The sequence below is a fragment of the Streptomyces sp. NPDC054975 genome, from assembly GCF_053609105.1.
Genome location: NZ_JBSGWV010000016.1, coordinates 57672 through 113605, shown reverse-complemented (window position 1 = coordinate 113605; position 55934 = coordinate 57672). Strand labels below are relative to the sequence as shown.

The window sequence follows — 55934 nt, the reverse complement described above, 5'->3', positions numbered from 1 at the left end:
AAAGCGGGATGTTGAAGGGGAAACCCGGACACATTCACGGGTTCGATTTACTGCAAGTAACAGCGGCCGTGATTACCAAGTTTTGGTAAAGCACGGCCGCGTTTTGTCACTGTGTCGCCAAATCGGCGCTCCCCCGGACGGGAGAGAAAGGTCAGAAGAGCACGCGCGCGAGGGCCTGACGGGCCGCCGTGACCCGCGGGTCCTCCGGCCCGATGACCTCGAACAGCTCCAGGAGCCGCAGCCGCGCCGCGTCCCGCTCCTCGCCGGCCGTACGCCGCACGGCGTCCACCAGCCGCCCGAAGGCGTCCTCGACATGACCGCCCACCAGATCGAGATCGGCGGCGGCGATCTGCGCGGCGGCGTCGGCCGGGTTGTCGGCCGCGTTCTTCCGCACCTGCTGCGGGTCCATGTCCTGCACCCGGGCGAGCAGCTCGGCCTGGGCCAGACCCAGCTTCGCCTCCGGGTGACCGGGGTCGTCGGCGAGCACGTTCTTGTACGCCTGGACCGCACCGGCCAGGTCGCCCGCGTCCAGCGCCGACATGGCCGCTTCGAGCAGGGCGTCGTACGGGCCGGCCGGCACCGGGGCCGCGGTGGCGGCGCCGTCGGACTCGGCGTTCGGGTCGACCGCGATGCCCGTCAGGCCGAAGCGCTCCTCGCCGACCTGGATCAGCTGGTCCAGGGTCTGGCGGATCTGGGCCTCGGGCGCCGCGCCCTGGAAGAGCGGGAGCGCCTGGCCGGCGACCACCGCGAAAACGGCCGGAATCCCCTGGATGCCGAACTGCTGCATCAGCATCTGGTTGGCGTCGACGTCGACCTTGGCCAACAGGAAGCGGCCGTTGTACTCGACGGCGAGGCGCTCCAGGAGGGGGCCGAGCTGCTTGCACGGCTCGCACCACTCGGCCCAGAAGTCGATGACGACCGGAACCTCGGCCGAGCGCTGGAGGACATCCCGCTCGAAGCCGGCCTCGTCGACATCGATCACCAGGGCAGAGGGGGCGACGGCGGAGGGGCCACCCTGCCGGGCGGCCTCGGCGCGCGCCTGCTCCGCCTTCGCCTTGGCCTCACCGGCCGCCTTCACCGCGGCGAGGTCGACGACGCCGCTCATGGACATGTTTCTGGGCTGCATGAGTACATCCTCCCCCTTCCGCGCGCGTAACCGGTACGTCATGGCTGAACCGTGCACCATGGTGCACGGTTCCCGTTCGTTCGCGCCGGGTCCCCACCCGGCGCATGTGGTTGTCGCTCAGGCGGACCGAGGCCGTCGGGACGGTCGATCGCACCTTTCGCTACGGGTCGTAGCGTAACTGTCCCGGTCGGCCCAGGGGAAGGACTCCTCGGTGAACTGGCTCACATCGCGCGCCTCTGGCGCAATACCTACCGGCGGGTATGGTCGACCTCCATGTGTAGCCGCACCAGCCGACGAAGCCGTACCGGACGCCCCCGCAGCGCCGAGGCCGACGCGGCGATCCTCGACGCGACCCGGGCCGCGCTGGTCGAGCTGGGCTGGTCGAAGCTGACGATGGGCGACGTGGCGGGCCGCGCGGGGGTCGCCAAGACCACCCTCTACCGGCGCTGGGCGAGCAAGAACGAGCTGGTCGTGGACGCCGTGGCCGTCCTCTTCGACGAACTCGAACTCCCCGACCTCGGTTCCCTCCAGGCCGACATCGAGCACGTGGTCCTCCAGTTCGCCGCGCTGCTCCAGCGCCCCGAGACCAAGACCGCGCTGATGGCGGTGGTGGCGGAGTCCACCCGGGACGAGCCGCTGCGCGAACGCATCCGCACCTCCATCGTCGACCGGCAGAAGCGGCTGGTCCTCGAAGGCCGCCAGCGCGCCCAGGATCGCGGCGAGCTGCCCGTCGACCGCGACCCGTCGTCGGTCGACTCCACCGACGACCTGATCTTCGACGTGATCGCCGGCGCGGTGGTCCACCGGGCCCTGGTGAGCGCGGAACCGGTCGACGCGGCCTGGGTCCAGCGCTTCACGGCCCTGCTGCTCGGCGGCCTGGGCGCGGCGGCGGCCACGACCTAGGGAGTGTCCGGAAAGTATGGTCGTCCGCCCGAAGGGCGGGGCTCACGGCGTCCGGTGCGTGCGATCGCAAGGCGGAGGAGGGAGTCGACGCGGAGCGTCGGCGACCGACGACAACGCGGCGAGCGTGCGTGCCGGACGCCGTGAGCCAGGCCAGACTTTCCGGACACGACCTAGGGTGACGGTCGTGACGATCACTCTGAACAGCACGGTCCGCGCCCTCCTGGACGACGTCAACCCCGCGGTCCTGGCCACCGTCCACCCCGACGGCTCCCCGCAGACCTCGGTGGTCTGGGTGGGCAGGGACGGCGACGACCTCCTGATCTCCTCCCAGGCCGGCCGCCGCAAGGTCCGGAACATCGAGGCCGACCCCCGGGTCAGCCTGACCGTGTACGACCGCGAGGACGCGCAGCTGTACGCCGAGATACGGGGCACGGCCACGGTCACCGAGGACGTCGGCCGCGCGCTCGCGGTCGCGCTGGACGAGCGGTACGAGGGCCCGGGCGCCGGTCAGGACTACCTCGACCTGCCGCCGGAGGTGGTGCGGGTGGTCATCCGCGTCACGCCGACGAAGGTCGTCGGCACGGCCGCGCGGAAGTAGCCGGAGCCGAAGGGGCGGTACGGAGGGTTCCGTACCGCCCCTTCGCGAACGCGCCCTAGAAGCCGGGGGGCTCCGTGTAGATGCCCCACTCCTCGCGGAGCACGTCGCAGATCTCGCCGAGCGTGGCCTCCGCCCGTACCGCGTCGAGCATCGGGCCGATCATGTTGGAGCCGTCCCGGGCCGCCGCCAGCATCGAGTCGAGCGCGGCGCGCACCCGGGCGTCGTCACGGCGGGCCTTGCGCTCGCCGAGGACCCGGACCTGCTCCCGCTCGACCTCGTGGCTGACCCGCAGGATCTCCAGGTCGCCGGTGACCGAGCCGTGGTGGACGTTGACGCCGACGACCCGCTTGTCGCCCTTCTCCAGGGACTGCTGGTACTGGAAGGCGGACTCGGCGATCTCGCCGGTGAACCAGCCGTCCTCGATGCCGCGCAGGATGCCGGAGGTGATCGGACCGATCGGGTGCTGCCCGTCCGGGTGGGCCCGCCGACCGCGCTCCTTGATCTGGTCGAAGATCTTCTCGGCGTCGGCCTCGATGCGGTCGGTGAGCTGCTCGACGAACCAGGAGCCGCCGAGCGGGTCGGCCACGTTGGCCACACCCGTCTCCTCCATCAGCACCTGCTGCGTGCGCAGCGCGATCTCGGCGGCCTGCTCGCTGGGGAGCGCGAGGGTCTCGTCGAGGGCGTTGGTGTGCAGCGAGTTCGTACCGCCGAGGACGGCCGCGAGCGCCTCCACCGCCGTCCGTACGACGTTGTTGTACGGCTGCTGTGCGGTGAGCGAGACACCGGCGGTCTGGGTGTGGAAGCGGAGCCACTGCGCCTTGTCGGTCTTCGCGCCGTATACCTCCTTCATCCAGCGGGCCCAGATCCGGCGGGCGGCGCGGAACTTGGCGATCTCCTCGAAGAAGTCGAGGTGCGCGTCGAAGAAGAAGGAGAGGCCGGGGGCGAAGACGTCGACGTCCAGGCCGCGGGAGAGGCCGAGCTCCACGTAGCCGAAGCCGTCGGCGAGGGTGTACGCGAGCTCCTGCGCGGCCGTCGCCCCTGCCTCGCGGATGTGGTAGCCGGAGACGGAGAGCGGCTTGTAGGCGGGGATGCCCTGGGCACAGTGCTCCATCAGGTCGCCGATGAGGCGCAGGTGCGGCTCGGGCTGGAAGAGCCACTCCTTCTGGGCGATGTACTCCTTGAAGATGTCGGTCTGGAGCGTCCCGTTGAGGACGGCCGGGTCGACGCCCTGTCGCTCGGCGGCGACCAGGTACATGCAGAAGACGGGCACGGCCGGCCCGGAGATGGTCATCGAGGTGGTGACGTCGCCGAGCGGGATGTCCTTGAAGAGGACCTCCATGTCGGCGGCGGAGTCGATGGCGACCCCGCAGTGGCCGACCTCGCCGAGCGAGCGCGGGTCGTCGGAGTCGCGGCCCATGAGCGTGGGCATGTCGAAGGCGACGCTCAGGCCGCCTCCGCCGGCGGCCAGGATCATCTTGTACCGCTCGTTGGTCTGCTCGGCGTTGCCGAAGCCGGCGAACTGGCGGATGGTCCAGGTGCGGCCGCGGTAGCCGGTGGGGTGCAGACCGCGGGTGAACGGGTACTCCCCGGGCCAGCCGATGCGCTCGAAGCCCTCGTAGGTGTCTCCGGGCCGGGGCCCGTAGACGGGCTCCACGGTGTCGCCGGAGAGCGTGGTGAAGTCCGCGTCCCGCTTGCGGGCCTTGTCGTACCGGGCCTGCCAGCGGCGGCGGCCTTCTTCGATGGCGTCAGCGTCCATGCTTCGAATTTACTAGGACGTCCTAGTAAATGTCGATGGCAAACCTCCGCACATCCGTGCGGAGGTCGGGGGTCAGGGCCGGGTCAGGCCTTGACGGGAGCCGACTGCGCGCCGCTGACCAGCGGAAGCGTCTCGCGGACGATCCTGCGCTCGACGAAGAAGGCGGCGAACGGAATCGTCCCGGACAGCAGCACCCACAGGAGCTTGCCGAACGGCCACTTCGCCTTGGAGCCGAGGTCGAAGGCGAAGATCAGGTAGATGATGTAGAGGACGCCGTGGGCCTGGGAGACCGCGAAGGTCACGTCCTCGCCCATGTCGAACCCGTACTTGAAGACCATGCAGGTGCACAGCACGAGCAGCATGACGGCGGTCACGTACGCCATGACGCGGTAACGGGTCAGCACGCTGGATTTCATGCCGTCGAGCGTAACGGCACGTTCCGGGCGATCTTCGAGCGGGTCGGGAGCTCCGGTCAGCTCTCGTCGAAGTCGTGCGCGGCGACCCGCAGGGGGCGCAGGAGGGCGAAGATCTCCGCGCACTCCTCGGCGTCGTAAGCCCCCAGACCGAACTCCATCTCCATCAGGTCGCGGGTGGCGGCCTCGACGACCTCGCGCCCCTTCGCGGTGATGGAGGCGAGGGTGCCGCGGCCGTCGTTGGGGTTGGGCCGCTTGTCGACCAGACCGGACTTCACCAGCCGGTCGACGGTGTTGGTGACCGAGGTCGGGTGGACCATCAGCCGCTCGCCGATCTTGGACATCGGAAGCTCACCGGCCTTGGAGAAGGTGAGCAGCACCAGCGCCTCGTACCGCGCGAAGGTCAGTCCGTACGGCTTGACGACGGCGTCGACCTCCGCGAGCAGGATCTGCTGGGCGCGCATGATCGACGTGATCGCGGCCATCGAGGGGACCGGCCCCCAGCGCTTCTGCCAGAGTTCGTCGGCGCGGGCGATGGGATCGAAGGGGAGACTGAGCGGCTTCGGCACGCGTCGACCTTACCCACTGGTCACATGCCGGTCAGCCCCGTCTCGCACTTCGGTCGTCGTGGCCCTGGTCGAGTCCCCGGTGTCGCACCCTGCCCCCGAGTGACCGTTATGTCACGATGACGCGGTGTCCCGCCGCACCTCCACCACGGCCGTCCTGACCCTCCTCACCGCGCTGCTCCTGACCGGATGCGGCGACCCCGAGGAGCCCGCCCGCCCGCCCGTCGGACCGCCCTCCACGCGCGGCGAGGCGGCGGCGCCGGCCGGCGGCTCCCCCTTCTGGGTCGACCCGGACAGCGACGCGGCCCGGCAGGTACGGCAGTACGAGGCGGAGGGCCGCACCGAGGACGCGCGGGTGCTGAAGCGGATCGCCGAGCGGCCGGTCGCCGAGTGGCCGGCCGGGGACGATCCCGTACCGGACATCAGCAAGGCCGTGCGCGGGGCCGCCGCCGACAGGCGGACCGTGGTCCTCGTCGCGTATAACATCCCGCACCGGGACTGCGGGATGTACTCGGCGGGCGGCTCGCACGACGCGCAGGCCTACCGCACCTGGGTCGACTCCTTCGCCTCCGCGATCGGGGACGCCCCCGCGATCGTCGTCCTGGAGCCGGACGCGGTGCCGCACGTCGTGGACGGCTGCACACCCGCCCAGTACCACGACGAGCGCTACCGGTTGCTCTCCGACGCGATCGACCGGCTGAAGCGGCAGCCGAACACCCGGGTCTATCTGGACGCGGGCAACCCGGCCTGGATCGACGACCCGGGCAAGCTGGTGGAGCCGCTGCGCCGGGCCGGGATCGCCCGGGCCGACGGCTTCTCGCTGAACGTCTCCAACTTCCAGACCAACGACACCGTGAAGGGCTTCGGCGCCGCGCTCTCCGCCCGGCTCGACGGCGCGCACTTCACCGTCGACACCAGCCGCAACGGCGAGGGCCCCCTGCCGGGCGACCGGGAGCAGGCCTGGTGCAACCCACCGGGCCGCGCCCTCGGCGTCCCGCCCACCGACCGCACGGGCGACGAACTGGTCGACGCCTACCTGTGGATCAAACGCCCCGGCGACTCGGACGGCACCTGCCGAGGCGGCCCGGCCGCCGGCACCTGGTGGCCGGACTACGCCCTGGGCCTGGCCCGCCGGGCGAAGGCCTAGGCGAAGGCCTAACGGACGCCGACCTGCACCCACCGCGCCTCCGACGAGATGCCGTCGGCGTCCGTGACGAAGAGCATGTACCAGCCCGGGGGTACCAGGGTGCGGTCGAGGGGGACCTCGACGGTCAGGGAGTCCTTCGTCTTCGTCAGGCCCAGCGCCACCGACCGCTGTTCGACGTCCGTGGTGTGGGTGACGGCGCTGGGGCGCATCAGGCGGGCCTTGGTGATGCGGGACGCGTCCTTGGTCCTGAACGTCACGCGGCCGTTCTGGTCGAGTTCCCGCGGGCCCTCCTCAAGGGTGGGGCGGTTGTCGCCGGCGCGGTGCAGGGAGGGCGGGGTGAAGACCTCGATCCGCTGCTCGAAGCTGCCGAGCTTGGTGTTGGCCTGGTTGCCGTAGAGCGGGTCGGAGCCGAAGGTGGCGACCCGGCCGTCGGGCAGCAGCAGCGCCTCGGAGTGGTAGTTGCGGCCCACGGTCGGATCGGCCGCCGCCGAGAAGGCGTTGGCCCTGGGGTCGTAGAACTGGGCCTTGAGGATGTCGCTGCCCCCGGCGCCCCGGTACTGCTCGGAGCCGCCGGTGGTGAAGACGGTGTCGTCGGGCAGGAGCACGCTGCTGAGGTAGCGGGTGCCCTGCGGGAGCGCCGGGCCGTCCCGGAAGGCCGGGGTGTCCTTGGAGAGGTCGATGACCGAGGTACGGGCGGTGGACTTCGGGGACTCGCCGACCCCGCCGCCGCCGAGGACCATGACCTTCTGGTCCTGGACGGGCGGCAGCATCAGGGAGGCGGAGGTCTCCAGCTGGTCGGGGTCGGTCAGCCCGCCGAGCTTGGTGAAGGCGTTCTTCTTCAGGTCCCACAGCCCCGGCTCGCGGCCCTTCTCCGCCGGGCCGTAGCCCGCGTTGGATCCGGTGTAGAGGAGCTTGCCGCCCTTGGTGAGGAAGAGGGCCGGGTAGGTGGGGAAGTAGCGGAAGGGACCCTTGGACCACTTCTTGGTCTTCGGGTCGTAGATCTCGTTGTCGCCGGGGACCACGTCGCCGACGTCGTTGAGTCCGGAGACGGCGAGCACCTTGCCGTCCTGGAGGGTGACGAGCGTCGGGTACCAGCGGGCGTCCTTCATCGGGGCGACGGGGATGTACTTCTCCGCCTTCGGGTCGAACTCGTAGGCGCCCTTGATGCCCTGGAAGTCCTGCTTCTCGGTGGTGAGCCGCTGGGCGAGGCCGTAGACGTTGTCGGCGTCGTCGCCCTTGAGCCCGACGACCTCGTACTGCGCGGCCTGGGTGGTGAGCGCCTGCGCGCCCTCCTCCTTCGCCTCGACGAAGACCCGCGCCTCGGCGGCGGTGACCTTGGTCTGCCAGGGCTTCATCTGGCCGCTCTTGAAGTACGAGATCTCGAAGTCGCGCTTGGCCTTGGGGACCGTGACGTCGAACTTCGACACGTACTCGACCCCGGACGGGGAGCGGAAGACCGTGCCCTTCTTGAGGGTGATCGCCTTGTCGGGGCTCTCGTTCTTGACCCGCATCCCGCCGCCGGCCCGCTTGACCTCGCCGTCGAGGATCTCGTAGCGGGCGGTGCCGCCGGCCACCAGGAGGCGGCCGTCGGCGAGCTGGGTGTGGCCGGAGCAGAAGAAGTCCTCGGGGGTGGGGATCTTCTTGAAGGTGTTCTTCTTCGGGTCCCAGAGGATGGTGTCGAAGGTGCCCGAGTCGAACTTCTTCTGGTCGTTGCCGGAGCCGGCGATGAGCAGCACCTTGCCGGTGTGCAGCAGCGCCGCGTGGATGGCGTTGACGCTGTACCCGGCCGGGACGTCGACCGGCGACCAGGAGCCGAACCGTTTCTTGTACCCGGGCTGGGCGATCTTGTACGCGTGGTACTTCTCTCCGACGAAGGAGACCGCCGCGGGCGCGTTGAGGGCCGCGAGGACCACGACGGCGCCGCTGCCCAGGAGCGTCTTCTTGAGTTTCTTCGACGGCCGGTAGGCCATGGCTCAGTTCCCTCCGGTCGTCGTGGGCGTGGGGGCCGTGGCCGTGGGCGGGTGCGGGGTGGCGGTGGTACGGACCTCGACGCCCTCGCGGACGTGGGCGAGGCCGCGGGCGCCGGCGCGGGCCCGGACGAGGACGCGGGCCCGGGCGCGGGCCCTCACCTGCCGGCTGCGCTGGTCGCGCAGGACGGTCCAGCCCCAGACCGCCACCGGGGAGAGGGCGATGACCAGGGCGAGCACGGCCCAGGTGCGCATGGCTGCGTGGGTGTGCCGGAAGTGGACGGAGGCGAGCAGCGAGACGGCCAGGACCGCCGCCCAGAAGAGGTGGACTCGGAAGGTGAGGATCCGGTCGGGGCTGGCTTCGCCGCCCTTGGGGGTGACGACGAAGCGGCCGCGGGAGCGCAGAACCGCCGAGCCGAGCGACATGAGGTAGATCGGCGCGCAGAGCGCGGACATCGCCATTCCGGCGAGTCCCCCGGACCCTTCGGGCTCGTGGGGGGAGACGTTGTGGCGGCGGTTCCAGAGGTAGAGGCCGATCTGGAGGGCGACCGCGTCGCTGTAGATCATCAGCCAGACCGAGGAGGAGACCTGGGTCCCGGACGCTCCGAACCAGAGGAAGAGGACGCAGCTGAGGATGCCGAGCAGCCAGTTGATCGCCGTCATCGGGTAGTAGACGAGCATCAGCGTGTAGTTGAGGAAGCGGCCCGGCGGGACCCGGAAGGGTATCTTCCAGTACTGCTTGATCACCGTCTCGAAGGTGCCACGGGACCAGCGCAGCTGCTGGGTGAAGAAGTCGGTCCAGGAGGCCGGGCCCTCGCCGACGGCGAGCACGTCGGGGGTGTAGACGGAGCGCCAGAAGTGGCCGGTGTGCGGGTTCTTCGTGCGGTGCAGCTCGAAGCCGGTGGCCATGTCCTCGGTGATGGAGTCGTACAGCCCGCCGATCTGCAGGACGGCGGAGATCCGTACGACGTTGTTGGTGCCGACGAACATGGGCGCGTGGTAGCGGTTGCCGGCCCGCTGGATCAGCGCGTGGAAGAGGAACTGCTGGGATTCGGCGGCCTTGGTGACGGCCGAGGTGTAGTTGCCGTAGACCTGCGGTCCGACGACGAAGGCGACGTCCGGGTCGCGGAAGTAGCCGAGCATGCGCTCCAGGAAGTTGGGGAGCGGTACGTGGTCGGTGTCGACGGAGGCGAAGAAGTCGTACGCGGCGCCGTGCATCGCCAGCCAGGCGTTGTAGTTGCCGTGTTTGGTGCGGGCCTTGTGGACGCCCTTCGTGCGGTTCCACTCGGGTATGCCGGCCCGGGTGAAGTGCCGGACGCCGAGTTCGGCGCAGAGCGCCTTGGCCTGGTCGTCGTCGCCCTCGTCCAGGAGCCAGACGTCGAGCGTGCCCTCGTGCCGGAGCCTGACGGCCCCTTCGAGGGTGCCCCGGACCATGGAGAGCGGTTCCTTGCCCGGGACGTACGTGGTGAGGAAGGCGACCCGGGTGCCCTTCTCCGGGTGCACGGGTATGGGATCGCGGGCGGCCATCGTCGCGTGCGCGATGGAGACGACGTTCACCAGCATGAAGAAGCAGATCAGCCCGATCGACACGAGCATCACGGCGTCGAGCCCGACGAGCCACCGGGCGCCGCCCTCACGGACGGTCCAGTGGCTGGGCCAGACGAGGTACACGAGCAGCAGCGCGGAGAGCACAGGCGCCAGGGCCATGAGGAGGACGGCGCGTATGCGGTGCGGTTCCTTGGCGATCAGGCTTCGGTACTGCACCGTGTAGGCCGTGGTGTCCGGCTGCGTCAGCGGACCGGCGAGTCGGCTGTAGGTGTCGTAGTCGTAGCCTGTCGGCCGCACGGTGCCTCCAGCTGTCGTCGGACAGGTCGATATCCCCACAAAAGGTGAGAAGCATCGGCGTGTCGACCGGAGTGCGTCCGAGTGAGTTGTTCTCGCCGCGCGTACGGGTGAGCCCCCGCCCTGGAGGGGTCGGGGGCTCGGTGACGCGGTAGCGCGGTTCAGCCGTTCAAGCGACGTTCCACGGTGGCGACTTTGGCGGTCAGACCGTCGGTGACACCCGGTCGGACGTCGGCCTTCAGGACGAGCGACACCCGCGGGGCGCGCGCCTCGACGGCGGCGACGGCGCGCTTGACGACGTCCATGACCTCGTCCCATTCACCCTCGATCGAGGTGAACATCGCGTCGGTACGGTTCGGCAGCCCCGACTCCCGTACGACCCGGACGGCGTCGGCGACGTACTCGCCGACCTCCTCGCCGACGCCGAGCGGGGTGACCGAGAACGCGACGATCATGCGTTCACCGCGCCCTCGCGGCGGGCGCGGGAGGCGATGACGGCGTCCGCGGCCTCGCGCTTGAGCTTGCGCTCGGCGAAGAAGCCGCCGAAGGGCAGCACGGAGAGCACGAAGTAGAGGGCGGCGGTCTTGAACTGCCACTTGGTGCGGTTCCAGGCGTCCAGCCAGAACAGCACGTACAGGATGAAGAGGATGCCGTGGATCGCGCCCATCACCGGCACGGCGTTGAAGTCCGTGGTGCGCTTGAGCACCGAGCAGACGAGCAGCAGCAGGAAGGAGACGGCCTCCGGGGCGGAGACGAGTCGGAGACGGTGGAGGGAGGAGGCGGTCTTGATGTCCACGGGGGTCACCTTCGGTGGGAGGGGGCCGGTGATCTTGTGAATGAATGCACAAGCGTCGGCCCATTGTGGCACCTGACTTTGCTGTCTCTTTATCCGGGGGCCCCGTAATCTCCCTCCGTGGCTACGTTCCGACTCCAAGGCAGCAAAGTGCTCGCCGTCTCCATGACCGGTGACGCCGTCAAGGCGAAAAACGGCTCCATGGTCGCCTACGACGGCCAGATGGCCTTCAAGAAGATGTCCGGCGGCGGTGAGGGCCTGCGCGGCATGGTGACCCGCAGGCTCACCGGTGAGCAGATGGAGGTGATGGAGGTGAAGGGCCAGGGGACCTGCTGGTTCGCCGACCGCGCCTCCGAGATCAACCTCGTCTCGCTGCACGGCGACAAGCTCTACGTCGAGGCGAGCAATCTGCTCTGCACGGACGCGGGGCTGCGCACCGGCACGAGCTTCACCGGTCTGCGCGGCGGGGCGACCGGCAACGGCCTGTTCACCACCACGATCGAGGGCACCGGCCAGGCGGCGATCATGTCCGACGGCCCGGCGGTGGTGCTCCGCGTGACCCCGCAGTACCCGCTCTCCGTCGACCCCGGCGCGTACATCGCCCACCAGGGCAACCTCCAGCAGAGCTTCCAGTCCGGTGTGACGTTCCGCACGTTCATGGGCGAGGGCGGCGGCGAGGCGTTCCAGATCCGCTTCGAGGGCGACGGGCTCGTGTACGTCCAGCCCAGCGAGCGGAACACGATCGGGGGCGACGTCTGATGCCGTTCCGTGAGGTCAATTCCAAGGTGGTCGAGGCCCAGCTCGTCCCCGGACAGCGCATGTTCAGCCAACGCGGCGCGATGCTGGCGTACCGGGGCGAGGTCACTTTCACGCCGAACATGGCCGGCGGTCAGGGCGGCGTGATGTCGATGATCGGCCGCCGGGTGGCCGGCGAGGCGACGCCGCTGATGACGGTCGAGGGCAGCGGCACGGTGATGTTCGGGCACGGCGGCCACCACATCCAGGTGATCCAGCTGACCGGCGACACCCTGTACGTCGAGGCCGACCGGCTCCTCGCCTTCGACGGCACCCTGGAGCAGGGGACGATGTTCATGGGCTCCCAGGGCGGGGTCATGGGCATGGTGCGCGGCCAGGTGACCGGCCAGGGGCTCTTCACCACGACACTCAAGGGCCACGGCGCGGTCGCCGTGATGGCCCACGGCGGCGTGATCGAGCTGCCGATCACCCCGGGGCGCCCGGTCCATGTGGACCCGCAGGCGTACGTCGCGCACCACGGCGACGTACGGAACAAACTCTCGACCGCGCTGGGCTGGCGCGACATGGTGGGCCGGGGCTCGGGCGAGGTGTTCCAGCTGGAGCTGAGCGGCAGTGGTGCGGTGTACGTGCAGGCGTCGGAGGAGAAGCTGTGACCGGTCCCGTCGTTCTCGACCCGCACTCGCTCCCGTCCGACGACAACGTCAATCCGTACACCTTCTGCGTGGAGCTCAAGGGCTCCCAGTGGTTCCTGCAGAAGGGGAAGATGATCGCCTACTACGGGCGGATCGACTTCAACGGCATCGGCCACGGGCGCCTGGACCGGCTGGTCCGTACGTCGTTCCACTCGCCGCTGCACGCGAGCGACTGGGTGGTGGCGGAGGGCAGCGGCAAGATGCTCCTCGCCGACCGGGCCTTCGACGTGAACTCGTTCGACCTGGACGAGGGCAATCTGACGATCCGCTCGGGCAATCTGCTGGCGTACCAGCCCTCGCTTGCGCTGAAGCAGTCGATCGTGCCGGGCTTCGTGACGCTGATCGGCACGGGCAAGTTCGTGGCGGCGTCGAACGGTCCGGTGGTCTTCATGGAGCCGCCGATGCGGGTGGACCCGCAGGCGCTGGTCGGCTGGGCGGACTGCCCGTCCCCGTGCCACCACTACGACCACGGCTACATGACGGGCGTGATGGGCGGCGTCCGGGCGCTGACGGGGATCGGCGGGGTCTCGGGCGAGGAGCACCAGTTCGAGTTCGTGGGAGCGGGTACGGTACTGCTCCAGTCGACGGAGATGCTGATGCCCGAACGGGCGATCGGCCAGGCGGGCGGGCAGCCCGGCGTTCCGGGCGGCGCTCCCGGGGCGCACGGTTCCGGCCAGGGTGCGCATGGCCAGGTACCGCGCCTTCCCGGACAGCTGGGAGACCTCCAGCGGCGCTTCGGGCTGTAGCCGGTAGTCTGCGGAGTGTGACGCCCTCGAACGTCTGCACCCCCTATGTCGGGCCCGGGTGCCTGGCGTCACACTCCCTGACTTCGTCCAGTATTCAACTTCTTAGGTAGAATCCATATATGGAGACCGAGACGGCCACCCCCTGGCTCACCGACGCCGAGCAGTGCGCCTGGCGCACGTACCTGGACGTCAACCGGATGCTGACGTACCAGTTGGAGAAGGACCTCCAGCCCTTCGGCCTGACCATGAACGACTACGAGATCCTGGTGAACCTCTCCGAGTCGGCGGAACGGCGGCTGCGGATGAGCGACCTCGCCACCGCGACGCTGCAGTCCAAGAGCCGGCTGTCGCACCAGATCACCCGCATGGAGAACGCGGGGCTCGTGACCCGCGCCAACTGCGAGTCGGACCGGCGCGGGCTGTACGCGGTCCTGACGGACCACGGCATGGAGACGATGCGCAAGGTGGCGCCCCACCACGTGGAGTCCGTGCGCAAGCACTTCATCGACCGGCTGTCCCCGGAGGCCCTGGGCGACCTCCACGAGTCCCTGAAGCCGGTCGCGGCCGAACTGCGGGGACGCAGGGGCAAGCCGTAACGGCTTGACGGGCCTACCCGTCCAGGGGCAGCCGCAGCTCGAAGCAGGCGCCCCCGGACGGGTCGGCGGCCGCCACCGTGAGGTCCCCGCCGTGGCGGCGCGCCACGTCCCGGGCGATCGCCAGACCGAGACCCGCCCCGCCCTCGTCCCGCGTACGGGCGTCGTCGAGGCGGACGAACCGCTCGAAGATCCGGTCGCGCTCCGCGGCGGGCACCCCCGCGCCGTCGTCCGCGACCGCCAGGAGCGCGCACGCGCCCTCCGCGCGGACGGTCACCGTGATCCGGGACCGGGCATGGCGCTGGGCGTTGTCCAGGAGATTGGTGACGAGCCGGGCCAACTGGCCCCGGGAACCGCCCACTTCGACCCCCTCCTCGGCCTCCACCCGTACGCCGATCCGGTCACCGGACCGTTCGGCGGTCACCAACCGCACCAATTCGCCCAGGTCGATCCGCGTCCGACCGGGCCGCTCCCCCGCGTCCAGCCGGGCGAGCAGCAGCAGGTCGGCGGCGAGCTGCTGGAGGCGGACCGTGTCCTCGACCGCGCCCGGGACGTCGAGCAGCTCCGGATGCGCGGCGCCGACCTCCAGCTGGGTGCGCAGCGAGGCGATGGGGCTGCGCAGCTCGTGCGAGGCGTCGGCGACGAACCGCCGCTGCCGCTCCACGGAGGCCTCCAGGGCCGCGAGCGTCTCGTTGGTGGTGCGGGCGAGGCTCGCGACCTCGTCGCCGGTGCCCGGCTCCGGCACGCGGCGGCTCAGGTCCTCCGAGGCCGTGATGGCGGCCATCTCCCGGCGGATGTCCTCGACCGGCCGCAGGGCCCGCCGGGTCACCAGCCACGTCACGCCGCCCACGACGAGCAGCAGCACCGGCAGGCCGATGAGCATGACGGTCGCCGCGATCCGTACGGCGTCCTGCTGGGCGTCCAGGGGGGCACCCGCGTGGACGAGGACGGTCTCGCCCCGGGAGTCGATGACCTCGACCTCCGCGAAGCGGTACGCGGCCTCCTCGCCGTCCACGGTGGCCCGGCCGGTGCTGTGCCAGGTGACGTCGCCCAGTTCGCCGGTCTCGGGGTCCTCGGCGTCGGACTCGTTGTCGCGGTCCGCCCCGGGCTCCTGGACCGGGGTGACCCCGGGCACGCCCGTGCCGCTGATCTTCTCCAGGTCCTCGCTCACCGCGAGCACCCGCCCGTCCCGGTCGACCACCTGCACCGGACGGTCGGCGCCGTCGGGGAGGTCCAGCCGCCGGTACGGCGTTCCGGCGGCGATCTGCGCGCCGACCTGGCGGCCCGTGCTGTCGGCCTGGGCGTCCGCCTGGTCGGCGAGGTTGTTCCGCAAGGACAGCAGGACGGCGATGCCCGCGGCGACGAGGGCGACGGCCACGACCAGGGTCGCGCCGAGGGTGGCCTTGGCGCGGACCGAGGTGGGGCGGGGGCCGATCACCGCGCCTCCAGGCGGTAACCGGCGCCGCGCACGGTCCGGATCAGGGAGGCGCCGAGCTTGCGGCGGAGCGTGCTGACGTACACCTCGACGATGTTCGGGTCGCCCTCGTAGGCGAAGTCCCAGACGTGCTCGAGGATCTCGGCCTTCGACACCACTTCGCCGGCGCGCAGCGCGAGCTGCTCCAGGACGGCGAACTCCTTGGTGGTGAGCGGGACCTCGTCCTCGTCCAGGTGCACGCGGCGGGCGGCGGTGTCGACGCGCAGCGGGCCGAGGTCGAGGAGCGCGGAGGCGCCGTTCACGCGCCGGCGGCGCAGCAGGGCGCGGATCCTGGCCACGAGGACGACGTAGGAGAACGGTTTGGTGAGGTAGTCGTCGGCGCCCGTGTCCAGGCCCTCGGCCTCGTCGTACTCGCCGTCCTTCGCGGTCAGCATCAGGATCGGCACGTCGTCGCCTGCGGCGCGCAGCGCCGAACAGACGCGGTAGCCGTTCATGCCGGGCAGCATGATGTCGAGCACGATCAGGTCGTACGGAGCCTCGCTCGCCCGGTGCAGCCCTTCGACGCCGTCGTGGACGACGTCCACGGCGTAGCCCTCGGCGGTCAGGCCCTTGGCCAGGGAGAGGGCGAGCCGCTTCTCGTCCTCCACGATGAGCAGTCGCATGAGCACAAGGTTCGCAAACGGAACCTGAAGCCGCCTTCAGGTGGCTTCAGGGTGGCTTCAGGTCGGGTTCCGCACAGTGGTGTGCGTCGAACGAACACCCGACTTGGAGGCCCTCCATGAAGCGACGCACCACCCTCATCGCCGCCCTCACCGCGACCGCCCTCGTCTGCGGCGGAGCCGCCTCGGTCGCCCTGGCGGACGACCACGCCGACCACGCCGACCGCGACGACCGGGCGCAGGTGACGGCCGCGAAGGTGACCGCCGTCCAGGCGATCGACACCGCCCTCAAGGCCCAGCCGGGCACGGTGGTCTCGGCGGACCTCGACGCGGACGGTGACGACGACGACCGGGGCTGGGAGATCGAGATCCTCGGCCAGGGCACGACCTCGTACACGGTCCACGTGGACGCGACGACGGGCAAGGTCCTCGCGAAGGAGACCGACAAGGACGACCACCACGACGACTGACGCCCCCGCGTGGGCGGGCGTCCCGGACCCGTACCGCGCCCCGGCCCGGCGCCGGGCCGGGGCTATTCGCCCGTCAGGCCCGCCACCAGTTCGTCCGCCGCGCGGTACGGGTCCAGTTCGCCCGCCACGATGCGCTCCGCGAGCGCGTCCAGGCGGCGGTCGCCGTGCAGGTCGCCGATGCGTTCCCGCAGCGCCGTGACCGCGATCGTCTCGACCTCCCGCGCCGAGCGCGCCCGGCGGCGGTCCGCCAGGACCCCGTGCTCCTCCATCCACGCGCGGTGCTTCTCCAGCGCCTCGACGACCTCGTCGATGCCCTCGCCCCGCGCCGCGACCGTCTTCACGATCGGCGGCCGCCAGTCGCCGGGACCGCGCGCCTCGCCCAGCCCCAGCATGTGGTTCAGCTCGCGGGCCGTCGCGTCCGCGCCGTCCCGGTCCGCCTTGTTCACCACGTACACGTCGCCGATCTCCAGGATGCCCGCCTTCGCGGCCTGGATCCCGTCGCCCATGCCCGGGGCGAGCAGCACCACCGACGTGTCGGCCTGAGAGGCGATCTCCACCTCCGACTGACCGACGCCGACGGTCTCCACGAGGATCACGTCGCAGCCGGCCGCGTCCAGGACGCGGATCGCCTGCGGCGCCGACCAGGCGAGCCCGCCCAGGTGCCCGCGGGTGGCCATCGAGCGGATGTACACACCCGGGTCCGAGGCGTGCTCCGACATCCGGACCCGGTCGCCGAGCAGCGCACCGCCGCTGAACGGGGACGAGGGGTCGACGGCCAGGACGCCGACCCGCTTCCCCGCCCGCCGGTACGCCGCGACCAGCGCCGACGTCGACGTGGACTTGCCCACGCCGGGCGAACCCGTCAGGCCCACCACGTACGCGCCGCCGGTCAGCGGCGCCAGCGCCGCCATCACCTCGCGCAGCTGCGGGGACGCCCCCTCCACCAGTGAGATCAGCCGGGCCACGGCGCGCGGCCGGCCCTCCCGTGCCTGGGCGACGAGTTCGGGGACGTCCACCATGTGCAACCGCTCCTTGGTTCCGGTGCTACTTGCCGGGTACGCGAACGACCAGAGCATCGCCCTGGCCACCGCCGCCGCACAGCGCCGCCACGCCGACCCCGCCGCCGCGCCGCTTGAGCTCGAGGGCCAGGTGCAGCACCACGCGCGCGCCGGACATGCCGATGGGGTGGCCGAGCGCGATCGCGCCGCCGTTGACGTTCACCTTTTCCGGGGTCACCCCCAGGTCCTTCATTGACTGGACGGCGACCGCCGCGAAGGCCTCGTTGATCTCGATCAGGTCGATCTCCTCGATGCCCAGGCCGTCCTTCTTCAGGGCGTGCCGGATCGCGTTGGACGGCTGCGACTGCAGCGAGTTGTCCGGGCCCGCCACGTTGCCGTGGGCGCCGATCTCGGCGATCCACTCCAGGCCCAGCTCCTCGGCCTTGGCCTTGCTCATGACGACCACGGCGGCGGCGCCGTCCGAGATCTGCGAGGAGGTGCCGGCGGTGATGGTGCCGTCCTTGGCGAAGGCCGGGCGCAGCTTGCCGAGCGACTCGACGGTCGTCTCGGCGCGGATGCCCTCGTCCTTGGCGAAGACGACCGGGTCGCCCTTGCGCTGCGGGATCTCGACCGGGGTGATCTCGGCCTCGAAGATGCCGTTCTTCTGCGCGGCGGCGGCGCGCTGGTGCGAGAGCGCGGCGATCTCGTCCTGCTCGGCGCGCTGGATGCCCAGGCGGGTGTTGTGCTTCTCCGTCGACTCGCCCATGGCGATCTTCTCGAAGGGGTCGGTCAGACCGTCGTACGCCATCGCGTCGAGCATCTCGATCGCGCCGTACTTGTAGCCCTCGCGGGACTTCGGAAGGACGTGCGGGGCGTTGGTCATCGACTCCTGGCCACCGGCGACGACGATGTCGAACTCGCCCGCGCGGATGAGCTGGTCGGCGAGGGCGATGGCGTCCAGACCGGAGAGGCAGACCTTGTTGATGGTCAGCGCGGGCACGTTCATCGGGATGCCCGCCTTGACGGCGGCCTGGCGCGCGGGGATCTGGCCGGCACCCGCCTGGAGCACCTGCCCCATGATCACGTACTGCACCTGGTCGCCACCGATGCCGGCCCGGTCGAGCGCGGCCTTGATGGCGAAACCGCCCAGGTCCGCGCCGGAGAAGGAGGTGAGGGAGCCGAGCAGTCGGCCCATGGGCGTGCGGGCGCCCGCGACGATCACTGAGGTGGTACCGGTCGTTCCAGACATGAGGCACGGCCCCTTGGGATGAGGAGTGAACGAGGGTTTACCTTCAATGTACTGAGCGGTCCGGCACACGGTCACCGGGCAGTCGGTGTGACGGCGCGCACGTTGCGTAACCACCTCCGTGGCGCTGGACTGGAGGCATGCTGACGCGAATCGACCACATCGGGATCGCCTGCTTCGACCTCGACAAGACCGTGGAGTTCTACCGCGCGACCTACGGTTTCGAGGTGTTCCACTCCGAGGTGAACGAGGAGCAGGGCGTCCGCGAGGCCATGCTCAAGATCAACGACACCTCCGACGGCGGCGCCTCGTACCTCCAGCTCCTGGAGCCCACCCGGGAGGACTCCGCGGTGGGCAAGTGGCTGGCCAAGAACGGTGAGGGCGTGCACCACATCGCCTTCGGCACCGCCGACGTCGACGGCGACGCCGAGGCCATCCGCTCCAAGGGCGTCCGGGTCCTCTACGACGAGCCGCGGATCGGCTCCATGGGTTCCCGTATCACCTTCCTTCACCCCAAGGACTGCCACGGCGTACTGACCGAACTGGTCACGTCCGCCGACCCCTCCACGGCGGAGCACTGACCACCGGATTCCTGGCCCGGTAGAGTGGGCGGCTCCGGGCCGGGGCCGGTCGGGGCCGCATGCCCATGCGGCGTCGAAGTCGGGGTATCCGATCTGCCACGATTCCCCGGGGGGCCGTTCTCCGGGGAACGGTGCTCGTTGGAGTGTTGCGACCAGGGGACGGATGGACCGCGCAGTGCGGGGCTACGAACGCCAGGAGAGCCACCGAGCTGAAGACGACCATCTTTCGCGGTTCGAAGCCGAGATGGACCGGCTGAAGACCGAGCGGGAGAAGGCCGTCCAGCACGCCGAGGACCTCGGTTACCAGGTCGAGGTGTTGCGCGCCAAGCTCCACGAGGCGCGCCGCACGATCGCGTCCCGCCCCGCGTACGACAGCGCGGACATCGGCTACCAGGCCGAGCAACTGCTGCGCAACGCGCAGATCCAGGCCGAACAGCTCCGCCAGGACGCCGAGCGCGAGCTGCGCGACGCCCGCGCCCAGACCCAGCGCATCCTGCAGGAGCACGCCGAGCACCAGGCCCGGCTCCAGGCCGAGCTGCACGCCGAGGCCGTCCAGCGCCGGCAGCGCCTGGACCAGGAGCTCGCGGAGCGCCGGCAGACCGTCGAGGCGCACGTCAACGAGAACGTCGCCTGGGCCGAACAGCTGCGCGCCCGTACGGAGTCGCAGGCCCGCCGCCTCATGGAGGAGTCCCGCGCCGAGGCCGAGCAGTCGCTCGCCGCCGCCCGCGCCGAGGCCACCCGGCTCGCCGAGGAGACCCGGCAGCGCGTGGGCGCGGACGCCGAGGCGGCCCGTGCCGAGGCCGAAGCGATTCTGCTGCGCGCCCGCAAGGACGCCGAGCGCCTCCTCAACGCCGCGTCCACGCAGGCGCAGGAGGCCACCAGCCACGCCGAGCAGCTGCGTTCCACCACCACCGTCGAGACCGAGCAGGCCCGTCAGCAGGCCACCGAGCTGTCCCGCGCCGCCGAGCAGCGGATGCAGGAGGCCGAGGACCGGCTCCGCGAGGCCCGCGCCGAGGCCGAGAAGGCGCTCGCCGAGGCCAAGGAGGCGGCCGCCCGGCAGCTGTCGTCCGCGGAGTCCGTCAACGAGCAGCGCACGCGTACGGCGAAGGCGGAGATCGCCCGGCTCGTCGCCGAGGCCACCAAGGAGGCCGAGGCCCTCAAGGGCGAGGCCGAGGAGAAGCTGCGCGAGGCCACCGCCGCGGCCGAGAAGCTGGTCTCGGAGGCCTCCGACAAGGCCCGTACGGTCGCCGCCGAGGATTCGGCCGCCGCTCTCGCCAAGGCGGCCCGCACGGCCGAGGAGGTCCTGACCAAGGCCTCCGAAGCCGCCCAGGAGACCACCCGCAAGGCCTCCGAGGAGGCCGAGCGCATCCGTCGCGAGGCCGAGGCGGAGGCCGACCGGCTCCGTACTCAGGCCGAGGAGCGGGCCGACGAGTTCCTGGGCGCGGCCAAGGACGACACCAAGGAGTACCGCGCCAAGACCGTCGAGCTGCAGGAGGAGGCGCGCCGGCTGCGCGGCGAGGCCGAGCAGCTGCGGGCCGAGGCGATCGCCGAGGGCGAGCGGATCCGCGGCGAGGCCCGGCGCGAGGCCGTCGGCCAGATCGAGGAGGCGGCCAGCACCGCCGAGGAGCTGCTCACCAAGGCCCGGACCGACGCCGACGAGCTGCGCGCGAGCGCGGGTGCCGAGGGCGAGCGGGTCCGCTCCGAGGCCATGGAGCGCGCGCAGACGCTGCGTACGCAGGCCGAGGAGACGCTGGAGCGCACCCGCGCCGAGGCCGAGCGGATGCGGGCGGAGGCCGAGGAACAGGCCGAGGCGGTCAAGTCCGCGGCCGAGCGGGCCGCGAGCGAGCTGCGCGAGGACGCCGAGCGGGCCGCCCTGGCCCGTCGCGAGGAGGCGGCCGAGGAGCTCAACCGGCTGCACACCGAGGCCGAGACGCGCGTCGAGAGCGCCGAGAAGGCGCTGACCGACGCGCGCGCCGAGAGCGAGCGGCTGCGGCGCGAGGCGGCCGAGGAGACCGAGCGGCTGCGCACCGAGGCCGCCGAGCGGATCCGTACGCTCCAGGCGCAGGCCGAGCAGGAGGCCGAGCGGCTGCGCACCGAGGCCGCCTCCGACGCGTCGACCGCGCGCGCCGAGGCGGAGGCCGCGGCCGTACGGCTGCGCACGGAGGCGTCGGCGGAGGCCGAGCGGCTGAGGTCGGAGGCCCAGGAGACCGCCGACCGGGTACGCGCCGAGGCCGCGGCCGCCGCCGAGCGGGTGGCCGCCGAGGCCGCCGAGGCGCTGGCCGCCGCGCAGGAGGAGGCCAACCGGCGGCGCCGGGAGGCCGAGGAGACGCTGGAGTCGGCCCGTTCCGAGGCCGGCCGGGAGCGCGAGCACGCCCGCGAGCAGTCCGAGGAGCTGCTCGCCTCCGCCCGTAAGCGCGTGGAGGAGGCACAGACCGAGGCCCAGCGCCTGGTCGAGGAGGCGGACCGGCGGGCCACGGAGATGGTCTCGGCCGCCGAACAGACGGCCAAGGACGTACGGGACTCGGTGGCCGGCCTCCAGGAGCAGGCCGAGGAGGAGATCGCCGGGCTGCGCAGCGCCGCCGAGCACGCGGCGGAGCGCACGCGTACCGAGGCGCAGGAGGAGGCGGACCGGGTCCGCGCCGACGCGTACGAGGAGCGGGAGCGGGCGACCGAGGACGCGAACCGGGTCCGGGCGCGCGCCCAGGAGGAGACCGAGGCCGCGAAGGCGCTGGCCGAGCGGACGGTCGCGGACGCGATCGCCGAGTCGGAGAAGCTGCGCGCGGACACGGCCGAGTACGCCCAGCGGGTACGGACGGAGGCGACGGACGCGCTGGCGTCGGCCGAGCAGGACGCGGCCCGGACCCGTGCGGACGCCCGCGAGGACGCCAACCGGATCCGTTCCGAGGCGGCCGCCGAGTCCGAGCGGCTCACCGCCGAGGCGGAGGAGCTGGTCACGCTCGCCCGCGCGGAGGGCGAGCAGATCCTGGACGAGGCCCGCAAGGCCGCCGACAAGCGTCGCACGGACGCCGCCGAGCAGGCGGACACGCTCATCACGGAGGCCTCGGGCGAGGCCGAGCGGCTGACCGCCGAGGCGGAGGCGCTGCGCGCCGAGGCCGCCCAGCTGAAGACGGACGGCGAGGCGCACGCCCAGGCGCTGCGCGTCGCCGCGCTCGAAGACGGCGAGAAGGTCCTCGACGAGGCGCGCAAGGCCGCCGACAAGCGTCGCTCCGACGCCGCCGAGCAGGCCGACGCGCTCATCGCCGAGGCCACGGGCGAGGCCGACCGGATCACCGCCGAGGCGGTGGCGCTCCTGGAGTCGACCGAGCAGGACGCCCAGCGGCTGCGTACCGAGGCCGAGCAGGTCAAGGCGGCCGGCGAGGCCGAGGCGGAGGCGCTGCGGGCCGCCGCGCGCGCGGACGGCGAGCAGGTCCTCGACGAGGCCCGCAAGGCCGCCGACAAGCGCCGCGCGGACGCCGCCGAGCAGGCGGACTCGCTCATCGGCAAGGCCAGGAGCGAGGCCGAGCGGATCACGGCCGAGGCGGCCGACGAGGCGGAGCGGCTGCGGGCCGAGGGCGCGGAGAACGTGGGGCAGGCCCAGCAGGCCGCCGAGCGGATCCGCGCGGAGGCCGAGCGGGTCAAGGCGGACGCCGAGGCGGCGGCGGAGCAGATGCGCTCCGAGGCGCGCGAGGAGGCCGACCGTACGCTCGACGAGGCCCGCGAGGCCGGTGCGAAGCGCCGTTCGGACGCGGCCGAGCAGGCCGACCAGCTCATCGCGAAGGCCCAGGAGGAGGCGCTGCGCGCCACCACCGAGGCCGAGGGGCAGGCGGACACGATGGTCGGCGCGGCCCGTCAGGAGGCCGACCGGATCGTGGCCGAGGCGACGGTCGAGGGCAACTCGCTGGTGGAGAAGGCCCGTACGGACGCGGACGAGCTGTTGGTGGGCGCGCGCAGCGACGCGACGGCCATAAGGGAGCGGGCGGAGGAGCTGCGGGCCCGCATCGAGGGCGAGATCGAGGAGCTGCACGAGCGGGCGCGGCGCGAGACGGCCGAGCAGATGAAGACGGCCGGCGAGCGGGTCGACAAGCTGGTGAAGGCCGCCGAGGAGCAGCGGGCCGAGGCCGAGGCGAAGGCCAAGGAGCTGGTCTCGGACGCGAGTTCGGAGGCGAGCAAGGTACGGATCGCCGCGGTGAAGAAGGCCGAGGCGCTCCTGAAGGAGGCCGAGCAGAAGAAGGCCTCGCTCGTCGCGGAGGCGGAGAAGGTCAAGTCGGAGGCCGAGCAGGAGGCCGAGGCGATGATCTCCGAGGGGAAGCGCGAGCTCGATGTTTTGGTGCGCCGTCGCGAGGACATCAATGCCGAGATCTCCCGTGTCCAGGACGTCCTTGAAGCGTTGGAGAGTTTCGAGGCGCCGACCGCGGGGGCGAAGTCCGGCGGGGCGGGGGACGCCAAGGCAGGTGTTCCGGCGGGGGCGACACGTTCGAGTGGCAAGTCCTCCGACGGCTAGCCACTCAAAAGGCTGGACATTCTCCAGATCAAACGGGCATACGCTCGATGACACGCCGCTTCGGCCCCTAGGATTCCCCCTAACACCTCACCGGTCTCATTCGACAGGAACCCCATGAGCGACACTTCCTCCCCCTTCGGCTTCGAGCTCGTGCGGCGTGGTTACGACCGCGGTCAGGTGGACGACCGCATTACCAAGCTCGTCGCCGACCGTGACAGTGCTCTGGCCCGAATCACCTCTCTGGAAAAGCGCATCGAGGAGCTCCACCTCGAGACGCAGAACGCCCAGGCCCAGGTCACCGACGCCGAGCCGTCGTACGCCGGTCTCGGCGCGCGTGTCGAGAAGATCCTCCGCCTCGCCGAGGAGGAGGCGAAGGACCTGCGCGAGGAGGCCCGTCGCGCCGCCGAGCAGCACCGCGAGCTGGCCGAGTCTGCCGCCCAGCAGGTGCGCAACGACGCCGAGTCGTTCGCGGCCGAGCGCAAGGCGAAGGCCGAGGACGAGGGCGTTCGGATCGTCGAGAAGGCGCAGGGCGAGGCCAACTCGCTGCGCGCCGAGGCGCAGAAGGACGCGCAGTCCAAGCGCGAGGAGGCGGACGCCCTCTTCGAGGAGACCCGCGCCAAGGCCGCCCAGGCCGCCGCGGACTTCGAGACCAACCTGGCCAAGCGCCGGGAGCAGTCGGAGCGCGACCTGGCGTCGCGTCAGGCCAAGGCCGAGAAGCGTCTCGCCGAGATCGAGCACCGCGCCGAGCAGCTCCGCCTGGAGGCCGAGAAGCTGCGTACGGACGCGGAGCGCCGGGCCCGTCAGACGGTGGAGACCGCGCAGCGCCAGGCCGAGGACATCGTGGCCGACGCGAACGCCAAGGCCGACCGGATCCGCTCGGAATCGGAGCGCGAGCTCGCGGCGCTGACGAACCGCCGCGACTCGATCAACGCCCAGCTGACCAACGTCCGCGAGATGCTGGCCACGCTGACCGGTGCCGCCGTGGCGGCCGCCGGTTCCCCGATCGACGACGAGCCGGCCACCCGTGGTGTCCCGGCTCAGCAGACCCGCTGACCCCGGCTCAGCAGACCCGCTGACGCCCTTCTCGGTGACGAGTGGGCGACGCGTCTCGAAACCCTCCGTCATTCCGGTGGCGGAGGGTTTTTCGCGCCCGTAGGTTGTACGCATGATCGAGCTTGAGGGCCTGACGAAACGGTTCGGATCGAAGACGGCGGTCGACCATCTCTCGTTCCAGGTACGGCCTGGCATGATCACCGGCTTCCTCGGGCCCAACGGCGCGGGCAAGTCGACGACCATGCGGATGATGCTCGATCTGGACAACCCGACGAGCGGTACGGTCCGGATCGACGGCAAGCACTACCGGGATCTCCAGGAGCCGCTGAAGTACATCGGGGCGCTCCTCGACGCCAAGGCGATGCACGGCGGCCGCTCGGCGTACAACAATCTGCTCTGCCTCGCCCAGGCGAACCGCATTCCGCAGAGCCGGGTCGGCGAGGTCCTCGACCTGGTCGGTCTGACGTCGGTCGCGAAGAAGAAGTCGAAGGGCTTCTCCCTCGGCATGGGCCAGCGGCTGGGAATCGCCTCGGCGCTGCTGGGTGATCCCGAGATCCTGATGTTCGACGAACCCGTCAATGGTCTGGACCCCGAGGGAATTCACTGGATCCGCAATCTGATGAAGGCGCTCGCCGCCGAGGGCCGGACGATCTTCGTTTCCAGTCATCTGATGAGTGAAATGGCCCTGACGGCCGATCATCTCATCGTGATCGGGCAGGGAAAGCTGCTGGCCGACACGTCGATGGCGGATTTCATCCAGCAGAATTCGCGGAGCTACGTACGGCTGCGTTCGCCGCAGCAGGAGCGGCTGCGGGACCTCCTGCACGCGAACGGCTTCACGCCGGTCGAGGCGGGCAACGGGACGCTGGAGGTGGACGGCGCCACGACCGAGAAGCTCGGTGAACTGGCGGCCGAGCACCGGCTCGTCCTGCACGAGCTGAGCGCGCAGCGCGCCTCGCTCGAAGAAGCGTTCATGCAGATGACCGCCGGCGCGGTGGAGTACCACGCGCACGGCACGGACGTGCACGGGGCGGACGCGCCCGGCCCCCGCTGGGGCGACACCACCAAGGGAGCCTGAACGATGGCAGCGGTATCGGCGGTCCTCCAGTCGGAGTGGACCAAGATCCGGACGGTCGCGTCGACGGTCTGGACCCTGGCGAGCGCGCTCCTGGTGACGGTGGCGATGGGCGCGGCCCTGAGCGCGCTGCTGAAGTCGACCTTCAGCGATCTCTCCGAGGCCGAGCAGATGACCTTCGACCCGACCTTCGTCAGCTTCTCCGGGATGGTGCTCGGTCAGCTGGCGATGGTGGTCTTCGGCGTGCTCGTGGTCGGCACGGAGTACAGCTCGGGCATGATCCGTACCTCGCTCGCGGCCGTGCCGCAGCGGGCGACCTTCCTCTTCTCCAAGATCGCGGTGGCGGGTGCGCTCGCCCTGGGCGTCGGTCTGGTGACCAGCTTCCTGTCGTTCTTCCTGGGGCAGGCCCTCCTGGGCGAGCACCGGACGACGCTGGGCGCGGACAACGTGCTGCGGGCGGTCGTCGGCGGCGGCCTCTACATGGGGCTGATCGCGATCTTCTCGATGGGTGTGGCGACGATGCTGCGCTCCTCGATGCTCTCCCTCGGCATCCTGGTGCCGTTCTTCTTCCTGGTCTCCCAGATCCTCGCGGCGGTCCCGAAGGCCAAGGAAGTGGCGCGGTACTTCCCCGACCAGGCGGGATCCAAGATCATGCAGGTCGTCCCCGACGCCCTGAACACCGAGAAGGCGCCGTACGGGCCCTGGGGCGGGCTGGGGATCATGCTGCTCTGGGTGGCGGCCGCGTTGCTGGGTGGCTACCTGGTCATGAAGAAGAGGGACGCATAGCGCGTTCATGACGATTTCAGCTTGGCCGGAACCGTCAACCCCTGGATAAGCTCCTAGCTCATACGGGGGCCCCGGCCGTCGGCCACGGCCCCGACGACCTGACCTGTCGATGGGGCTGGAGAATGATCGAGGCAGTCGGCCTGACGAAGCGCTACGGCGCCAAGACGGCCGTGTACAACCTTTCCTTCCAGGTGAGGCCGGGCACCGTCACCGGCTTCCTCGGCCCCAACGGCTCCGGCAAGTCGACCACGATGCGCATGATCCTCGGGCTCGACCAGCCCACCTCGGGGCATGTCACGATCGGCGGCCACCCCTTCCGGCAGCTGCCGAACGCGCCCCGCCAGGTGGGCGCGCTGCTCGACGCCAAGGCCGTGCACGGCGGCCGCAGCGCCCGCAGCCATCTGCTGTCGCTCGCCCAGCTCGCCGGGATCCCGGCGCAGCGGGTCGACGAGGTCCTCGGGGTCGTCGGCCTCCAGGACGTCGCCAAGCGCCGCTCCAAGGGCTTCTCGCTGGGCATGGGGCAGCGGCTGGGCATCGCCGCCGCGTTGCTCGGCGACCCGCAGGTGCTGCTCTTCGACGAGCCGGTCAACGGTCTCGACCCCGAGGGCATCCTCTGGGTCCGTAACCTCATGAAGAAGCTCGCCGCCGAGGGCCGGACCGTCTTCGTCTCCAGCCACCTCATGAGCGAGATGGCGCTGACCGCCGACCATCTGATCGTGATCGGCCGGGGCCAGCTGCTCGCCGACATGAGCGTCAAGGACTTCATCTCGGCGAACTCCGCGGACTTCGCCCGCGTCCGCACCCCGCAGACGGAGCCGCAGCAGCGGGAGAAGCTGACGGCGGTGCTGATCGAGGCCGGCGGCCGGGTGATGTCCGAGCCGGACGGCGCGCTGCGGGTGACCGGCCTGGCACTGCACCGGATCAGCGACCTGGCGCACGACGCGGACGTACGGCTCTGGGAGCTCTCCCCGCACCAGGCCTCGCTGGAGGAGGCGTACATGCGGATGACGCAGGGCGCCGTGGACTACCGCTCCACCGAGGACCAGTTGGCGCACCTCCAGCAGCCGCAGCCGCAGCACCTCCAGCAGCCGGCCGCGCCGGTGGTGCAGGACGTACCGCAGCAGGGCTGGTACGCCCCGCCGCCGCCCGGACAGAACCCGTACGCGACGCAGGGCGAGCAGCCCGTCGAGAACGCCAAGGACGCCCGATGACCGCCCCCATCCCCACGCCTGCTCCCACCTCCGCCCCCGCGCCGTACTCGTACGTCTCGCCCATCCCGGTGCGCCGGGCGCACCTCGGGGACGCGCTCGCCTCGGAGTGGACCAAGATCCGTTCGGTGCGCTCCACGATGTGGACGCTGGGCGTGATGGTGCTGCTGATGCTGGCCATCGGTCTCAGCGTCGCGGCGGTCGTGGCCACGACCGAGGGGGCCGACGGGCCGCCCGCGACCGAGTCGGCGCTCACGCTCGGCTTCTTCGGCGTGCTCCTCGGCTCGATCTGCGTGATCACGCTCGGCGTGCTGACGATCGCCTCCGAGTACGGCACCGGCATGATCCGCACCACCCTGACCGCGTGCCCGAGCCGCGGCCGGGTGCTGACGGCCAAGTCGATCGTCTTCTTCCTGCTCGTCTTCACGATCACCACCGTCACGGCGACGGTGGTGGCCATGGCGCAGGTGGCGATGGTGCCCGCCGCCGCCGAGCCGACCTCGGCCGAGTGGCTCCGGGCGACGGTCGGTGTCGGTCTGTTCCTGGCGCTGCTCGGCCTGCTCTCGCTCGCCGTCGGAGCGATCATCCGCCACTCGGCGGGCGCGATCACGATCATGATCGGCGTCCTGCTGCTGCCGCTGGTGGCGGCCATGTTCATGTTCTCGGAGTCGCTGGCCAAGGTGCAGGAGTGGCTGCTCGACTACGCGATCCCGAGCCAGCTCATCGCGCTGTACGCGGGCAAGTCGACGGTGGGGTCGTCCGGGCCGTCGGGCTGGGACCCGGTGTGGATCATGGCGATCATCGTGGCGGCGGCGATGGGCGGGGCGTACGCCCTGCTGAACAACCGGGACGTCTGACGGATCCGGGACACCGGACCTTGGACATCGGATCCTGAACCTCGGACTTTGGATCCTGGATCTTGGATCTTGGATCTTGGATCTTGGATCCAACATCCGATCCGCCGCTAGTACTTCGGCGCGTTGCGGGACCGCTGCACCCTGGTGGTGCGGCGGTCCTTCGCGTTCCAGCAGGCCTTGTGCCAGTGCCGGCGGTCGTCCACTCCCCCGTACTCCGGCCAGGCCACCACGTGCGGCGCGCCGCCCGGGATCTCCTGGTCGCAGCCGGGGCAGCGGTACCGCTTGCCCGGGGAGCTCGCGCCGGCGACGTGCCGGACGAACCACTCCTCGCCCTGCCAGCTCTCGCTGCGCTGTGATCCGCCGTACCGGTCCCCCGGCTCACCCTGACGATCGGGCTTCTCGCCGCCATGGGGGCGGTTGCGACGCGGGGACACCTGATCACCTCACGGGGCCGGGAACACAGAACGTTCTCTCCAGCCTACGGGCCGCGACGGAGTGACCCTCCCCACCCGACGAGCGGAGTTAGCGGAAAATCGCAACAACTTCCGCCGTGGCCGTGCCTATGGCACGTGTCAGACGTTAATGCCGGGTACGAGGGGGAGGACCGCGTCGGCCGCAAGGAGGTAATAGGCGATGCGCGTGGGTACGTTTGTTCTGGCCGCCCAGTTCCCGGGCCAGGGCCAGGGCGAGGCGCTGCACCGGGCGGTGCGGACCGCCGAGGTCACGGAGGAATCGGGGCTCGACTCCGTCTGGCTGGCCGAGCACCACTTCGTTCCGTACGGAGTCTGTCCGTCGGCCGTGACGCTGGCGGCGCTGCTCCTGGGCCGCACCCGCCGGATCCGGGTCGGTACGGCGGTGAGCGTGCTGCCGACGGTCCATCCGGTCGCCCTGGGCGAGCAGGCCGCCCTGCTCCATCTCACCTCGGGAGGCCGGTTCACGCTCGGCGTGGGCAGAGGCGGGCCGTGGGTCGACCTGGAGGTGTTCGGCTCGGGCCTGAAGGCGTACGAACAGGGCTTCCCCGAATCGCTCGACCTGCTGCTGCGCTGGCTGACCGAACCCCGTGTCTCCGCCGAGGGAGAACGATTCGCCTTCCGCGAGGTGGCCGTCGTCCCCCGCTCCGGCGAGCTGATCGGCGGGGACGCGTCGCCCGAGGTCGTGATCGCCTGCACCTCCCCCAGGAGCGTCGAGCTGGCCGCCCGGCGCGGGCTGCCGATGCTGCTCGGGATGCACTGCGGCGACGAGGAGAAGGCCGAGATGGTGGCCGCGTGGGAACGTTTCTCCCGGGACGCGGGCCGCACTCCGGACGAGATCGCCCAGATCGGCGCGCACCACGTTTCCGCGGGCGTCGCCCAACTCGCCGACGGCACGCGCGAGGCGTCCGAGGCGCTGGTGAAGGCGATGCCCGGCTGGCTGAAGCAGGGCCTCGACGCCCATGTGACCGTGGACGGCCGGCACCGCTCGATGCGGGACCCCGTCGCGTACACGGAGCTGCTGTGCGGGCTGCACCCCGTGGGCACGCCACGGCTCGCGGCGGACCGGCTCGCGGCGACCTCGGAGCGTACGGGCATCACGCGCTTCGCGCTGCTCGCCGAGGGAACGGGCGACCTCGCGGCCACCGAGGAGAACGTGCGGCGGCTCGGGTCCGAGGTGCTTCCGTTGCTGGTCTGAGTCCATGGAGTCGGGTCGTGCGGGGGCTGGTGGCGATGCCGCCGCTCCGGCACCTCTCGCATCGTTCGCGTCTCCCGCGATGCGGAGCGGCGGCACCCCCCGTGCCTCAGCAGTCGCGCAGTTCCGGCGACTGGTTGAGCAGCTGGCCCCGTACGGAGGTGAAGCGGGCAAGCCGCTCGTCGACCGCGGGGTCCAGCGGGAACACCGCGACGCGGTGGCAGTTCTGGAAGGCCAGACGCACCCCGAAGTGCCGCTGCAGCGCACCACGGATGGCATCACTCGCGAGTGCACGCAACAGCTGACCACGTGCCTGCTCGTTCGGCGGCGGCGTCTGGTTGTCGGCGAACTCGCCGCCGTCGACCTTCAGCTGAGCCACCAGAGAGCTGATCATCTCCCATGCGTAGGGCAGGGAGGTCCGGACGCAGTCGACGAAGTCGGCTTCGTCGACCTCGCCTCGCTCGGCCTGTTCCAACAGCGCCGGTGAGACGTCGAGCGACATGGGTTCTCCTCTCGCGACCCCGACGGGCGGGGTCTTACGGGCAGGGATGAAGGACCCCCGTGCGACACGCTGCGTGCACGGACGGCGACCTCCTGCTTCCACGGTAAGCGCGCAGTCCGGAGCGCACCAGGAGATTGGGAGCACAACCGGCCAATAAGTGACCCTCGTACAGCGGGCGTTAAGAGCCGAATCGCGCGGAAGAGCGTGTGTCTTGTAGCGTTGCCGACCATGCGTCTCGTCATCGCCCGCTGTTCCGTGGACTACGCGGGCCGGCTCACGGCCCACCTGCCCTCCGCTCCCCGTCTGATCCTGGTCAAGGCAGACGGCAGCGTCTCCATCCACGCGGACGACCGGGCGTACAAACCGCTCAACTGGATGTCGCCGCCCTGCACCCTCAAGGAAGGGGTCGACGGGGAGGCCGGCATCTGGACCGTGGTGAACAAAGCGGGCGAGAAACTGATCATCACGATGGAGGAGATCCTCCACGACTCCTCGCACGAGCTGGGCGTGGACCCGGGCCTCATCAAGGACGGCGTGGAAGCGCACCTCCAGGAGCTGCTCGCGGACCGCATCGAGACCCTCGGCGAGGGCCACACCCTGATCCGCCGCGAGTATCCGACCGCGATCGGCCCGGTGGACATCCTGTGCCGCAACGCCGACGGGGCGACGGTCGCCGTGGAGATCAAGCGGCGCGGTGAGATCGACGGCGTGGAGCAGCTGACCCGCTATCTGGAGCTGCTCAACCGCGACCCGCACCTCGCGCCGGTGAAGGGCGTCTTCGCGGCCCAGGAGATCAAGCCCCAGGCGCGGGTGCTCGCGACGGACCGCGGCATCGACTGCGTGGTGCTCGACTACGACGCGCTGCGCGGCATCGAGGACGACAAGCTGCGGCTGTTCTGACCTCGGTCGTCACGTCTACGGCCCCGGGCGCGAGAAGCGCCCGGGGCCGTCGTGTGTTCCGCCGCGGAAGGTCAGGCCGTGCTGCCGGTCGGGCTGGTGTCGCCGGAGGCGGAGTTGCTGGCGGGCGGCTGGGTCGTGTCGGTGGGGGCCGGCGTCGTCGTGGGCGGGGTCGTCGGCGGCGTGGTCGACGGTGTCGGCGGCGTGGTCGACGGCTTCGGGGACGTTGTCCGCGTCGGGCTCGTCGTCGGACGCGGCGGGGGCGTGATCGACGGGCGGCCCGTCTCCGTGGGCGCGGTCGTCGGCCTGCCGGAGGTCGGGGTGGACGGGGCGCCCGAGGTGGCGGGCGTGCCCGAGCTCGCGGAGCCGGACGGCGTGGGCGAGGCGCTGCCCGAGGGGCTGCTCGTCGCGCCGTCGGTCGGCTCGTCGGTGTCCAGGACGGTGTCGCCGGTCTCCTCCTCGGCCGTGTGGTCGGAGGTGACGCGACCGGTGCCCGGGTCCTCGGCGTCGCCGGAGGTGGCTCCGATGACCACGACGGTGCCGAGCACGGCGGCCAGGAGCGCTCCCGTGCTGACCGCGACGAGGTTGCGGCGGGCCCCGGCGATGATGCCGGCGCGGCGGCCCGGCTTCGTACCGCCGCCGCTCGTCGGGGTGTCCGGGCGGCTGATGAGGGTCGGGCCCTCGTCGGCGAACTCCGGGAACGCCGTGAAGGCGGTGGCGGCCGTGGCGGCGGGGGCGGCCGGGGACGGTGTGGCGTCCGGTCGGGAGACCGCCGGGAGGATGGCCTTCGGGATGCCGCGCGGCGGGGAGACGGGCTCCTCGTCGCGCGCGGCGGCCGGGTCGGCGTCGCCGTGCGGCGCGGCGCCGGCGCGGTCGGCGACCAGGGCGAGCGCCCGGCGGCCGGCGACGGTGCCGCGCTTGTCGGCGAGGACGCCGCGCATGCCGATCGACGCCTCCAGTTCGGCGCGGGCCCGCTGAAGGTTCCCGGCGCAGAGTGCGAGGACGCCCAACTCGTGGTGGAAGTACGCCTCTTCGGCGACGTCCCCGGCCAGCCGGGCGGCCTCCTGGCCGCCGCGCAGGACCCGCTCCCAGGCACCCCAGTGGAGTCCGGCGGCGAAGGCGGGCGCGGCGCTGCGGGCGAGCAGGACGGCGCCGGCGGGGTGTTCGTCGCTCGTGCCGGGCACGAGCGCGGCCATGGCGGCCAGGACGGCGTCGGCCTCGGCGGCGGCGCGGGCGGGGGTGACGGAGGGGTGCCCGGCCCACCAGGCGTAGTGCTGGGCGACGGTGTGGGCGCGGGCGGTGGCGTCCTCGTCGTAGCCCTGGGCGAGGAGCTGCGTGAGGACTCCGGCGGCCAGGCGGTAGCGGGTACCGACCGGGGAGAGCAGTCCGCAGGCCCGGAGTTCGCCGAGGGCGGCGTCCGCGTGGGTGTCGCCGACGAGCGCGGGCAGGTGGGCCTGGTGCGGCACCTCGCCGCCGAGGGCGACGGCGAACCGCAGGGTGTCCTGGGCGGAGCGGCTGAGCCGGGAGGCGAGCAGGGCGGCGGGGGCGGCGCCCTCGCCCAGGCTCGGCAGCGGTATGTCACGCAGTTCGATCTCGGCGGGGTCCGGCTGGGGCGCGGCGGGGGCGGCGGCCGGGCCGAAGGCGTCGTCGAGGGCGCCGAAGGCGTCGAACTCGGCGGGGACGGTGTCCTCCTGGGCGGCCGCCCCGAACGCGTCGAACTCGGCCGGGGTGACCCGGAGCCGGTCGCGCTGCCGGAGCAGGGCGCCCGCCTGGACGAAGCGCAGCGGCAGGCCCTCGGACTCGAACCAGAGGTCGCCCGCCCAGTTGGCCTCGTCGTCGGTGAGCGGCCGGTCGACGACGCGCTCAAGGAGTTCGAGGGAGGCGGCGCGGCCGAGACCGGCGAGCGCGACGTCTTCGATGTGGGCGTCGGCCGAGGGGGCCTGGACGTCGGGGGTGGCGGCGAGCAGGAAGGCGCACTCGGGCGCGCCGGCGAGGAGCTCGTCCAGGGGCGCGCCGCCGAACTCCAGGTCGTCGACGAGGACGACGGCGCCGATGTCGCGGACCAGGTCGAGCAGGCCCGGGCGGTCGGGGCGGTGGTCGGGGGCGTGCAGGACGGCGCCGAGGAGTTCGTACAGCAGCTCGGTGGGGGTCCGGTGGTGGCCGGAGAGGCGGACGACGCCGTCGGGCGCGAGGTCGGCGCAGTCGGCGGCGACCGCGTCGAGGAGGGCGGTGCGGCCGGAGCCGGCGGGGCCGGTGAGCCGGACGGAGCGGCCGCGCGAGAGGAGTTGGACGAGGCGCTCGTGCTCCTCCTGCCGTTCGAGCAGCGGCAGCCGGGGGGCGGCGGGTCCCGCCGGTACGGGCGGAGTGGCCGCGCGGGCGGCCTCGGCGCGCTCCTGGGCGGTGCGGCGGCGGGGCGGCGCGGGCTGCTCGCCGGGCGGGCAGACCTCGATCTCGCTGCCGTCGACGGGGTTGACGGTGAGCAGCAGGTCGCCGGAGACGACGCGGGCGGTGCGGACGCGGGCGGGTGTGGCGACCGGTCCGCGGTCGGCGGCGGGGCCGCCGCGTCCGTCGCGGACGTCGTCGCCCTCGGTGTCGTGGCCGAAGTCTTCCGGCCCCCGGTTCATCGGGTCCATGGTCAAAGCCCCCCAAAAGCGGTGCGTGCGGAAGCCCCTCCGGCCGATCTGCACGCTCGCGGTCGCTTCTGGTCCGGTGCCCGCCGGGTGGGTTCGTCAATGGGCGGGCGACCGAACCCTAGACCTTCTTCGAGAATCCGGGAACAGCCGGGGTGCTGCCCCGACCCAGACGTCACGGTCCGTCGAGGATTGGGGCAGTCGCCGGTTTCGCACAGCAGCTTCACAACCGGGACGGCCAGGATTCATACGACCGGAGGCGTACGTTCCGGAGTCGTGCGGCCCGAATGCTACCGGCTCGGAGTCGTACGTTCCGGAGTCGTACGGCGCGGAGCCGTACAGACCGGAGCCGTACCTGCCTGAGCCGTGCGGACCGAAGTCACACCCGCGGCAGCGACTCCGCGGCGAGGCCGCCCTCGATCGCGAGGATCCGGTGCAGCCGGGTCGCCACGAGGAGGCGCTGCATCTGGGGCGGCACCCCGCGCAGCACGAGCCGCCGCCCGCAGCGGCCCGCCCGGCGGTGTGCGCCCATGATGACCCCGAGTCCGGTGGCGTCCCAGGAGTCGAGACCGGTCAGGTCGAGCACGAGGTCGCCGACTCCGTCGTCGACGGCCGAGTGCAGGACCGTACGGGCGTCCGCCGCGCTGCGGACGTCGAGGCGGCCCCCGACGACCAGCTCGACATGATCGCCCCTGATGTGCATACACGCTCCCCGGGAGTGCTCCGTCTTTGCAACAACTGACTGCCCTTGGCGCAGAAGCGTTGCGCCTTGTAAGCGAACTGATACCGAATTCACCCCATGGGGTGATGGCCGAGCGGCCGTCGGCGATCAGTACTCGTAGAAGCCCTGCCCGCTCTTACGGCCGATGTCACCGGCGTCCACCATCCGGCGCATCAGCTCCGGCGGCGCGAACTTCTCGTCCTGCGACTCCGTGTAGATGTTGGAGGTGGCGTTCACGAGGATGTCGATGCCGGTGAGGTCCGCGGTGGAGAGCGGCCCCATGGCGTGGCCGAAGCCCAGCTTGCAGGCGATGTCGATGTCCTCGGCGGTGGCGACGCCCGACTCGTAGAGCTTGGCGGCCTCGACGACCAGCGCGGAGATGAGGCGGGTGGTGACGAAGCCGGCGACGTCTCGGTTGACGACGATGCAGGTCTTGCCGACCGACTCGGCGAACTCCCGCGCGGCGGCGAGGGTGGCGTCGCTGGTCTTGTAGCCGCGGACGAGCTCGCAGAGCTGCATCATCGGGACCGGCGAGAAGAAGTGGGTGCCGACCACGGCCTCCGGACGCTCCGTCACCGCGGCGATCTTGGTGATCGGGATGGCGGAGGTGTTGGAGGCGAGGACCGCGCCGTCCTTGGCGACCTTGTCGAGGGAGCGGAAGATCTCGTGCTTGACCTCAAGCTTCTCGAAGACGGCCTCCACGACCACGTCGGCGTCGGCCACCGCTTCGAGTTCGGTGGTGGAGGTGATCCGGCCGAGGGCTGCCTCGGCCTCGTCGGCGGTCAGCTTGCCCTTGGCGACGAACCGGTCGTACGACGCCTTGATGCCGTCGGTGCCGCGGGTCAGTGCGGCGTCGGTGACGTCGCGCAGGACGACCTCCCAGCCCGCCTGGGCCGAGACCTGCGCGATTCCCGACCCCATGAGTCCGGCTCCGATGACGGCGAGCTTCCTGGCCACGTCTTCCACCCCTCCACGCCTGTTCATGTCTGGCTCTCCGGCGGAGATTAGCGGTCGCGGGGCGCGAAGTGACCGCGAAGTAACGCGCGTCACGCCCCGTTTGACGGACGTCACACTCGCGACAGGCCGCCTACCCCCGTACGGCGTACGTGAGGACCCGTTCGCTCAGCAGCTCCTCGATCTCGTCGAGGAGGACGAGGGCCTCGCGGGAGACCTGGGTCGCCTTGCGGCCGGCCGTCATCTCGCGGGTGATGTATCCGACGACCGTGTTCTCGATCCAGGCGAGCTGACCGCCGACGAGCAGCGGCAGCGGGTCGTCGTCGGCCGCGCCGGTCTCCTCGCGCAGGGTGGCGACGACCGCCTCGACGACCTGCTGCTGGAGGTAGAAGAGCCGGGCCTTGAGGGTGGGCGCGTGCTCGATGACGTTCATGAAGGCGTCGAAGCCGTCCATGAGTCCGTAGGCGGGCGAGACGGCGCCGATCTGCTGGCGCATCTCACGCAGGACGGCGTCGGCGGCGGACTCACCCTTGTCGCGGCCGCGGATCATCCGGGCGACGCGCAAGGTGACGCCTTCCATGCGGTCGAGGAAGAGGTCCTCCTTGGCGGGGAAGTAGTTGTACACCGTGTTGACGGAGACGTCCGCGGCGTCCGCGATCTCCGCGATGGTCACGGTCACGAAGCCGTGCTCCAGGAAGAGCCCCGTCGCGATGTCGGAGATCCGCTGCTTCGTCTGGCGCTTCTTGCGCTCCCTCAGCCCCTCAGCCATGACCTCATCCTAGGTCCCGCTGAAATTTTGGAGGCGTTGCAAAATTTCATCGACTCTGTTTTTGTAGTCACCATGCCCCTCATCAGTACGGCCGGGCTCGCCCGGACCTTCCAGACGAAGAACGGCCCCGTGGAGGCGGTCCGCGGGATCGACCTCACCGTGCGGCGCGGCGAGATCCTCGGCCTCCTCGGCCCCAACGGCGCGGGGAAGACGACGACCCTGCGCATGCTCACCACGCTGCTCCCGCCCACCGGTGGCGCGGCCACCGTCGCCGGCCACGACCTGCTCACCGACCCGGGATCCGTACGGAGCCGGATCGGGTACGTCGCCCAGTCCGGCGGGGTCGACCCGCAGGAGACCGTGCGCTCCGAACTCGTCACCCAGGGCCGTCTGTACCGGCTCTCCCGGACGGAGGCGGTCGCCCGGGCCCAGGAGCTGGCGGACGAGCTGGGCCTCACCGAGGTCCTCGACCGCTCCACGGCCGCGCTCTCCGGCGGTCAGCGCCGCCGCCTCGACATCGCGCTCGGCCTCACCCACCGCCCCGAGGTGCTCTTCCTCGACGAGCCGACGACGGGGCTCGACCCGGGCAGCCGCGCCGACCTGTGGGCGCTGGTGCGCCGGCTGCGCGACGAGCACGGCACGACGGTCGTGCTCACCACCCACTACCTCGACGAGGCCGACGCGCTCTCCGACCGGCTGGTGATCGTGGACCGGGGCGTCGTCGTGGCGGAGGGCACCCCCGCCGGCCTCAAGGCCGAGCACGGGGTGAGCACCCTCCAGGACGCCTTCCTCGCCATCACCGGACGCGGCCCGGCCCCGATCGACGCCACCCCCGTAGCCGTCTAGCCCCTCAAGGACTCCCCCGTGCTGTTCCACGACACCGCGCTCGTCTTCGGGCGCTACGCCCGTCAGACCCTGCGCTCGAAGTTCCAGATCTTCTTCGGCGTCCTGATGCCGCTGCTGTACCTGCTCTTCTTCGGGCCGCTGCTCAGCGATCTGCCGCTCGGCCGTCAAGGAGACTCCTGGCAGATCCTCGTCCCCGGGCTCCTGCTCCAACTCGGCCTGTTCGGCGCCTCGTTCGCGGGCTTCTCGCTCATCATGGAGAAGAACTGGGGCGTGGTGGAGCGGATGCGCGTCACGCCCGTCAGCCGGCTCGCGCTGCTCCTCGGCCGGCTGCTGCGCGACGCCTCGCTCTTCGTCTTCCAGGCCGTGCTGCTCGTCCTCGTCGCGCTGGCGATGGGCTTGCGGGCGCCGCTCGCCGGGGTGCTCATCGGCTTCGTCTTCGTCGCGCTGCTGACCTTCTCGCTCGCCTCGCTCTCGTACGCGCTGGCGATGAAGGTGAACACGCCGACGGAGTTCGGCCCCGCGGTCAACGCGCTCACGCTGCCGGCGATGCTGCTGTCCGGACTGATGCTGCCGATGGCGCTCGCGCCCGGTTGGCTGAACGTCCTCTCGCACTTCATGCCGTTCCGCTACCTGGTGGACGCGGTGCGGGACGCGTACGTCGGGCAGTACGCGACGGCGACGATGCTGTACGGCGTCCTGGTGGCCGTCGGGCTCACGCTCATGGCCGTGACGGTCGGCACACGGACGTTCCTGAAGGCCGGGGCGTAACTACGCTGGAGCCATGGTCAATCTGACGCGCATCTACACCCGTACCGGCGACCAGGGCACCACCGCCCTGGGCGACATGAGCCGGACCGCCAAGACCGATCTGCGGATCTCGGCGTACGCCGACACGAACGAGGCCAATGCCGTCATCGGTACGGCCATCGCCCTCGGGCAGCTCGACGAGGAGGTCGTGTCGGTCCTCGTGCGGATCCAGAACGACCTGTTCGACGTGGGCGCGGACCTGTCCACCCCCGTGGTCGAGGACCCGAAGTACCCGCCACTGCGGGTCGAGCAGTCCTACGTCGACAAGCTGGAGGCGGACTGCGACCGCTTCCTGGAGCGGCTCGACAAGCTGCGCTCCTTCATCCTGCCGGGCGGCACGCCCGGTGCGGCCCTGCTGCACCAGGCGTGCACGGTGGTCCGCCGCGCGGAGCGCTCCACGTGGGCGGCCCTGGAGGTCCACGGCGAGACCATGAACCCCCTGACGGCGACCTACCTCAACCGCCTCTCAGACCTGCTCTTCATCCTTGCGCGGACGGCCAACAAGGACGTCGGGGACGTCCTCTGGGTCCCGGGCGGGGAGCGCTGAGGGCTCGGCGGGGGCCTTCTTCGGCCAGATCGCGTAGCTGAGGGCGATCAGGCCGTGGATGGTGGCCGCCCGCCAGGCGACGTGCATCCAGCTCCGCAGCGAGTCCGTGTTCCCGTCGTCGCCGACGTACCAGCTCGCGAGCAGCAGGAGCCCGGAGGCCACGGCCGCCGCCGTCACCGTGCCCAGCCAGACCTTGCCCTCGTGGCGGGCCCCCGCCATGCCGTAGCGCGGCGGCTTGACGGGCGGCGGTCCGCCGCCGAGGCGGTGGGCGGCATGGCCGTCCAGCCACTTCACGGTGCGGTGGCCGTGGCCGACGGTGTAGCCGATGTACACCGCGGCGAGCCCGTGCCGCCAGCTCGGCTCGGCGCCGTCCTTGAGGTCGATCGCGGTGACGACGAGCAGCAGGACTTCCAGGAGGGGCTCGCAGAGCAGCAGGGCGAGGCCCGTCCGGGGCATCTTGAGCAGATAGCGGGTGGCGAGGCCGGCGGCCAGCAGCACCCAGAAGCCGACTTCGCAGATCACGATCAGCGTGACGATCACGGCGGTACTCCCTTTCGTACGTCTCTCCCAGCGTCCCGTGGCGGTGGGCGCGGATCGTCGTCGCCAGTGACGAAGTACGACTACATCCTTCGACGGAGGGGCGGATCGGCCCCGGCGTCGAGGCCTGGCGGCCGGCCTGCGTGTTGGATGGACACGTGACTCTCCCCCGTCCCCACCGTGACGATCTGCTGATCGCCGCGGGCGGTCTCGCCACAGGCCTGCTGATGTGGTCCTTCGGTCTGCACATCCAGACCGAGCGGCTGATCGAGGAGCAGTGGGCGACGCTGATCCCGTTGTTCGTCATGGCAGCCATGGAGACCCTGCGCCGTTCGATGCCGCAGACCGCGCTGGTCGTCGGCACGCTCGCGCTCGTGGCGGACCAGTTCACCTTCGGCAGCCTCGTCACCGCGCTGATGTTCACGGACGTCGTCTACGCGGCCGTGGTCTACGGCTCCCCCGCCTCCGCCCGGCGCATCCCGTACACGACCGGGCTGATCACCATCGGAGTGACGATCGGCTTCCTCATCTGGTGGCAGAACGCCGTCGCCCTCCTGGTCGGCGTGATCACGGGCATGATCTCGTTCCTGCCCGCGCTGACCGGCGCGGTGGTACGCAACCACCGCCAGGCCGCCGAGGCCGCCCGGCTGCGCGCCGAGCAGACCGCGCTGCTGGCCGAGATGGACCGTACGCACGCGGTGGTGGCCGAGCGCGCCCGGATGGCGCGCGAGCTGCACGACATGGTCGCCAACCACCTCTCCGCCATCGCGATCCACTCCACCGCCGCGCTCTCGATCGATGATCCGGCCACGACCCGGCAGGCGCTGACCGTGATCCGGGAGAACAGCGTGGAGGGCCTCGCGGAGATGCGACGCCTCATCGGGCTCCTTCGGGACAGCAGCGGCGACGCCGGACCGGCGGCCGCGCCGACCCTCGACGGCCTCGACGCGCTGGTCGGCCAGGCGCGGGCGAGCGGGGAGCCGAGCGGGCTGACGTTCACGGTGGACGACGCCCGGCCGCGCAAGGACGGGCAGCTGCCGGCGCCGGTGGAGCTGGCCGCGTACCGGATCGTGCAGGAGTCGCTGACCAACGCCCTCAAGCACGCGGCGCCGGGCGAGGTTCGGGTGGAACTCGGCCGCCGCCGGGACGGGGCCCTGACGGTCGCCGTGACCAGCGCGCTCGGCGGGCAGCAGCCCGGGCCGCGCGCGCCCGGCTCGGGGGCGGGGCTCGTGGGGATGGAGGAGCGGGTGGCGCTGCTCGACGGGGAGTTCGAGTCCGGTCCGGTGACGGCGGACGACGGCCGGAAAGAATGGCGCGTACGGGCGGTCCTGCCCGTGAGGACGAGCGACAAGGAGCCGACGGCATGGTTCGGGTGATCGTGGCCGAGGACCAGAGCGCGGTCCGGGCGGGACTCGTCCTGATCCTGGGCAGCGCGCCGGACATCGAGGTGGTCGGGGAGGCGCCGGACGGCGAGCGCGCGGTGGAACTGGCGCGGGAGCTGCGACCGGACCTGGTCCTGATGGACATTCAGATGCCGCGCATGGACGGGGTGACGGCGACCCGGCAGGTCGTGTCCGAGGGTCTCGCCGACGTGCTGGTGCTGACCACGTTCGATCTGGACGAGTACGTCTTCGGGGCGCTGCGGGCCGGGGCCGCGGGCTTCCTGCTGAAGAACACCGAGGCGAAGGACCTGATCGAGGCGGTACGGACGGTGGCGCGCGGGGAGGGCTTGATCGCCCCGGCCGTGACCCGGCGTCTGATCGCCGAGTTCGCGTCCCCGCGCGGCCCGGAGCGCGGACCGGGCACGGCGGACCCGTCCGTACTGGACGCGTTGACGCCCCGGGAGCGAGAGGTGCTCGCGGCGCTGGCGCAGGGCCTGTCGAACGCGGAGATCGCGGCCCGGCTCGACATGGCGGAGGCGACGGTCAAGACGCACGTCAGCAAGGTGCTGGGCAAGCTGGATGTCCGTAGCCGGTCGCAAGCGGCCGTGCTGGCACGGGAGTTGGGTGTCTGACTCCCGCACCGCCGACGTTGGTCTGGACCTCTTGACGATTGGTCCAGACCTTCCTACTCTCGCGGGGCGCGCGCATGTTCACGGACCACCCCCCGACTTGTCCGTCCGCAACTTGAGGAGCACTGTTGAGCACTCAAGCACCGACGCGCAGAACAGGGTTCAGACACCGGGCCGCCGCCGGTCTCACCGCCCTGATCCTGCCCCTGGCCGCCATGGTCGGCCTCGCCGCTCCCGCCGAGGCCGCCACGGCGGCCACCGCCACGTACACCAAGGTCTCCGACTGGGGCACCGGCTTCGAGGGCAAGTGGACGGTGAAGAACACCGGCACCACCACCCTCTCCTCCTGGCAGGTCGAGTGGGACTACCCCGCCGGCACCGCCGTCACCTCCGCCTGGGACGCCACCGTCACCAGCTCCGGTACGCACTGGACCGCCAAGAACGTCGGCTGGAACGGCACCCTCACCCCGGGCGCCTCCGTCTCCTTCGGCTTCAACGGCACCGGCTCCGGCGCCCCGAGCGGCTGCAAGATCAACGGCGCGTCCTGCGACGGAGGCAGCCAGCCCGGCGACAACGCGCCCTCCGCCCCCGGCACACCGGTCGCCTCCGACATCACCAACACCTCGGTCAAGCTGACCTGGACCGCCGCGACCGACGACAAGGGCATTAAGAACTACGACGTCAAGCGCGACGGCACCACGATCGCCACGGTCACCGGACTCACGTACACGAACACCGGGCTGACCGCAGGCACCGACTACAGCTACACGGTCGTCGCCCGCGACACCGTCGACCAGACCGGTCCCGCCAGCGGCGCCGCGAGCGTCCGCACCACGGGCGGCGGCGGTGGCCCGGGCCCCGGCTCCACCGTCAAGCTCGGCTACTTCACCAACTGGGGCGTCTACGGGCGCAACTACCACGTCAAGAACCTGGTGACGTCCGGCTCGGCGTCGAAGATCACGCACATCAACTACGCCTTCGGCAACGTCCAGGGCGGCAAGTGCACCATCGGTGACGCCTACGCCGACTACGACAAGGCCTACACCTCCGACCAGTCCGTCGACGGCAAGGCCGACACCTGGGACCAGCCGCTGCGCGGCAACTTCAACCAGCTGCGCAAGCTCAAGGCCCAGTACCCGCACATCAAGGTGCTGTGGTCCTTCGGCGGCTGGACCTGGTCCGGCGGCTTCGGTCAGGCCGTGCAGAACCCGACCGCCTTCGCGCAGTCCTGCTACGACCTGGTGGAGGACCCGCGCTGGGCCGACGTCTTCGACGGCATCGACCTGGACTGGGAGTACCCGAACGCCTGCGGTCTGTCCTGCGACACCAGCGGCCCGGCCTCCTTCAAGAACATGATGCAGGCCATGCGCGCCAAGTTCGGCAGCACCAACCTGGTCACCGCTGCCGTCACGGCCGACGCCTCCTCCGGTGGCAAGATCGACGCCGCCGACTACGCGGGAGCCGCGCAGTACATGAACTGGTTCAACGTGATGACGTACGACTTCTTCGGCGCCTGGGCGGCGCAGGGCCCGACGGCCCCGCACTCCCCGCTCACGTCGTACCCCGGCATCCCGCAGGCGGGCTTCAACTCCGCCGAGGCGATCGCCAAGTTCAAGGCGAAGGGCGTCCCGGCCAACAAGCTGCTGCTCGGCATCGGCTTCTACGGCCGCGGCTGGACCGGCGTCACCCAGTCCGCCCCCGGCGGCACGGCGACGGGCCCGGCGGCCGGCACGTACGAGCAGGGCATCGAGGACTACAAGGTCCTGAAGAACTCCTGCCCGGCCAACGGCACGGTCGCCGGCACGGCGTACGCGCACTGCGGCTCCAACTGGTGGAGCTACGACACCCCGGCCACGGTCACGTCCAAGATGAGCTGGGCGAAGAACCAGGGCCTGGGCGGCGCGTTCTTCTGGGAGTTCAGCGGTGACACCAGCAACGGCGAGCTGGTCGGCGCCATCAACAGCGGGCTGAACTAGCAGCGAGCCGGCCCGGCGGAAAACGCGGCGGGGACGGTGCAGCACACCGTCCCCGCCGTACGCGTTCCGTTACGCCACATTCACCCTCCCCCAGACTTCGTCCGGGGGGGACCCCCATCCAGCGGGGGCCAATCAGGCCACATTCACCCTCCCCCAGACTTCGTCCGGGGGGACCCCCATCCAGCGGGGGCCAATCAGGCCACATTCACCCGCTGGCCCGGAGGCGCCGCCTCCAGCCAGGCGAGGAAGCCGGTCAGCGCGTCCTCGCTCATCGCCAGCTCGAGCCGGGTCCCCCGGTGCATGCAGCCCTGGATCACGGCGTCGGAGAGCAGCGCGAGCTCCTCCTCGCCCTCGGGCATCCGGCGCTCCAGGACCTCGATGGCCGAGCGCTCCAGGACGCGGCGGGGGCGGGGCGCGTACGAGAAGACCCGGAACCAGGCGATCTCGTCACCGCTGTAGCGGGCGACGCCGTACACCCAGCCCTTGCCGGACGGGTCCGGCTCCTCGGGCACGTTCCAGCGCAGGGAGCAGTCGAAGGTGCCGCCGGCACGCTGGATCAGCCTGCGGCGCAAGCCGAAGACGAAGAGCCCGATCACCACCAGTGCGACGACCAGGCCGCTCAGGAGCAGAGCGAGGAACATCTTCACCGACCTCCTCGCTGCGTCCCGTGACCGGCTTCGCCGGCGTAACCGAATACAACCTGCATCTGCATCGCCTCAGCCGCGACACGGTCTGGAGAATTCCAGCCGTGCCGCGGCTGAGGGCACAACTCTCGGCGCGGTCCGCTAGCGAACCGCTACCGCACGCAACCGGACATCGGCGCGTCGCTCGGCGGCGGCGTCCGACTCCGACTTCGCGCGCTCCAGCGCACGCTCGGCGCGCTGGGCGTCGATCTCGTCCGCCAGCTCGGCGATCTCCGCGAGCAGAGACAGCTTGTCGTCGGCGAACGAGATGAATCCACCGTGGACGGCGGCGACGACGGTCGCGCCCTCACTGGTACGGATGGTCACCGGGCCCGACTCCAGCACACCGAGCAGCGGCTGGTGGCCGGGCATGACGCCGATGTCGCCGGAGGTGGTACGCGCGATGACCAGGGTGGCCTCGCCGGACCAGACACTCCGGTCCGCGGCGACCAGCTCGACGTGCAGCTCAGCAGCCAAGGGTGGCTCCTCGGGTCACCACCCGGCGGTACTGCCGGGTGTTGGGGTCAATTCTAAGGGGCGTGAAGAGAGGGGCGGGACACGCCCGCGCGGGGCGGCCCGCCCCTCTCATGAGCACGGGGCTCAGGAGACGCCGAGCTCCTTGGCGTTCTTCTTGAGGTCCTCGAGCCCACCACACATGAAGAAGGCCTGCTCGGGGAAGTGGTCGTACTCACCGTCGCAGATCGCGTTGAACGCGGCGATCGACTCGTCGAGCGGAACGTCCGAACCGTCCACGCCGGTGAACTGCTTCGCCGCGTGGGTGTTCTGGGACAGGAAGCGCTCGACACGGCGGGCGCGGTGGACAACCAGCTTGTCCTCCTCGCTCAGCTCGTCGATACCGAGGATCGCGATGATGTCCTGGAGGTCCTTGTACTTCTGCAGGATTCCCTTGACGCGCGTGGCGGCGTCGTAGTGGTCCTGCGCGATGTAGCGCGGGTCCAGGATCCGGGACGTGGAGTCCAGCGGGTCCACGGCCGGGTAGATGCCCTTCTCGGAGATCGGACGGGAGAGAACCGTCGTCGCGTCGAGGTGGGCGAAGGTGGTGGCCGGGGCCGGGTCGGTCAGGTCGTCCGCGGGGACGTAGATCGCCTGCATCGAGGTGATCGAGTGACCACGGGTCGACGTGATGCGCTCCTGGAGGAGACCCATCTCGTCGGCCAGGTTCGGCTGGTAACCCACCGCGGAGGGCATGCGGCCGAGCAGCGTGGAGACCTCGGAACCGGCCTGGGTGAAGCGGAAGATGTTGTCGATGAAGAACAGCACGTCCTGCTTCTGCACATCGCGGAAGTACTCCGCCATGGTCAGACCGGCCAGGGCGACGCGCAGACGCGTGCCCGGCGGCTCGTCCATCTGGCCGAAGACCAGCGCGGTCTTGTCCAGAACGCCGGCCTCCTCCATCTCCACCATGAGGTCGTTGCCCTCACGGGTGCGCTCGCCGACACCGGCGAAGACGGAGACACCGTCGTGCAGCTTGGCCACACGGACGATCATTTCCTGGATCAGAACGGTCTTGCCGACACCGGCACCACCGAACAGACCGATCTTTCCACCCTTGACGTACGGGGTGAGAAGGTCGACGACCTTCAGGCCGGTCTCGAACATCTCGGTCTTCGACTCGAGCTGGTCGAACGCCGGGGCCTTGCGGTGGATCGTCCAGCGCGGGGCGTCCGCGACGGTGGAGGCGTCGTCGTTCAGCACCTGACCCAGCGTGTTGAACACGCGGCCCTTGGTGACATCGCCGACCGGCACGGTGATGCCGGCGCCGGTGTCGATGACCGGGGCCTGGCGGACCAGACCGTCGGTGGGCTGCATCGAGATGGTGCGGACAATGCCGTCACCGAGGTGCTGGGCGACCTCGAGGGTCAGCGTCTTGGTCGCGCCCTCCTCGGCCGGGTCCGGAACCTCGACGTTCAGCGCGTTGTAGATCTCCGGCATCGCGTCGACGGGGAACTCCACGTCGACGACCGGGCCGATGACCCGGGCGACGCGGCCCGTGGCGGCGGCCGTCTCAACAGTGGTCGTCATTACTTGTCACTCCCCGCGGTCGCGTCGGCCAGGGCTGCGGTGCCACCGACGATCTCGCTGATTTCCTGGGTGATTTCGGCCTGGCGGGCCGCGTTGGCAAGTCGGGAGAGGTTGTTGATCAAGTCTCCCGCGTTGTCGGTCGCCGACTTCATCGCACGGCGCGTGGCGGCGTGCTTGGAGGCAGCCGACTGGAGCAGCGCGTTGTAGATCCGGCTCTCGACGTAGCGCGGCAGCAGGGCGTCGAGGACGTCCTCCGCCGACGGCTCGAAGTCGTACAGCGGACGGAGCGTGTCCTGCTCGCCCGCCTCCTTCGCCACCTCGTCGAGGCTGAGGGGCAGCAGCCGGGCCTCGACCGCCGTCTGCGTCATCATCGAGACGAACTCGGTGTAGACGATGTGGAGCTCGTCCACGCCGCCCTCGGCCGTGTCCTTCTCGATCGCCTCGATCAGCGGAGCCGCGATCTTCTTGGCGTCCGCGTACTCCGGCTGATCCGTGAAACCGGTCCACGAGTCGGCCAGCTTGCGCTCACGGAAGTTGTAGTGCGCGATGCCACGACGGCCGACGACATAGATGTCGACCTCGCGTCCCTCGCCCTCCAGCTTCCTCGTCAGCGCTTCCGCCGCCTTGATGGCGTTGGAGTTGAAGGCGCCGGCCAGACCGCGGTCGCTCGACAGGAGCAGGACCGCGGCGCGGGTCGGGTTCTCCACCTCGGTGGTCAGCGAGTGCTTGTCGTTCGCACCCGTGGCGACCGCGGTGACCGCGCGGGTCAGCTCGGTCGCGTACGGGGTCGACGCCTGCACCTTGCGCTGCGCCTTGACGACGCGCGAGGCGGCGATCATCTCCATCGCCTTGGTGATCTTCTTCGTCGCGGTGACGGATTTGATGCGACGCTTGTAGACCCGGAGCTGCGCTCCCATGAGTCAGGTCCCTTCCGTCGTCACTTCGAGACGTTGACGGCAGCGGAAGCGTCGTCGCCCAGCAGCTTCCCGTCAGAGGTCTCGAACTGCTTCTTGAACTCCGCGATGGCGTCGGCGACGGCCTGCAGCGTGTCGTCCGACATCTTGCCGCCCTCACGGATGGAGGTCATGAGACCCGAGTGGCTCTGGCGCAGGTACGCCAGCATCTCGGCCTCGAAGCGGCGGATGTCGTTGACCGGAACGTCGTCCATCTTGCCGGTGGTGCCGGCCCAGACGGAGACGACCTGGTTCTCGGTGGGCATCGGCTGGTACTGAGCCTGCTTGAGCAGCTCGACCATGCGCTGTCCACGCTCCAGCTGCGCCTTCGACGCGGCGTCCAGGTCGGAACCGAAGGCGGCGAACGCCTCCAGCTCACGGAACTGGGCCAGGTCCACACGGAGGCGACCGGAGATCTGCTTCATCGCCTTGTGCTGGGCGGAGCCACCGACACGGGAGACCGAGATACCGACGTTCAGGGCCGGACGCTGGCCGGCGTTGAACAGGTCGGACTCCAGGAAGCACTGGCCGTCGGTGATGGAGATGACGTTGGTCGGGATGAACGCCGAGACGTCGTTGGCCTTCGTCTCGACGATCGGCAGACCGGTCATCGAGCCCGCGCCCATCTCGTCCGAGAGCTTCGCGCAGCGCTCGAGGAGGCGGGAGTGCAGGTAGAAGACGTCACCCGGGTAGGCCTCACGGCCCGGCGGGCGGCGCAGCAGCAGCGACACGGCGCGGTAGGCGTCGGCCTGCTTCGACAGGTCGTCGAAGACGATCAGGACGTGCTTGCCCTGGTACATCCAGTGCTGACCGATGGCGGAGCCGGTGTACGGCGCCAGGTACTTGAAGCCGGCCGGGTCGGACGCCGGGGCGGCGACGATCGTCGTGTACTCGAGCGCACCGGCCTCCTCCAGCGCGCCACGCACGGACGCGATGGTGGAGCCCTTCTGGCCGATGGCGACGTAGATGCAGCGAACCTGCTTGTTCACGTCGCCGGAGCGCCAGTTGTCACGCTGGTTGATGATCGTGTCGACACACAGCGCGGTCTTGCCGGTCTGACGGTCACCGATGATCAGCTGACGCTGGCCACGGCCGACCGGGGTCATGGCGTCGACGGCCTTGTAGCCGGTCTCCATCGGCTCGTGGACCGACTTACGCTGCATGACGCCCGGCGCCTGCAGCTCGAGGGCGCGGCGGCCCTCGGTCGCGATCTCGCCGAGGCCGTCGATCGGGTTGCCGAGCGGGTCGACAACGCGGCCGAGGTATCCCTCGCCGACACCGACGGAGAGGACCTCACCGGTGCGCTGCACCGGCTGCCCCTCCTCGATACCGCTGAACTCGCCGAGGACGATCGCACCGATCTCGCGCTCCTCGAGGTTGAGGGCGAGACCGAGGGTGCCGTCCTCGAACTTCAGCAGCTCGTTCGCCATGGCCGAGGGAAGACCCTCTACCTTGGCGATGCCGTCGCCGGCCAGGCTGACCGTTCCGACCTCCTCGCGCGAGGCCGCGTCCGGCTGGTACGACTGGACGAAGTTCTCCAGCGCGTCCCGGATCTCCTCCGGCCGGATCGTGAGCTCCGCCATCTGGGTTCCCTGCTCTCCTTGTTGGGCCCGAAGTTTTCTTGGGGGTCTGGGGGCCGACCCCCAGGAATCTTCTGCGATGTGCACGGCCCAACCGGGCCGCTGATCATGCTTTTGTGTTGATGGTCGCTGTCGTCAGCCGGCCAGTCGCCGGGACGCCTCGTCGAGGCGCTCCGCGATGGTCCCGTTGATGACCTCGTCGCCGACCTGCACCGAGATCCCGCCGAGGACCGAGGGGTCCACGTCCAGGTTCAGGTGCATCTGGCGGCCGTACAGCTTGGCCAGAACGGCACCGAGGCGCTGCTTCTGCTGGTCGGACAGCGGCACCGCCGTGGTGACCACGGCGACCATCCGGTCCCGACGCGCCGCGGCGAGCTTGGAAAGGGACTCGAGTCCCGATTCCAGGCTACGTCCCCGGGGCTGGGTCACGAGACGGATGATCAGACGCTCGGTGACCGCGTTGGCCTTGCCGCCGAGCAGGCCGCGCAGCAGCTGGCTCTTGGCGGTCGCCGTGGCGGCCTTGTCCGTCAGCGCCGAGCGGAGCTCGGTGCTGGAGGAGACGATCCGGCCGAACCGGAACAGCTCGTCCTCGACGTCGTCCAGCGCGCCGGCCTGCTGCGCCGCGGTGAGGTCGGCGGTGTTCGCCAGCTCCTCGGCGGAGTCGACCAGGTCACGCGACTGGGACCAGCGGGAACGCACCATGCCGGACACCAGGTCGACGGTCTCGCCGCCCACCTGACCGCCGAGCAGTCGCTGGGCGAGCTCGGCCTTGGCCTCGCCCGCCTGCGCCGGGTCGGTCAGGACCCGACGCAGCGACACCTCGCGGTCGAGCAGCGCGGTGACCGAGGCCAGCTCGCCCGCGAGCTTCGCCGTGTCGACCGAGGTGTTGTCGGTCAGCGCGTCGAGGGACTCACGTGCGGCGGCCAGTGCTTCACGGCTCGCTCCGTTCATCGGACGGCCTCGGCCTTCTCCTCGAGCTCGTCGAGGAAGCGGTCGATCGTGCGGCTCTGGCGGGCGTGGTCCTCGAGGGACTCGCCGACCAGCTTGCCGGCCAGGTCGGTGGCGAGCTTGCCCACGTCCTGGCGCAGCGAGGTCGCCGCGGCCTTGCGGTCGGCCTCGATCTGCGTGTGGCCGGCCGCGATGATCTCCTCGCGCTGGCGCTGGCCTTCCGCCTTCATCTCCTGGATGATCGCGGTGCCCTGCTCCGTCGCCTCCTGGCGAAGACGCGCGGCCTCGTGGCGGGCCTCGGCGAGCTGGGCCTTGTACTGCTCCAGCACACTCTGGGCCTCGATCTGGGCCGACTCGGCCTTCTCGATGCCACCCTCGATGGCCTGCCGACGCTCTTCCAGAACCTTGTTGATGTTCGGGATGAGCTTCTTGGCGAGGAAGCCGAAGACGATGACGAAGGCGATCAGGCCGATGACGAGCTCGTCAAGATGCGGGAGAAGAGGAGGCTGGGGCTCCTCCGCCGCAAGAAGCAGAGCGTTCACATCAGTGCCTTCCGTAAAAAGGTGTGGGCTGTCGGTCCGATTTACTGGTAGACGAAGCCCATGACGATGCCGATGAGGGCGAGCGCCTCACAGAAGGCGAAGCCCATGATCTGGTTGGTGCGGATCAGACCGGCGGCCTCGGGCTGGCGGGCGAGGGCCTGCGTGCCGTTACCGAAGATGATGCCGACGCCGACGCCGGGGCCGATCGCGGCCAGGCCGTAGCCGATCGACGCGACGTTGCCGACGAGGGTGCTCTTGGCGGTGTCACCGGGGGCGGCGAGGTTGACCAGTTCGAGAGCAGCGGACATGCCGTTACTTCCTTCTCTTTCAATGACCCGGTGGGGGTTGGCCACCGGACGACTGTTGGATTGGGGGTGCAGCTGAATCCCTTACGGGATCCACTCAGTGGTGCTCGGAGAGCGCGCCCTGGATGTAGCTGCAGGCCAGGAGCACGAAGACGTACGCCTGGACGGCCTGGATGAAGAGCTCGAAGGCCGTCATCACGAGGACCATCACGAACGAGGCGCCGGCGTAGACGAACCCGAGGCCGTTCATGAGGTACCAGGTGGCCAGCGAGAACATCACGATCAGCAGGTGACCGGCGAACATGTTCGCGAACAGTCGGACCGCGTGCGTGAAGGGCCGGATGATCAGGTTCGAGAAGAACTCGAGGACGACGACCATCGGGAGGATCGCGCCGAGGGACTTGTCGTAGCCGGTGATGTTCTTCCAGCCGCCGACGAAGCCGTGCTTCTTGAACGTCAGCGAGATCCACATGACGTACACGATCAGCGCGAGACCGGCCGGGAAGGCGATCAGCGAGGTGACCGGGAACTGGGCGAGCGGAATGATCGACCAGAGGTTCATGATCCAGACGAAGAAGAACAGCGACACCATGAAGGGGACGTACTTCTCGCCGTCCTTCTTGCCGATGATCTCGTAGACGATGCCGCGGCGGACGAAGTCGTAACCGGCCTCGCCGACCATCTGCATCTTGCCGGGGATCAGCTTGGGCTTGTTGAAGGCGGCCCAGAAGAACCCGACGACCACGATGGAGCCGAGGACGGCGAGCAGCATCGGCTTGGTGAGCTCGATGCCGGCCACCGTGGCGATGGGCTCGTACATGAACGTGTGCAGGCCCGGCGCCGGGAAGCCGCATCCACTGAAGATGTGGCAATCCGGGTCGAAGGCAAGCGTCTGGTCAGCACTCACCGCGGGCTCCTTCAGCGTGGCGCATAGGTACGGCAACCTCGTTGTGTCGGCGCGGCACGCAGCCGCGGGTCGGCACTGGACTGGTCTTACGGATAAGGGGGCGGCGGTTCGGCGTCGAGCCTCGCGCTGGGACAGGCGTCAGCTCGGATGCCCGCGCCCGCAGTGCCGCAGTTGGCACCGGACGATAGCAGGAAGCCGAACGCGCCTTTATCCCGGCCCTACCCCTCACTGCGACGACCCCGTGTTCTTGGTGTCGTCGATGTACATGATCTTGGCCTTCATATAGGCGCGCGCCTGCGCGGCGATCCAGACGAGGGTCGTCGCGAGCGCGGTGAAGGCGAAGGCCTTGAAGTCGAAGAACGTCGTGTCCTTCAGCAAGAGCATCAAGACGAAGAGGAACAGGATCTGCGTCGTGTAGAGCAGGAGACCCATCGCCTGGAACAGGTGCGGGTAGGACTTGGCCGTCCGCTGGAGCACCACGAGCCCGATCCCCATGAAGGCGATCACGACCACGCAGCCGATGACGGCGCCGATCGCGCCCTTCCCGCCGGCGACCACGCCACTGACGGCCGCGGCGATGGCGCCGGTGGCCGCAGCGGGAATGGCGGCGGACAGAAGGATGCGTGCGTCGTTGGACGGCATGGCGGTGTCTCCGCTTGTTGCTGGGGGGCGATGGTGTCGTCAGGGACGAGCGTAAGCCCGGTCCGAGGTGTGTCTCGGGGCCAACAAACCGTCGCACTACGGTCTTTCGGCTCTGTCGCCGGGTCTCGTGAACCGTATCACAAACTATTTGAATAGGTCTTTACCCTCTTGGTGTGCTGACTGTCACACATGAGAGTTACCGCGCGCGTGTGTGCAGGACAACTGGGGTTCTTGTCTGCTATTGCGAGCCGATGTGGCATTCGTCAACTTGGCGTTCCGGCCTTCCGCCGGTCCGTGAAGCGTGAACGGTGGCCGATCGCGGTGGCGCCGTTGACTCCGGCCGGCACCGGAACGCGCTCCTCCGCGCGCTCCTCCGGCACCGTGGCCGCGACCGCGGCCGCGGTGTCCGGGACGACGACCTTGCGACGCCGGTAACGCGGCGGGACGAAGGACTCCGCCCACCGGGGCGCCCTCGGCGTGAAGCGGGGCAGCAGGAGCAGCACCAGACCGATCGCGCTCAGGAAGACCACCCCGAGCACGATCCACATCGACGTCGAGTGCACCGAGTACGCCAGCGTCCCGAACGCGATGAGCGCCGACCAGAAGTACATGATCAGCACGGCCCGGCTGTGCGAGTGCCCGATCTCCAGGAGCCGGTGGTGCAGATGCCCCCGGTCCGCCGCGAACGGCGACTGGCCGTTCCAGGTGCGGCGCACGATGGCCAGGATCAGGTCCGCCATCGGGATCGCGATGATCGTCAGCGGCAGCAGCAGCGGGATGAAGACCGGCAGGGCGGCGTGGGTGGCCTCACGGGTCGAGCCCTCGAAGATCCGCAGCACGTCCGCGTCGACCTGGCCCGTGATCGAGATCGCCGAGGCGGCCAGGATCAGGCCGATCAGCATCGAGCCGGAGTCGCCCATGAAGATTCTGGCCGGATGCATGTTGTGCGGCAGGAACCCCAGGCACATGCCCATGAGGATGGCGGCGAACAGCGTCGCGGGCGCCGCCGCCTCGATGCCGTAGCCGTACCAGAGCCGGTACGCGTACAGGAAGAAGGCCGCGGCCGCGATGCAGACCATGCCGGCGGCGAGGCCGTCCAGGCCGTCGACGAAGTTCACCGCGTTGATGGTGAGGACCACGAGCGCCACCGTCAGCAGCGTGCCCTGGCCCTTGGTGAGCGCGACGACGCCGAAACCGGGGATCGGCAGCCACAGGATCGTCAGACCCTGGATCACCATCACACCGGCGGAGATCATCTGCGCGCCCAGCTTGATCAGCGCGTCCAGCTCGAACTTGTCGTCCAGGACACCGATCAGCCAGATCAGGGCGGCCCCGGAGAGCAGCGCGCGGGGCTCGTTGGAGAGCTCGAAGACGCTGTTGAGGTTCTGCAGGTGGTCCGCCACCAGCAGGCCCGTGCACAGGCCGAAGAACATGGCGATGCCACCGAGCCGCGGAGTCGGTTCTCGGTGTACGTCGCGGGCGCGGATCTCCGGCATCGCCCCGGTCGCGATCGCGAACTTCCGCACCGGACCGGTGAGCAGATAGGTCACCGCGGCCGTGACACAGAGCGTCAGCAGGTAATCACGCACGGGCTGCCCCACAGGAATCGCTGGCCATCTCAGCCCCACACCCTAGCCGTGCTGTCCATGTGCTTGAGGACATACGGGCCGCCCGGATGGTTGCGGTCCGGCTTCGTCACCGGCCGTACGGGGGAAAACGCCCCGCAAGATCGCGTACTTCCGCGCGTACCCGAGCCGTCTCCTCCGCGTCATCCCGTAGCGCGATCGTGAACAACGCGGCGATCCTCGCCATCTCCGCGGCGCCCATGCCCTGGGTGGTGACGGCGGCGGTGCCGAGACGGATGCCGCGCCCGTCCCCGTACGGCAGGGCGCACGTGTCCAGGACCATCCCGGCGGCCGCGAGCCGGGCCCGCGCGGTGCGGCCGTCGACACCGAGAGGAGCCGGATCCGCCGTGATGAGGTGGGTGTCGGTGCCGCCCGTGGTGATGGCGAAGCCCTCCGCGGCGAGCGCCTCGGCAAGGACCCGGGCGTGCGCGACCACCTGATGGGCGTACGTCGTGAACGCCGGCGTCGCCGCCTCGCCGAACGCGACGGCCTTCGCGGCGATGGTGTGCATCTGGGCACCGCCCTGGGTGAACGGGAAGACCGCCCGGTCGACGCGGCCCGCCAGCTCGGAGCCGCACAGGATCATCCCGCCGCGCGGTCCGCGGAGCACCTTGTGCGTGGTGGCGCAGACCACATCGGCGTACGGGACGGGGTTCGGGGCCGCTCCCCCGGCGACGAGGCCCATGGGGTGGGCGGCGTCGGCGATCAGATAGGCGCCGGTCTCGTCGGCGATCTCGCGGAAGACGGCGTAGTCGAGGTGACGGGGGTAGGAGATCGAGCCGCAGACGATCGCCTTGGGGCGGTGGTGCCGGGCGAGGGCGGCGACCTGCTCGTAGTCGACGAGACCGGTCTCGGCGTCGACGCCGTACGGCACGAAGTCGAACCAGCGGCCGGAGAAGTTGGCGGGCGAGCCGTGGGTGAGGTGGCCGCCGTGGTTGAGACCCATGGCGAGGACGGTGTCTCCGGGCCTCAGGAGGGCCGCGTAGGCGGCCAGGACGGCCGAGGAGCCGGAGTGGGCCTGGACGTTCGCGTGCTCGGCGCCGAAGAGCGCGGTGGCCCTCTCCACGGCGATCCGCTCGGCGGCGTCGGCGAACTCGCAGCCGCCGTGGTGGCGGGCGCCGGGATAGCCCTCGGCGTACTTGTTGGCGAGCGGGGAGCCGAGGACGGCGAGGACGGCGGGCGAGGTGAAGTTCTCGGCGGCGATCAGCTGCAGGCTGTCGCTCTGCCGACGCGCCTCGCCGAGCAGCACGTCGGCGATCTGCGGGTCCTGCCTGCGCAGGACGTCGATTTCGTCTTCGGGTGGAGCGGTGACCGGCATCTGTGGCTCCAGGCGCGTGGGCTGGCCTTCAGCTCCAATGTAGGCGCGCGGGCCCGGGTTTGCCCGATGTTCACCTGCCCCCTGAGCCGTCTGGCCCTACCGCCGCGAGAACCGACGAGAGGGCCTCAACGCCGCGCGGGCACTCCCGTCAGGGCGGTCACCACCGGGTCCAGTGCCGTGTCGAGTCCCCTTTCCCGACGCGCCCCTCGCACTGCTCAGCCCCAGGGGACCTCCAGGCATCGGTCCGCTGCGCCGGCCTCCGGCCGACGGACGTGGGCGGCACCGGCACGCCTCAACGCCGCGCGGGCACTCCCGTCAGGGCGGTCACCACCGGGTCCAGTGCCGTGTTGATCTCCTCGCCGATCGAGCGGAAGAACGTGATCGGGGCGCCGTACGGGTCGTTGACCTCGTCCGCCTCGGCGCTCGGGGCCAGGAGCCACCCGCGTAGAGCCGCCGCAGCACGCACCAGGGCACGCGCGCGTTCGACCATGCCGTCGCCCAGCGGGTCCGGCAGCGTCGCCGGGTCTATGGCCCGGACGAGACGGGTGAACTCCTTCAGGGTGAAGGTGCGCAGACCCGCCGAGTGGCCCATCGAGATGACCTGCGCCCGGTGGTCGCGGGTCGCCGTCAGGACCAGGTCCGCGCGGATGACGTGCTCGTCGAGGAGCTCGCGGCCGACGAAGCCGCTGTAGTCCGCGCCGAAGTCGGCGAGCACCAGCTCCGCGTTGGCCTCCATCGGGGCGCCTTCGTGGCCCCAGG

At 70.6% G+C, this 55934-nt stretch carries 55 protein-coding genes and 1 pseudogene (1 of these 56 only partly in view); 23 read left to right on the top strand and 33 right to left on the bottom strand.

What is annotated here, in order from left to right:
- Window positions 1-151: 151 nt before the first annotated feature.
- Window positions 152-1126 carry a tetratricopeptide repeat protein gene (locus ACWF79_RS17400; RefSeq protein ID WP_453728954.1) on the bottom strand — a complete coding sequence of 325 codons (975 nt, stop codon included), beginning with the start codon at window positions 1124-1126 and terminating at the stop codon, window positions 152-154.
- Between the two features lie 273 nt (window positions 1127-1399).
- Between ACWF79_RS17400 and ACWF79_RS17395 the strand changes: the two genes are divergently transcribed.
- Window positions 1400-2029 (top strand): TetR/AcrR family transcriptional regulator, encoded by a 630-nt coding sequence (locus ACWF79_RS17395; protein WP_453728953.1) that lies wholly within the window; start codon window positions 1400-1402, stop codon window positions 2027-2029.
- A gap of 184 nt (window positions 2030-2213) precedes the next feature.
- Complete coding sequence (locus tag ACWF79_RS17390; RefSeq protein WP_453728952.1) at window positions 2214-2627, top strand: PPOX class F420-dependent oxidoreductase; 414 nt, start codon at window positions 2214-2216, stop codon at window positions 2625-2627.
- 55 nt (window positions 2628-2682) lie between these two features.
- Here ACWF79_RS17390 and ACWF79_RS17385 read toward each other — a convergent pair whose 3' ends face one another.
- From ACWF79_RS17385 to ACWF79_RS17375, 3 genes are all read right to left on the bottom strand, one after another.
- Window positions 2683-4383, bottom strand: a complete 1701-nt coding sequence (locus ACWF79_RS17385; RefSeq protein ID WP_453728951.1) for an acyl-CoA mutase large subunit family protein — start codon at window positions 4381-4383, stop codon at window positions 2683-2685.
- 83 nt (window positions 4384-4466) lie between these two features.
- Window positions 4467-4799, bottom strand: coding sequence for a DUF3817 domain-containing protein (locus ACWF79_RS17380; protein ID WP_453728950.1), 333 nt, complete (start codon window positions 4797-4799; stop codon window positions 4467-4469).
- Between the two features lie 56 nt (window positions 4800-4855).
- Complete coding sequence (locus tag ACWF79_RS17375; RefSeq protein ID WP_453728949.1) at window positions 4856-5365, bottom strand: MarR family winged helix-turn-helix transcriptional regulator; 510 nt, start codon at window positions 5363-5365, stop codon at window positions 4856-4858.
- Window positions 5366-5489: 124 nt separating this feature from the next.
- Between ACWF79_RS17375 and ACWF79_RS17370 the strand changes: the two genes are divergently transcribed.
- Window positions 5490-6509 (top strand): glycoside hydrolase family 6 protein, encoded by a 1020-nt coding sequence (locus tag ACWF79_RS17370; RefSeq protein ID WP_453728948.1) that lies wholly within the window; start codon window positions 5490-5492, stop codon window positions 6507-6509.
- An 8-nt stretch (window positions 6510-6517) separates the two neighbouring features.
- Here the strand turns inward: ACWF79_RS17370 and ACWF79_RS17365 are convergent, their stop codons facing one another.
- The 4 genes from ACWF79_RS17365 to ACWF79_RS17350 form a co-directional block, all read right to left on the bottom strand.
- Window positions 6518-8479: a galactose oxidase-like domain-containing protein gene (locus ACWF79_RS17365; protein WP_453728947.1), complete on the bottom strand. Its 1962-nt coding sequence runs from the start codon at window positions 8477-8479 to the stop codon at window positions 6518-6520.
- 3 nt (window positions 8480-8482) lie between these two features.
- On the bottom strand, window positions 8483-10321 hold the full coding sequence (locus ACWF79_RS17360; protein WP_453728946.1) for a glycosyltransferase family 2 protein: 1839 nt from the start codon (window positions 10319-10321) through the stop codon (window positions 8483-8485).
- A gap of 158 nt (window positions 10322-10479) precedes the next feature.
- Window positions 10480-10773: an MTH1187 family thiamine-binding protein gene (locus ACWF79_RS17355; RefSeq protein WP_453728945.1), complete on the bottom strand. Its 294-nt coding sequence runs from the start codon at window positions 10771-10773 to the stop codon at window positions 10480-10482.
- Window positions 10770-11114: a DUF3817 domain-containing protein gene (locus tag ACWF79_RS17350; RefSeq protein ID WP_453728944.1), complete on the bottom strand. Its 345-nt coding sequence runs from the start codon at window positions 11112-11114 to the stop codon at window positions 10770-10772. The genes ACWF79_RS17355 and ACWF79_RS17350 overlap by 4 nt, the downstream gene beginning before the upstream one ends.
- Before the next feature lie 117 nt (window positions 11115-11231).
- On the opposite strand from ACWF79_RS17350, the gene ACWF79_RS17345 reads away from it, so the two are divergent.
- From ACWF79_RS17345 to ACWF79_RS17330, 4 genes are all read left to right on the top strand, one after another.
- Window positions 11232-11870, top strand: a complete 639-nt coding sequence (locus ACWF79_RS17345; RefSeq protein WP_453728943.1) for an AIM24 family protein — start codon at window positions 11232-11234, stop codon at window positions 11868-11870.
- Window positions 11870-12520 (top strand): AIM24 family protein, encoded by a 651-nt coding sequence (locus ACWF79_RS17340; protein WP_453728942.1) that lies wholly within the window; start codon window positions 11870-11872, stop codon window positions 12518-12520. The genes ACWF79_RS17345 and ACWF79_RS17340 overlap by 1 nt, the downstream gene beginning before the upstream one ends.
- Window positions 12517-13305 carry an AIM24 family protein gene (locus ACWF79_RS17335; protein ID WP_453728941.1) on the top strand — a complete coding sequence of 263 codons (789 nt, stop codon included), beginning with the start codon at window positions 12517-12519 and terminating at the stop codon, window positions 13303-13305. The genes ACWF79_RS17340 and ACWF79_RS17335 overlap by 4 nt, the downstream gene beginning before the upstream one ends.
- Before the next feature lie 119 nt (window positions 13306-13424).
- Complete coding sequence (locus tag ACWF79_RS17330) at window positions 13425-13901, top strand: MarR family winged helix-turn-helix transcriptional regulator (protein WP_453728940.1); 477 nt, start codon at window positions 13425-13427, stop codon at window positions 13899-13901.
- A gap of 13 nt (window positions 13902-13914) precedes the next feature.
- Here ACWF79_RS17330 and ACWF79_RS17325 read toward each other — a convergent pair whose 3' ends face one another.
- A complete protein-coding gene (locus tag ACWF79_RS17325; RefSeq protein ID WP_453728969.1) occupies window positions 13915-15333 on the bottom strand; it encodes an ATP-binding protein in 1419 nt (472 codons plus the stop codon).
- The gene (locus tag ACWF79_RS17320; RefSeq protein ID WP_453728939.1) at window positions 15333-15995 is read right to left on the bottom strand and encodes a response regulator transcription factor; all 663 of its coding nucleotides are present in this window, start codon (window positions 15993-15995) and stop codon (window positions 15333-15335) included. Before ACWF79_RS17320 ends, ACWF79_RS17325 begins: the two co-directional genes overlap by 1 nt.
- A gap of 116 nt (window positions 15996-16111) precedes the next feature.
- Between ACWF79_RS17320 and ACWF79_RS17315 the strand changes: the two genes are divergently transcribed.
- Entirely contained in the window at window positions 16112-16462 is a 351-nt protein-coding gene (locus ACWF79_RS17315) for a PepSY domain-containing protein (RefSeq protein WP_453728938.1), read from the top strand.
- A gap of 62 nt (window positions 16463-16524) precedes the next feature.
- Here the strand turns inward: ACWF79_RS17315 and meaB are convergent, their stop codons facing one another.
- A complete protein-coding gene (gene meaB, locus ACWF79_RS17310) occupies window positions 16525-17481 on the bottom strand; it encodes a methylmalonyl Co-A mutase-associated GTPase MeaB (protein ID WP_453728937.1) in 957 nt (318 codons plus the stop codon).
- Window positions 17482-17506: 25 nt separating this feature from the next.
- On the bottom strand, window positions 17507-18709 hold the full coding sequence (locus ACWF79_RS17305) for an acetyl-CoA C-acetyltransferase (protein WP_453728936.1): 1203 nt from the start codon (window positions 18707-18709) through the stop codon (window positions 17507-17509).
- Between the two features lie 137 nt (window positions 18710-18846).
- Here ACWF79_RS17305 and mce point away from each other — a divergent pair, with 137 nt between their 5' ends.
- The 7 genes from mce to ACWF79_RS17270 all read left to right on the top strand — a co-directional run bounded on the left by mce (window position 18847) and on the right by ACWF79_RS17270 (window position 28767).
- Entirely contained in the window at window positions 18847-19287 is a 441-nt protein-coding gene (mce, locus tag ACWF79_RS17300; protein WP_453728935.1) for a methylmalonyl-CoA epimerase, read from the top strand.
- A 175-nt stretch (window positions 19288-19462) separates the two neighbouring features.
- Complete coding sequence (scy, locus tag ACWF79_RS17295) at window positions 19463-23788, top strand: polarized growth protein Scy (protein ID WP_453728968.1); 4326 nt, start codon at window positions 19463-19465, stop codon at window positions 23786-23788.
- Between the two features lie 114 nt (window positions 23789-23902).
- Entirely contained in the window at window positions 23903-24841 is a 939-nt protein-coding gene (locus ACWF79_RS17290; protein WP_158990544.1) for a coiled-coil domain-containing protein, read from the top strand.
- A gap of 112 nt (window positions 24842-24953) precedes the next feature.
- Window positions 24954-25919 carry an ABC transporter ATP-binding protein gene (locus tag ACWF79_RS17285; protein ID WP_453728934.1) on the top strand — a complete coding sequence of 322 codons (966 nt, stop codon included), beginning with the start codon at window positions 24954-24956 and terminating at the stop codon, window positions 25917-25919.
- A gap of 3 nt (window positions 25920-25922) precedes the next feature.
- On the top strand, window positions 25923-26702 hold the full coding sequence (locus tag ACWF79_RS17280) for an ABC transporter permease (protein ID WP_453728933.1): 780 nt from the start codon (window positions 25923-25925) through the stop codon (window positions 26700-26702).
- Window positions 26703-26824: 122 nt separating this feature from the next.
- Complete coding sequence (locus ACWF79_RS17275; protein WP_453728932.1) at window positions 26825-27913, top strand: ABC transporter ATP-binding protein; 1089 nt, start codon at window positions 26825-26827, stop codon at window positions 27911-27913.
- On the top strand, window positions 27910-28767 hold the full coding sequence (locus tag ACWF79_RS17270; RefSeq protein WP_453728931.1) for an ABC transporter permease subunit: 858 nt from the start codon (window positions 27910-27912) through the stop codon (window positions 28765-28767). The genes ACWF79_RS17275 and ACWF79_RS17270 overlap by 4 nt, the downstream gene beginning before the upstream one ends.
- 107 nt (window positions 28768-28874) lie before the next feature.
- On the opposite strand, the gene ACWF79_RS17265 is transcribed toward ACWF79_RS17270, so the two are convergent.
- The gene (locus ACWF79_RS17265; protein ID WP_453728930.1) at window positions 28875-29201 is read right to left on the bottom strand and encodes an ATP/GTP-binding protein; all 327 of its coding nucleotides are present in this window, start codon (window positions 29199-29201) and stop codon (window positions 28875-28877) included.
- A 199-nt stretch (window positions 29202-29400) separates the two neighbouring features.
- Here ACWF79_RS17265 and ACWF79_RS17260 point away from each other — a divergent pair, with 199 nt between their 5' ends.
- Window positions 29401-30435: an LLM class flavin-dependent oxidoreductase gene (locus tag ACWF79_RS17260; RefSeq protein WP_453728929.1), complete on the top strand. Its 1035-nt coding sequence runs from the start codon at window positions 29401-29403 to the stop codon at window positions 30433-30435.
- Window positions 30436-30541: 106 nt separating this feature from the next.
- On the opposite strand, the gene ACWF79_RS17255 is transcribed toward ACWF79_RS17260, so the two are convergent.
- On the bottom strand, window positions 30542-30934 hold the full coding sequence (locus ACWF79_RS17255; RefSeq protein ID WP_017236120.1) for an SCO5389 family protein: 393 nt from the start codon (window positions 30932-30934) through the stop codon (window positions 30542-30544).
- Window positions 30935-31162: 228 nt separating this feature from the next.
- Here ACWF79_RS17255 and nucS point away from each other — a divergent pair, with 228 nt between their 5' ends.
- The gene (gene nucS, locus ACWF79_RS17250; protein ID WP_453728928.1) at window positions 31163-31834 is read left to right on the top strand and encodes an endonuclease NucS; all 672 of its coding nucleotides are present in this window, start codon (window positions 31163-31165) and stop codon (window positions 31832-31834) included.
- A 71-nt stretch (window positions 31835-31905) separates the two neighbouring features.
- On the opposite strand, the gene ACWF79_RS17245 is transcribed toward nucS, so the two are convergent.
- The 5 genes and pseudogenes from ACWF79_RS17245 to ACWF79_RS17225 all read right to left on the bottom strand — a co-directional run bounded on the left by ACWF79_RS17245 (window position 31906) and on the right by ACWF79_RS17225 (window position 36905).
- Window positions 31906-34464: an ATP-binding protein gene (locus tag ACWF79_RS17245; protein ID WP_453728927.1), complete on the bottom strand. Its 2559-nt coding sequence runs from the start codon at window positions 34462-34464 to the stop codon at window positions 31906-31908.
- A 220-nt stretch (window positions 34465-34684) separates the two neighbouring features.
- A pseudogene (locus ACWF79_RS17240) lies at window positions 34685-34819 on the bottom strand (hypothetical protein); the annotation flags it as partial.
- 21 nt (window positions 34820-34840) lie between these two features.
- Window positions 34841-35164, bottom strand: coding sequence for an STAS domain-containing protein (locus ACWF79_RS17235; RefSeq protein WP_024761898.1), 324 nt, complete (start codon window positions 35162-35164; stop codon window positions 34841-34843).
- Window positions 35165-35290: 126 nt separating this feature from the next.
- Window positions 35291-36139, bottom strand: coding sequence for a 3-hydroxyacyl-CoA dehydrogenase family protein (locus ACWF79_RS17230; RefSeq protein WP_453728926.1), 849 nt, complete (start codon window positions 36137-36139; stop codon window positions 35291-35293).
- A 130-nt stretch (window positions 36140-36269) separates the two neighbouring features.
- Entirely contained in the window at window positions 36270-36905 is a 636-nt protein-coding gene (locus ACWF79_RS17225) for a TetR/AcrR family transcriptional regulator (protein WP_453728925.1), read from the bottom strand.
- Window positions 36906-36977: 72 nt separating this feature from the next.
- Between ACWF79_RS17225 and ACWF79_RS17220 the strand changes: the two genes are divergently transcribed.
- The 3 genes from ACWF79_RS17220 to ACWF79_RS17210 are packed head-to-tail and all read left to right on the top strand — an operon-like array spanning window position 36978 to window position 39105.
- Window positions 36978-37751, top strand: a complete 774-nt coding sequence (locus ACWF79_RS17220; RefSeq protein ID WP_453728924.1) for an ABC transporter ATP-binding protein — start codon at window positions 36978-36980, stop codon at window positions 37749-37751.
- 18 nt (window positions 37752-37769) lie between these two features.
- Window positions 37770-38519 carry an ABC transporter permease gene (locus ACWF79_RS17215; RefSeq protein WP_453728923.1) on the top strand — a complete coding sequence of 250 codons (750 nt, stop codon included), beginning with the start codon at window positions 37770-37772 and terminating at the stop codon, window positions 38517-38519.
- Between the two features lie 13 nt (window positions 38520-38532).
- The gene (locus ACWF79_RS17210) at window positions 38533-39105 is read left to right on the top strand and encodes a cob(I)yrinic acid a,c-diamide adenosyltransferase (RefSeq protein WP_453728922.1); all 573 of its coding nucleotides are present in this window, start codon (window positions 38533-38535) and stop codon (window positions 39103-39105) included.
- On the opposite strand, the gene ACWF79_RS17205 is transcribed toward ACWF79_RS17210, so the two are convergent.
- Entirely contained in the window at window positions 39025-39645 is a 621-nt protein-coding gene (locus ACWF79_RS17205; RefSeq protein WP_453728921.1) for a hypothetical protein, read from the bottom strand. The two genes, ACWF79_RS17210 and ACWF79_RS17205, sit on opposite strands and share 81 nt — an antisense overlap.
- Window positions 39646-39800: 155 nt before the next feature.
- Here ACWF79_RS17205 and ACWF79_RS17200 point away from each other — a divergent pair, with 155 nt between their 5' ends.
- From ACWF79_RS17200 to ACWF79_RS17190, 3 genes are all read left to right on the top strand, one after another.
- Window positions 39801-41018, top strand: coding sequence for a sensor histidine kinase (locus tag ACWF79_RS17200; RefSeq protein ID WP_453728920.1), 1218 nt, complete (start codon window positions 39801-39803; stop codon window positions 41016-41018).
- Window positions 41006-41656, top strand: a complete 651-nt coding sequence (locus ACWF79_RS17195; RefSeq protein ID WP_453728919.1) for a response regulator — start codon at window positions 41006-41008, stop codon at window positions 41654-41656. Before ACWF79_RS17200 ends, ACWF79_RS17195 begins: the two co-directional genes overlap by 13 nt.
- Window positions 41657-41781: 125 nt before the next feature.
- A complete protein-coding gene (locus ACWF79_RS17190) occupies window positions 41782-43629 on the top strand; it encodes a glycosyl hydrolase family 18 protein (RefSeq protein ID WP_453728918.1) in 1848 nt (615 codons plus the stop codon).
- Between the two features lie 194 nt (window positions 43630-43823).
- Here the strand turns inward: ACWF79_RS17190 and ACWF79_RS17185 are convergent, their stop codons facing one another.
- From ACWF79_RS17185 to ACWF79_RS17125, 13 genes are all read right to left on the bottom strand, one after another.
- Window positions 43824-44270: a DUF2550 domain-containing protein gene (locus ACWF79_RS17185; protein ID WP_361959598.1), complete on the bottom strand. Its 447-nt coding sequence runs from the start codon at window positions 44268-44270 to the stop codon at window positions 43824-43826.
- 144 nt (window positions 44271-44414) lie between these two features.
- Entirely contained in the window at window positions 44415-44789 is a 375-nt protein-coding gene (locus tag ACWF79_RS17180) for a F0F1 ATP synthase subunit epsilon (RefSeq protein WP_137993315.1), read from the bottom strand.
- A gap of 123 nt (window positions 44790-44912) precedes the next feature.
- Window positions 44913-46355, bottom strand: coding sequence for a F0F1 ATP synthase subunit beta (gene atpD / locus ACWF79_RS17175; RefSeq protein ID WP_453728917.1), 1443 nt, complete (start codon window positions 46353-46355; stop codon window positions 44913-44915).
- Window positions 46355-47272, bottom strand: a complete 918-nt coding sequence (locus ACWF79_RS17170) for a F0F1 ATP synthase subunit gamma (RefSeq protein WP_453728916.1) — start codon at window positions 47270-47272, stop codon at window positions 46355-46357. Before ACWF79_RS17170 ends, atpD begins: the two co-directional genes overlap by 1 nt.
- Before the next feature lie 20 nt (window positions 47273-47292).
- On the bottom strand, window positions 47293-48891 hold the full coding sequence (gene atpA / locus ACWF79_RS17165; protein ID WP_453728915.1) for a F0F1 ATP synthase subunit alpha: 1599 nt from the start codon (window positions 48889-48891) through the stop codon (window positions 47293-47295).
- A gap of 132 nt (window positions 48892-49023) precedes the next feature.
- Window positions 49024-49839 carry a F0F1 ATP synthase subunit delta gene (locus tag ACWF79_RS17160; protein ID WP_453728914.1) on the bottom strand — a complete coding sequence of 272 codons (816 nt, stop codon included), beginning with the start codon at window positions 49837-49839 and terminating at the stop codon, window positions 49024-49026.
- A complete protein-coding gene (locus ACWF79_RS17155; RefSeq protein ID WP_453728913.1) occupies window positions 49836-50378 on the bottom strand; it encodes a F0F1 ATP synthase subunit B in 543 nt (180 codons plus the stop codon). The genes ACWF79_RS17160 and ACWF79_RS17155 overlap by 4 nt, the downstream gene beginning before the upstream one ends.
- Window positions 50379-50419: 41 nt before the next feature.
- On the bottom strand, window positions 50420-50686 hold the full coding sequence (gene atpE, locus ACWF79_RS17150) for an ATP synthase F0 subunit C (protein WP_453728912.1): 267 nt from the start codon (window positions 50684-50686) through the stop codon (window positions 50420-50422).
- Window positions 50687-50780: 94 nt separating this feature from the next.
- The gene (gene atpB, locus ACWF79_RS17145; RefSeq protein ID WP_453728911.1) at window positions 50781-51590 is read right to left on the bottom strand and encodes a F0F1 ATP synthase subunit A; all 810 of its coding nucleotides are present in this window, start codon (window positions 51588-51590) and stop codon (window positions 50781-50783) included.
- 225 nt (window positions 51591-51815) lie between these two features.
- Entirely contained in the window at window positions 51816-52232 is a 417-nt protein-coding gene (locus ACWF79_RS17140; protein ID WP_453728910.1) for a hypothetical protein, read from the bottom strand.
- Between the two features lie 263 nt (window positions 52233-52495).
- The gene (locus ACWF79_RS17135; protein WP_453728909.1) at window positions 52496-53821 is read right to left on the bottom strand and encodes an MraY family glycosyltransferase; all 1326 of its coding nucleotides are present in this window, start codon (window positions 53819-53821) and stop codon (window positions 52496-52498) included.
- A gap of 106 nt (window positions 53822-53927) precedes the next feature.
- A complete protein-coding gene (locus ACWF79_RS17130) occupies window positions 53928-55175 on the bottom strand; it encodes a serine hydroxymethyltransferase (RefSeq protein WP_453728908.1) in 1248 nt (415 codons plus the stop codon).
- A gap of 292 nt (window positions 55176-55467) precedes the next feature.
- On the bottom strand, window positions 55468-55934 hold the 3' portion of the coding sequence (locus tag ACWF79_RS17125) for an arsenate reductase/protein-tyrosine-phosphatase family protein (protein WP_383165249.1). Its footprint extends 178 nt past the window's final position; the window shows 467 of its 645 coding nt (coding positions 179-645); its start codon lies off the right edge, out of view; the stop codon is at window positions 55468-55470.

What these genes read in the sequence shown, in the direction of transcription:
- ACWF79_RS17225 (WP_453728925.1), bottom strand. Translation starts at nt 36,905, where the DNA reads ATGGCTGAGGGGCTGAGGGAGCGCAAGAAGCGCCAGACGAAGCAGCGG.
- ACWF79_RS17270 (WP_453728931.1), top strand. Translation starts at nt 27,910, where the DNA reads ATGACCGCCCCCATCCCCACGCCTGCTCCCACCTCCGCCCCCGCGCCG.
- ACWF79_RS17210 (WP_453728922.1), top strand. Translation starts at nt 38,533, where the DNA reads ATGGTCAATCTGACGCGCATCTACACCCGTACCGGCGACCAGGGCACC.
- ACWF79_RS17195 (WP_453728919.1), top strand. Translation starts at nt 41,006, where the DNA reads ATGGTTCGGGTGATCGTGGCCGAGGACCAGAGCGCGGTCCGGGCGGGA.
- ACWF79_RS17385 (WP_453728951.1), bottom strand. Translation starts at nt 4,383, where the DNA reads ATGGACGCTGACGCCATCGAAGAAGGCCGCCGCCGCTGGCAGGCCCGG.
- ACWF79_RS17380 (WP_453728950.1), bottom strand. Translation starts at nt 4,799, where the DNA reads ATGAAATCCAGCGTGCTGACCCGTTACCGCGTCATGGCGTACGTGACC.
- ACWF79_RS17255 (WP_017236120.1), bottom strand. Translation starts at nt 30,934, where the DNA reads ATGTCGCTCGACGTCTCACCGGCGCTGTTGGAACAGGCCGAGCGAGGC.
- ACWF79_RS17140 (WP_453728910.1), bottom strand. Translation starts at nt 52,232, where the DNA reads ATGCCGTCCAACGACGCACGCATCCTTCTGTCCGCCGCCATTCCCGCT.
- ACWF79_RS17305 (WP_453728936.1), bottom strand. Translation starts at nt 18,709, where the DNA reads ATGTCTGGAACGACCGGTACCACCTCAGTGATCGTCGCGGGCGCCCGC.
- atpE (WP_453728912.1), bottom strand. Translation starts at nt 50,686, where the DNA reads ATGTCCGCTGCTCTCGAACTGGTCAACCTCGCCGCCCCCGGTGACACC.
- atpA (WP_453728915.1), bottom strand. Translation starts at nt 48,891, where the DNA reads ATGGCGGAGCTCACGATCCGGCCGGAGGAGATCCGGGACGCGCTGGAG.
- ACWF79_RS17160 (WP_453728914.1), bottom strand. Translation starts at nt 49,839, where the DNA reads ATGAACGGAGCGAGCCGTGAAGCACTGGCCGCCGCACGTGAGTCCCTC.
- ACWF79_RS17320 (WP_453728939.1), bottom strand. Translation starts at nt 15,995, where the DNA reads ATGCGACTGCTCATCGTGGAGGACGAGAAGCGGCTCGCCCTCTCCCTG.
- ACWF79_RS17170 (WP_453728916.1), bottom strand. Translation starts at nt 47,272, where the DNA reads ATGGGAGCGCAGCTCCGGGTCTACAAGCGTCGCATCAAATCCGTCACC.
- ACWF79_RS17220 (WP_453728924.1), top strand. Translation starts at nt 36,978, where the DNA reads ATGCCCCTCATCAGTACGGCCGGGCTCGCCCGGACCTTCCAGACGAAG.
- ACWF79_RS17400 (WP_453728954.1), bottom strand. Translation starts at nt 1,126, where the DNA reads ATGCAGCCCAGAAACATGTCCATGAGCGGCGTCGTCGACCTCGCCGCG.
- ACWF79_RS17260 (WP_453728929.1), top strand. Translation starts at nt 29,401, where the DNA reads ATGCGCGTGGGTACGTTTGTTCTGGCCGCCCAGTTCCCGGGCCAGGGC.
- ACWF79_RS17290 (WP_158990544.1), top strand. Translation starts at nt 23,903, where the DNA reads ATGAGCGACACTTCCTCCCCCTTCGGCTTCGAGCTCGTGCGGCGTGGT.
- mce (WP_453728935.1), top strand. Translation starts at nt 18,847, where the DNA reads ATGCTGACGCGAATCGACCACATCGGGATCGCCTGCTTCGACCTCGAC.
- ACWF79_RS17275 (WP_453728932.1), top strand. Translation starts at nt 26,825, where the DNA reads ATGATCGAGGCAGTCGGCCTGACGAAGCGCTACGGCGCCAAGACGGCC.
- atpD (WP_453728917.1), bottom strand. Translation starts at nt 46,355, where the DNA reads ATGACGACCACTGTTGAGACGGCCGCCGCCACGGGCCGCGTCGCCCGG.
- nucS (WP_453728928.1), top strand. Translation starts at nt 31,163, where the DNA reads ATGCGTCTCGTCATCGCCCGCTGTTCCGTGGACTACGCGGGCCGGCTC.
- ACWF79_RS17235 (WP_024761898.1), bottom strand. Translation starts at nt 35,164, where the DNA reads ATGCACATCAGGGGCGATCATGTCGAGCTGGTCGTCGGGGGCCGCCTC.
- ACWF79_RS17185 (WP_361959598.1), bottom strand. Translation starts at nt 44,270, where the DNA reads ATGTTCCTCGCTCTGCTCCTGAGCGGCCTGGTCGTCGCACTGGTGGTG.
- ACWF79_RS17315 (WP_453728938.1), top strand. Translation starts at nt 16,112, where the DNA reads ATGAAGCGACGCACCACCCTCATCGCCGCCCTCACCGCGACCGCCCTC.
- meaB (WP_453728937.1), bottom strand. Translation starts at nt 17,481, where the DNA reads ATGGTGGACGTCCCCGAACTCGTCGCCCAGGCACGGGAGGGCCGGCCG.
- ACWF79_RS17130 (WP_453728908.1), bottom strand. Translation starts at nt 55,175, where the DNA reads ATGCCGGTCACCGCTCCACCCGAAGACGAAATCGACGTCCTGCGCAGG.
- ACWF79_RS17280 (WP_453728933.1), top strand. Translation starts at nt 25,923, where the DNA reads ATGGCAGCGGTATCGGCGGTCCTCCAGTCGGAGTGGACCAAGATCCGG.
- ACWF79_RS17395 (WP_453728953.1), top strand. Translation starts at nt 1,400, where the DNA reads ATGTGTAGCCGCACCAGCCGACGAAGCCGTACCGGACGCCCCCGCAGC.
- ACWF79_RS17355 (WP_453728945.1), bottom strand. Translation starts at nt 10,773, where the DNA reads ATGATCGTCGCGTTCTCGGTCACCCCGCTCGGCGTCGGCGAGGAGGTC.
- ACWF79_RS17245 (WP_453728927.1), bottom strand. Translation starts at nt 34,464, where the DNA reads ATGGACCCGATGAACCGGGGGCCGGAAGACTTCGGCCACGACACCGAG.
- ACWF79_RS17365 (WP_453728947.1), bottom strand. Translation starts at nt 8,479, where the DNA reads ATGGCCTACCGGCCGTCGAAGAAACTCAAGAAGACGCTCCTGGGCAGC.
- ACWF79_RS17285 (WP_453728934.1), top strand. Translation starts at nt 24,954, where the DNA reads ATGATCGAGCTTGAGGGCCTGACGAAACGGTTCGGATCGAAGACGGCG.
- ACWF79_RS17330 (WP_453728940.1), top strand. Translation starts at nt 13,425, where the DNA reads ATGGAGACCGAGACGGCCACCCCCTGGCTCACCGACGCCGAGCAGTGC.
- ACWF79_RS17340 (WP_453728942.1), top strand. Translation starts at nt 11,870, where the DNA reads ATGCCGTTCCGTGAGGTCAATTCCAAGGTGGTCGAGGCCCAGCTCGTC.